Origin of the sequence: Streptomyces sp. ITFR-6 (assembly GCF_031844725.1) — a bacterium.
Lineage (GTDB): Bacteria > Actinomycetota > Actinomycetes > Streptomycetales > Streptomycetaceae > Streptomyces.
The window spans coordinates 1,206,836-1,262,863 of the sequence record NZ_CP134612.1; the positions used below are offsets into that span (position 1 = coordinate 1,206,836).

Annotated in this window: 52 protein-coding genes, 4 pseudogenes and 1 riboswitch (1 of these 57 running past the window's edge); of the genes and pseudogenes, 26 read left to right on the forward strand and 30 right to left on the reverse strand. The window is 69.5% G+C overall.

The annotated features are described in order from the left end of the window. The first annotated feature begins 420 nt into the window (after positions 1-420). Complete coding sequence (locus RLT59_RS05135) at positions 421-1,608, forward strand: Cmx/CmrA family chloramphenicol efflux MFS transporter (protein ID WP_311302270.1); 1,188 nt, start codon at positions 421-423, stop codon at positions 1,606-1,608. Positions 1,609-1,673: 65 nt separating this feature from the next. Here the strand turns inward: RLT59_RS05135 and RLT59_RS05140 are convergent, their stop codons facing one another. The 4 genes from RLT59_RS05140 to RLT59_RS05155 all read right to left on the reverse strand — a co-directional run bounded on the left by RLT59_RS05140 (position 1,674) and on the right by RLT59_RS05155 (position 4,953). Next, a complete protein-coding gene (locus RLT59_RS05140) occupies positions 1,674-2,453 on the reverse strand; it encodes an exodeoxyribonuclease III (protein ID WP_311302271.1) in 780 nt (259 codons plus the stop codon). A 63-nt stretch (positions 2,454-2,516) separates the two neighbouring features. Next, positions 2,517-3,179 carry an MBL fold metallo-hydrolase gene (locus RLT59_RS05145; protein ID WP_311302272.1) on the reverse strand — a complete coding sequence of 221 codons (663 nt, stop codon included), beginning with the start codon at positions 3,177-3,179 and terminating at the stop codon, positions 2,517-2,519. A 13-nt stretch (positions 3,180-3,192) separates the two neighbouring features. Beyond that, entirely contained in the window at positions 3,193-4,452 is a 1,260-nt protein-coding gene (locus RLT59_RS05150) for a bifunctional 3-oxoadipate enol-lactonase/4-carboxymuconolactone decarboxylase PcaDC (protein WP_399126837.1), read from the reverse strand. 303 nt (positions 4,453-4,755) lie between these two features. After that, the gene (locus tag RLT59_RS05155) at positions 4,756-4,953 is read right to left on the reverse strand and encodes a hypothetical protein (protein WP_311302274.1); all 198 of its coding nucleotides are present in this window, start codon (positions 4,951-4,953) and stop codon (positions 4,756-4,758) included. A 98-nt stretch (positions 4,954-5,051) separates the two neighbouring features. Between RLT59_RS05155 and RLT59_RS05160 the strand changes: the two are divergent. Continuing rightward, positions 5,052-5,543: pseudogene (locus tag RLT59_RS05160) on the forward strand (IS3 family transposase); the annotation flags it as partial. Between the two features lie 154 nt (positions 5,544-5,697). Here the strand turns inward: RLT59_RS05160 and RLT59_RS05165 are convergent. Continuing rightward, complete coding sequence (locus RLT59_RS05165; protein WP_311302275.1) at positions 5,698-6,015, reverse strand: transposase; 318 nt, start codon at positions 6,013-6,015, stop codon at positions 5,698-5,700. Between the two features lie 343 nt (positions 6,016-6,358). On the opposite strand from RLT59_RS05165, the gene RLT59_RS05170 reads away from it, so the two are divergent. The 9 genes from RLT59_RS05170 (at position 6,359) to asnB (ending at position 18,654) form a co-directional block, all read left to right on the forward strand. Next, entirely contained in the window at positions 6,359-8,587 is a 2,229-nt protein-coding gene (locus RLT59_RS05170) for an FUSC family protein (protein WP_311302276.1), read from the forward strand. Positions 8,588-9,133: 546 nt separating this feature from the next. After that, positions 9,134-9,784, forward strand: coding sequence for a TetR/AcrR family transcriptional regulator (locus tag RLT59_RS05175; RefSeq protein WP_311302277.1), 651 nt, complete (start codon positions 9,134-9,136; stop codon positions 9,782-9,784). 215 nt (positions 9,785-9,999) lie between these two features. Continuing rightward, a complete protein-coding gene (locus RLT59_RS05180) occupies positions 10,000-10,194 on the forward strand; it encodes a ferredoxin (protein WP_311302278.1) in 195 nt (64 codons plus the stop codon). Continuing rightward, complete coding sequence (locus RLT59_RS05185) at positions 10,191-11,396, forward strand: NAD(P)/FAD-dependent oxidoreductase (protein ID WP_311302279.1); 1,206 nt, start codon at positions 10,191-10,193, stop codon at positions 11,394-11,396. The genes RLT59_RS05180 and RLT59_RS05185 overlap by 4 nt, the downstream gene beginning before the upstream one ends. A 41-nt stretch (positions 11,397-11,437) precedes the next feature. Beyond that, positions 11,438-12,667 carry an NAD(P)-binding domain-containing protein gene (locus RLT59_RS05190; RefSeq protein WP_399126839.1) on the forward strand — a complete coding sequence of 410 codons (1,230 nt, stop codon included), beginning with the start codon at positions 11,438-11,440 and terminating at the stop codon, positions 12,665-12,667. Then, positions 12,664-13,878, forward strand: coding sequence for a cytochrome P450 (locus RLT59_RS05195; RefSeq protein WP_311302281.1), 1,215 nt, complete (start codon positions 12,664-12,666; stop codon positions 13,876-13,878). Before RLT59_RS05190 ends, RLT59_RS05195 begins: the two co-directional genes overlap by 4 nt. A gap of 385 nt (positions 13,879-14,263) precedes the next feature. After that, positions 14,264-15,757 (forward strand): MFS transporter, encoded by a 1,494-nt coding sequence (locus RLT59_RS05200; RefSeq protein ID WP_311302282.1) that lies wholly within the window; start codon positions 14,264-14,266, stop codon positions 15,755-15,757. Continuing rightward, complete coding sequence (locus tag RLT59_RS05205; RefSeq protein WP_311302283.1) at positions 15,754-16,386, forward strand: TetR/AcrR family transcriptional regulator; 633 nt, start codon at positions 15,754-15,756, stop codon at positions 16,384-16,386. Before RLT59_RS05200 ends, RLT59_RS05205 begins: the two co-directional genes overlap by 4 nt. Positions 16,387-16,824: 438 nt before the next feature. Beyond that, positions 16,825-18,654 (forward strand): asparagine synthase (glutamine-hydrolyzing), encoded by a 1,830-nt coding sequence (asnB, locus tag RLT59_RS05210; protein WP_311302284.1) that lies wholly within the window; start codon positions 16,825-16,827, stop codon positions 18,652-18,654. A 753-nt stretch (positions 18,655-19,407) separates the two neighbouring features. Here asnB and RLT59_RS05215 read toward each other — a convergent pair. Next, the gene (locus tag RLT59_RS05215) at positions 19,408-20,088 is read right to left on the reverse strand and encodes an SDR family NAD(P)-dependent oxidoreductase (RefSeq protein WP_311302285.1); all 681 of its coding nucleotides are present in this window, start codon (positions 20,086-20,088) and stop codon (positions 19,408-19,410) included. A 43-nt stretch (positions 20,089-20,131) separates the two neighbouring features. Next, complete coding sequence (locus RLT59_RS05220; RefSeq protein WP_311302286.1) at positions 20,132-21,070, reverse strand: NADP-dependent oxidoreductase; 939 nt, start codon at positions 21,068-21,070, stop codon at positions 20,132-20,134. A 101-nt stretch (positions 21,071-21,171) separates the two neighbouring features. On the opposite strand from RLT59_RS05220, the gene RLT59_RS05225 reads away from it, so the two are divergent. Next, a complete protein-coding gene (locus RLT59_RS05225) occupies positions 21,172-21,867 on the forward strand; it encodes a TetR/AcrR family transcriptional regulator (protein WP_311302287.1) in 696 nt (231 codons plus the stop codon). 43 nt (positions 21,868-21,910) lie between these two features. Here RLT59_RS05225 and RLT59_RS05230 read toward each other — a convergent pair whose 3' ends face one another. The 7 genes from RLT59_RS05230 to RLT59_RS05260 form a co-directional block, all read right to left on the reverse strand. Further along, complete coding sequence (locus RLT59_RS05230) at positions 21,911-22,807, reverse strand: TIGR03619 family F420-dependent LLM class oxidoreductase (RefSeq protein ID WP_311302288.1); 897 nt, start codon at positions 22,805-22,807, stop codon at positions 21,911-21,913. Positions 22,808-23,085: 278 nt separating this feature from the next. Next, positions 23,086-23,841 carry an SDR family oxidoreductase gene (locus RLT59_RS05235; protein ID WP_311302289.1) on the reverse strand — a complete coding sequence of 252 codons (756 nt, stop codon included), beginning with the start codon at positions 23,839-23,841 and terminating at the stop codon, positions 23,086-23,088. 101 nt (positions 23,842-23,942) lie between these two features. After that, entirely contained in the window at positions 23,943-24,458 is a 516-nt protein-coding gene (locus RLT59_RS05240; protein ID WP_311302290.1) for a cupin domain-containing protein, read from the reverse strand. A 78-nt stretch (positions 24,459-24,536) separates the two neighbouring features. Further along, positions 24,537-25,916: an FAD-dependent oxidoreductase gene (locus RLT59_RS05245; protein ID WP_311302291.1), complete on the reverse strand. Its 1,380-nt coding sequence runs from the start codon at positions 25,914-25,916 to the stop codon at positions 24,537-24,539. Positions 25,917-26,018: 102 nt separating this feature from the next. Further along, positions 26,019-26,780 carry an SDR family NAD(P)-dependent oxidoreductase gene (locus RLT59_RS05250; protein WP_311302292.1) on the reverse strand — a complete coding sequence of 254 codons (762 nt, stop codon included), beginning with the start codon at positions 26,778-26,780 and terminating at the stop codon, positions 26,019-26,021. 15 nt (positions 26,781-26,795) lie between these two features. Next, on the reverse strand, positions 26,796-28,157 hold the full coding sequence (locus tag RLT59_RS05255) for an MFS transporter (protein WP_311302293.1): 1,362 nt from the start codon (positions 28,155-28,157) through the stop codon (positions 26,796-26,798). 79 nt (positions 28,158-28,236) lie between these two features. Further along, positions 28,237-29,898 carry an FAD-dependent monooxygenase gene (locus RLT59_RS05260; RefSeq protein WP_311302294.1) on the reverse strand — a complete coding sequence of 554 codons (1,662 nt, stop codon included), beginning with the start codon at positions 29,896-29,898 and terminating at the stop codon, positions 28,237-28,239. Positions 29,899-30,264: 366 nt separating this feature from the next. Here RLT59_RS05260 and RLT59_RS05265 point away from each other — a divergent pair, with 366 nt between their 5' ends. After that, positions 30,265-31,068: a FadR/GntR family transcriptional regulator gene (locus RLT59_RS05265; protein WP_311302295.1), complete on the forward strand. Its 804-nt coding sequence runs from the start codon at positions 30,265-30,267 to the stop codon at positions 31,066-31,068. Between the two features lie 45 nt (positions 31,069-31,113). On the opposite strand, the gene RLT59_RS05270 is transcribed toward RLT59_RS05265, so the two are convergent. From RLT59_RS05270 to RLT59_RS05285, 4 genes are all read right to left on the reverse strand, one after another. Beyond that, positions 31,114-31,995 carry an isocitrate lyase/PEP mutase family protein gene (locus RLT59_RS05270; protein ID WP_311302296.1) on the reverse strand — a complete coding sequence of 294 codons (882 nt, stop codon included), beginning with the start codon at positions 31,993-31,995 and terminating at the stop codon, positions 31,114-31,116. Positions 31,996-32,183: 188 nt separating this feature from the next. Then, positions 32,184-33,320 carry a PrpF domain-containing protein gene (locus RLT59_RS05275; RefSeq protein WP_311302297.1) on the reverse strand — a complete coding sequence of 379 codons (1,137 nt, stop codon included), beginning with the start codon at positions 33,318-33,320 and terminating at the stop codon, positions 32,184-32,186. 14 nt (positions 33,321-33,334) lie between these two features. Further along, a complete protein-coding gene (locus RLT59_RS05280) occupies positions 33,335-34,213 on the reverse strand; it encodes a fumarylacetoacetate hydrolase family protein (RefSeq protein WP_311302298.1) in 879 nt (292 codons plus the stop codon). After that, positions 34,210-35,292, reverse strand: a complete 1,083-nt coding sequence (locus tag RLT59_RS05285) for a cupin domain-containing protein (protein WP_311302299.1) — start codon at positions 35,290-35,292, stop codon at positions 34,210-34,212. Before RLT59_RS05285 ends, RLT59_RS05280 begins: the two co-directional genes overlap by 4 nt. 225 nt (positions 35,293-35,517) lie before the next feature. Between RLT59_RS05285 and RLT59_RS05290 the strand changes: the two genes are divergently transcribed. From RLT59_RS05290 to RLT59_RS05315, 6 genes are all read left to right on the forward strand, one after another. Then, positions 35,518-36,900, forward strand: coding sequence for an FAD-dependent oxidoreductase (locus tag RLT59_RS05290; protein ID WP_311302300.1), 1,383 nt, complete (start codon positions 35,518-35,520; stop codon positions 36,898-36,900). Between the two features lie 261 nt (positions 36,901-37,161). After that, positions 37,162-37,485, forward strand: a complete 324-nt coding sequence (locus RLT59_RS05295) for a transposase domain-containing protein (RefSeq protein WP_311302301.1) — start codon at positions 37,162-37,164, stop codon at positions 37,483-37,485. Between the two features lie 32 nt (positions 37,486-37,517). Next, a complete protein-coding gene (locus RLT59_RS05300) occupies positions 37,518-38,606 on the forward strand; it encodes a transposase (RefSeq protein ID WP_311302302.1) in 1,089 nt (362 codons plus the stop codon). Between the two features lie 283 nt (positions 38,607-38,889). Beyond that, positions 38,890-39,198, forward strand: a complete 309-nt coding sequence (locus RLT59_RS05305) for a transposase (RefSeq protein WP_311302303.1) — start codon at positions 38,890-38,892, stop codon at positions 39,196-39,198. Next, positions 39,195-39,458 carry an IS3 family transposase gene (locus RLT59_RS05310; RefSeq protein ID WP_311302304.1) on the forward strand — a complete coding sequence of 88 codons (264 nt, stop codon included), beginning with the start codon at positions 39,195-39,197 and terminating at the stop codon, positions 39,456-39,458. Before RLT59_RS05305 ends, RLT59_RS05310 begins: the two co-directional genes overlap by 4 nt. Beyond that, on the forward strand, positions 39,431-40,063 hold the full coding sequence (locus RLT59_RS05315) for an IS3 family transposase (protein ID WP_311302305.1): 633 nt from the start codon (positions 39,431-39,433) through the stop codon (positions 40,061-40,063). Before RLT59_RS05310 ends, RLT59_RS05315 begins: the two co-directional genes overlap by 28 nt. On the opposite strand, the gene RLT59_RS39290 is transcribed toward RLT59_RS05315, so the two are convergent. The 4 genes and pseudogenes from RLT59_RS39290 to RLT59_RS05325 all read right to left on the reverse strand — a co-directional run bounded on the left by RLT59_RS39290 (position 40,021) and on the right by RLT59_RS05325 (position 41,214). Beyond that, entirely contained in the window at positions 40,021-40,272 is a 252-nt protein-coding gene (locus tag RLT59_RS39290) for an integrase core domain-containing protein (RefSeq protein ID WP_399126840.1), read from the reverse strand. The genes RLT59_RS05315 and RLT59_RS39290 overlap by 43 nt on opposite strands. Further along, positions 40,257-40,451, reverse strand: a complete 195-nt coding sequence (locus RLT59_RS39295; protein WP_399126842.1) for a hypothetical protein — start codon at positions 40,449-40,451, stop codon at positions 40,257-40,259. Before RLT59_RS39295 ends, RLT59_RS39290 begins: the two co-directional genes overlap by 16 nt. A 184-nt stretch (positions 40,452-40,635) precedes the next feature. Then, positions 40,636-40,857: pseudogene (locus RLT59_RS39300) on the reverse strand (IS3 family transposase); the annotation flags it as partial. Between the two features lie 24 nt (positions 40,858-40,881). Continuing rightward, on the reverse strand, positions 40,882-41,214 hold the full coding sequence (locus RLT59_RS05325; protein ID WP_311302307.1) for a transposase: 333 nt from the start codon (positions 41,212-41,214) through the stop codon (positions 40,882-40,884). A 590-nt stretch (positions 41,215-41,804) separates the two neighbouring features. Between RLT59_RS05325 and RLT59_RS05330 the strand changes: the two genes are divergently transcribed. Then, entirely contained in the window at positions 41,805-42,974 is a 1,170-nt protein-coding gene (locus RLT59_RS05330; protein WP_399124847.1) for a hydroxymethylglutaryl-CoA reductase, read from the forward strand. 242 nt (positions 42,975-43,216) lie between these two features. On the opposite strand, the pseudogene RLT59_RS05335 reads toward RLT59_RS05330, so the two are convergent. The 3 genes and pseudogenes from RLT59_RS05335 to RLT59_RS05345 form a co-directional block, all read right to left on the reverse strand. Further along, positions 43,217-43,363: pseudogene (locus RLT59_RS05335) on the reverse strand (IS256 family transposase); the annotation flags it as partial. Positions 43,364-43,628: 265 nt separating this feature from the next. Continuing rightward, a complete protein-coding gene (locus RLT59_RS05340; RefSeq protein ID WP_311302309.1) occupies positions 43,629-44,348 on the reverse strand; it encodes an IS3 family transposase in 720 nt (239 codons plus the stop codon). Positions 44,349-44,541: 193 nt separating this feature from the next. Continuing rightward, positions 44,542-44,850 (reverse strand): transposase, encoded by a 309-nt coding sequence (locus RLT59_RS05345; RefSeq protein WP_311302310.1) that lies wholly within the window; start codon positions 44,848-44,850, stop codon positions 44,542-44,544. 197 nt (positions 44,851-45,047) lie between these two features. Here RLT59_RS05345 and RLT59_RS05350 point away from each other — a divergent pair, with 197 nt between their 5' ends. From RLT59_RS05350 to RLT59_RS05360, 3 genes are read left to right on the forward strand one after another with little or no spacing between them, the layout of a single operon-like run. Beyond that, positions 45,048-45,401 (forward strand): hypothetical protein, encoded by a 354-nt coding sequence (locus RLT59_RS05350; protein ID WP_311302311.1) that lies wholly within the window; start codon positions 45,048-45,050, stop codon positions 45,399-45,401. Next, positions 45,398-45,565 (forward strand): hypothetical protein, encoded by a 168-nt coding sequence (locus RLT59_RS05355; RefSeq protein WP_311302312.1) that lies wholly within the window; start codon positions 45,398-45,400, stop codon positions 45,563-45,565. Before RLT59_RS05350 ends, RLT59_RS05355 begins: the two co-directional genes overlap by 4 nt. 60 nt (positions 45,566-45,625) lie before the next feature. Beyond that, positions 45,626-46,288 (forward strand): hypothetical protein, encoded by a 663-nt coding sequence (locus tag RLT59_RS05360; protein ID WP_311302313.1) that lies wholly within the window; start codon positions 45,626-45,628, stop codon positions 46,286-46,288. Positions 46,289-46,407: 119 nt separating this feature from the next. Here RLT59_RS05360 and RLT59_RS05365 read toward each other — a convergent pair whose 3' ends face one another. From RLT59_RS05365 to RLT59_RS05375, 3 genes are read right to left on the reverse strand one after another with little or no spacing between them, the layout of a single operon-like run. After that, a complete protein-coding gene (locus RLT59_RS05365) occupies positions 46,408-47,439 on the reverse strand; it encodes an ABC transporter substrate-binding protein (protein WP_311302314.1) in 1,032 nt (343 codons plus the stop codon). A gap of 15 nt (positions 47,440-47,454) precedes the next feature. Continuing rightward, the gene (locus RLT59_RS05370) at positions 47,455-48,237 is read right to left on the reverse strand and encodes an ABC transporter ATP-binding protein (protein ID WP_311302315.1); all 783 of its coding nucleotides are present in this window, start codon (positions 48,235-48,237) and stop codon (positions 47,455-47,457) included. Beyond that, entirely contained in the window at positions 48,237-49,346 is a 1,110-nt protein-coding gene (locus tag RLT59_RS05375) for a FecCD family ABC transporter permease (protein ID WP_311302316.1), read from the reverse strand. Before RLT59_RS05375 ends, RLT59_RS05370 begins: the two co-directional genes overlap by 1 nt. Before the next feature lie 101 nt (positions 49,347-49,447). Next, a riboswitch (cobalamin riboswitch) is annotated at positions 49,448-49,594 on the reverse strand. 190 nt (positions 49,595-49,784) lie between these two features. Here RLT59_RS05375 and RLT59_RS05380 point away from each other — a divergent pair. The 3 genes and pseudogenes from RLT59_RS05380 (at position 49,785) to RLT59_RS05390 (ending at position 53,326) form a co-directional block, all read left to right on the forward strand. Then, positions 49,785-51,267: pseudogene (locus tag RLT59_RS05380) on the forward strand (alpha/beta hydrolase). An 88-nt stretch (positions 51,268-51,355) separates the two neighbouring features. Continuing rightward, entirely contained in the window at positions 51,356-52,672 is a 1,317-nt protein-coding gene (locus tag RLT59_RS05385; RefSeq protein ID WP_311302317.1) for an MFS transporter, read from the forward strand. Positions 52,673-52,729: 57 nt separating this feature from the next. Further along, positions 52,730-53,326 (forward strand): TetR/AcrR family transcriptional regulator, encoded by a 597-nt coding sequence (locus RLT59_RS05390; RefSeq protein ID WP_311302318.1) that lies wholly within the window; start codon positions 52,730-52,732, stop codon positions 53,324-53,326. Positions 53,327-53,373: 47 nt separating this feature from the next. Here the strand turns inward: RLT59_RS05390 and RLT59_RS05395 are convergent, their stop codons facing one another. Both RLT59_RS05395 and RLT59_RS05400 read right to left on the reverse strand, forming a co-directional pair. Then, positions 53,374-55,254: a hypothetical protein gene (locus RLT59_RS05395; protein WP_311302319.1), complete on the reverse strand. Its 1,881-nt coding sequence runs from the start codon at positions 55,252-55,254 to the stop codon at positions 53,374-53,376. Continuing rightward, positions 55,251-56,028: the final stretch of a vWA domain-containing protein gene (locus tag RLT59_RS05400; RefSeq protein WP_311302320.1), read on the reverse strand. Its footprint extends 2,948 nt past the window's final position; only the last 778 of its 3,726 coding nucleotides appear in the window; its start codon lies beyond the right edge, outside the window — the gene reads right to left on this strand; the stop codon is at positions 55,251-55,253. The genes RLT59_RS05395 and RLT59_RS05400 overlap by 4 nt, the downstream gene beginning before the upstream one ends.

A 56,028-nucleotide genomic window follows, 5' to 3' on the forward strand; every position in this document is an offset into this window, starting at 1 on the left:
ATGTACCCCGCGATTTCACCCGGCCGCACACGGACACGTTCGGCGGGCCCGCGTCCGGCCCCGGTGAAAGCGGTGGTGGCGGCCCGCCGCGCACTGGTACTTTCGCCTCATGCGCAGCCCCGAGTCCGACAGACGCCGGCCACCGGTCCACGGTGGCTTCCGGACCGGCCGGGCCTGAGGGTCCTCGTCGGCCGCATACGGCTGCCATCGCGGACCCCTGCGGTTGCGGGTTGCTTTCCGGCCTGACGACAGGCCCTACGCACCGGAGTGCTGATCCCCCGGTTTCACGGCTCCGCCGACGTGCCGGGTCACGGGCACGATCGCGCTGACCGTTCCGCCGTGTCGCCGCTCGTCGATTCGAGCGGGTGCGGCCCGCATCCCCGACCGGTTCTGTCCATCAGCCGTCCATGGGGTTTCTTCATGCCATTTTCCGTATACGCGCTCGGGCTCGCCGTCTTCGCCCAGGGCACTTCCGAGTTCATGCTGTCCGGCCTGCTCTCGGGCATCTCCGCCGAGCTCCACGTCTCCATCCCCGCCGCAGCCCTCCTGACCTCGGCCTTTGCCGTCGGGCTCGTGATCGGGTCGCCACTGATGGCGCTGCTGGGGCGTAACTGGCCGCGCCGCCGCGCCCTGTTGTTCTTCCTCGGCGTCTTCGCGGCCGTCCATGTCATCGGCGCGGTCACCTCCAGCTACGGTCTGCTGCTCGCGACGCGGGTCGTCGGCGCGCTGGCGAACGCCGGTTTCTGGGCCGTCGCCCTGGTGACCGCGGTCGCCCTGGCCGGGCGAGGGGCGCGGGCCCGCGCCACCTCCGTCGTGGTCGGGGGCGTCACCGTCGCCTGTGTGGCGGGGGTGCCGGCCGGGGCGTGGCTGGGCGGGCAGTGGGGGTGGCGGGCGGCGTTCTGGGCCGTCGCCCTCGTCTCGCTGCCGGCGATCGCCGTGATCGCGGCGGCGATTCCGGCGGGCCGGCCCCCGTCCGCCCTGCCGAGCGCCCGCGCCGAACTGCGCAGCCTGTCCGGGCGCGGGCTGCGGCTGACGCTGCTGACGAGCGCGCTCGTCCAGGGCGCGACCTTCTGCGCGTTCTCGTACCTCGAACCGATCGTCACGCGGGTCACCGGGTTCGGCTCCGCGTGGGTGCCGGTCCTGCTCGCCCTGTTCGGGGCCGGCTCGTTCATCGGGGTCACCGTCTGCGGCCGGGTCATCGACTCCCGGCCCATCGCGCTGACCGCGGCCGGCCTGGTGGCGCTGGCCCTCGGGTGGGCCCTGTTCGCGTGTACGGCGGGCAGCCCCGCGACGGTGGTGGTCCTCGTTCTCGTCCAGGGGATGCTGGCGTTCGGCACCGGCACCGCGCTGATCTCGCACGTGTTCCGGCTGGCGGCCGGTGCGCCGACGCTGGCCGGCTCCTTCGCCACCGCGGCGTTCAATGTGGGCGGCGCCCTCGGACCCTGGATCGGCGGGCTCGCGATCGGTGCGGGGTACGGCTTCCGGGCGCCGCTCTGGGTGAGCGCGCTGCTGATGGCCCTGGCGCTCGGTACCGCCGGAACCGCATGGGCCTGCCGCCCGGCACCGGAGGCGACAGCGGTGCCGGACGGGGCAGCGGGCTCCGGCTGATCGTCGCGTGAAAGAAGCTGTGCGGGCTCGGGCGCCCCAGACGGACGCCCGAGCCCGCACACTGCTCAGAGGTCGAGGTCGACGACCACCGGGGCGTGGTCGGACGCCCCCTTGCCCTTGCGCTCCTCGCGGTCCACGTAGCTGTCCTTGACGGCGGCGGTGAACGGGGCGTTGCCGTAGACGAGGTCGATCCGCATGCCCTTGTTCTTCGGGAAGCGCAGCTCGCGGTAGTCCCAGAAGGTGTAGGGGCGGTCGTACTTCAGGGGGCGCGGCACGACGTCGGAGAGGCCCTCCTCACGCAGCGCCGCGAGGGCGGCCCGCTCGGCGGGCGTGACATGGGTGGCGCCTGCGAAGAGGGCCGGGTCCCAGACGTCCTCGTCGGTCGGGGCGACGTTGAAGTCACCGATGACCGCGAACGGCAGCGCTCCGGCGGCGTCCGCGGCGACCGCCATCCGCAGCGCCTCGAACCAGCGCAGCTTGTACGCGTAGTGCTCGTGCTCGACCTCACGGCCGTTGGGGACGTACACCGACCAGAGGCGCAGCGGTCCGCAGGTCGCGCTGATCGCGCGCGGCTCCTGCACGGCGTCGTACGCGGGGCCGTCCGGCAGCCCCGTCACGACGTCGGACAGCCCGGACCGGGAGACGATCGCCACCCCGTTCCACCGGCCGGTGGCGTTGACCGCGGATTCGTAGCCGAGCTCGCGGAGCGCCTCGGTGGGGAACTGCTCCGCGGTGCACTTGGTCTCCTGGATGCACAGCACGTCCGTGCCGGTGCTTTCCAACCAGGCGAGCAGCCGGGGCAGGCGGGCGGTGATCGAGTTGACGTTCCAGGTGGCGATGCGCATGTACGTAAACCTAGCGGCTCCCACTGACATCGATACGCGTGGCGGCCGCCGGGGTGCCGGCCCTCACACCTCCATCGACTCCCCCGGCGCCAGCCGGCCGTGGTCGGTACCGCCGAGGCCGCCGATCTGGTTGTCGTAGACCGGGCGGGCAAGGTCGGCGAGCAGCGCGTCGTGGATGTCGATGGCGCGGCGCGGCTTCACCTCGCGGACGTAGTCGATGACCTCGGAGATCTTGTTCCACGGTGCCATCACCGGAAGCATCAGTGTGTCGACCGGCCGGTCGGGCACCGTGAGCGCGTCACCGGGGTGAAAGAGCGAGCCGTCGACCAGGAAGCCGATGTTGGTGATCCGCGGGATGTCCGGGTGGATCACCGCGTGGAGTTCGCCGTGCACCTGGACGTCGAACCCGGCGGCGGTGAAGGTGTCACCGTGCCCGACGGTGTGGACGCGCCCGGGGAACGCCGCGCTCAGCTGCCCGGCCACGCTGCGCAGGGTCCAGATCTCGGCGGCTGGGTTGGCCTCCAGGCCGGCCCGCAGCCGCTCCTCGTTGAAGTGGTCGGGGTGGTCGTGTGTGACCAGGACCGCATCTGCGCCGATCGCGGCGTCCTGCTCGGAGAAGCCGCCCGGGTCGATGACGACCGTGCGTCCGGCCTTCTCCAGACGGATGCAGGAGTGGAACTTCTTGGTCAGCGTGAGCGCGAACGGCTCGGGACTCACAGCGTTCATGTGTTCCATTCTGCTACGCGGGCGGTGTCGTTTCGGCCTGAATCACCGACTGCGCGATCGTGAAGGCGGCACTCGCGGCCGGAATGCCGCAGTAGACGGCCGTCTGCAGCAGGACCTCCCGGATCTCGACCGGGGTCAGGCCGTTGCGCAGGGCCGCGCTGACGTGTGCGGCCAGGCTCTCCAGGTGCCCGGAGGCGACCAGCGCGGTGAGCGTGACGGTGCTTCGCGTACGCCGGTCCAGCCCCTCCCGGCCCCAGACCTCGCCCCAGGCGTATCGGGTGACGAGCTCCTGGAAGCCCTCCGTGAAGCCGTCGGAGGCGGCCGTGACCCCGTCCACATGGGCGTCCCCGAGTACTTCGCGGCGGATGCGCATGCCCTGCGGGTACGGATCGGCGCGCCCCTGCGAGGGGTCCGCGGGCCGCGCGGGGGCCGCCGTGATCTCCGCGACGGGCAGTACGGGGGCGGAGAGCCTGGGGGCGAAGGCGGGCGCGGGGATGGCCGCCTGGGTGTCCTGCCAGGCGGCGGAGAAATGGGTGAGCAGGAGATCGGTGACGGCTCCGGGCTGCTCGACCGGGGCCAGGTGCGAGGCGCCGGGGACCAGGGCCAGCCGGGCGTCGGGTATCCCCGCGACCAGGGTGCGGGCGTCACCGGGCCCGGTGACCTTGTCCTCGGCCCCGACCAGGACGAGCGTGGGGACACCGATCCGGCCCAGCTCCCCTCGGATGTCGAAGGCGGCGAGGGCCTCGCAGGCGGCTATGTAGCACCCGGGGTCGGTGGTCCGGACCATCTGGACGGCCCACTCGACGATGGCCGACTGCGCGGCGGCGAACCCCGAGGTGAACCACCGCTCCGGGGCCGCGCGGGCCATCGGCTCCAGCCCGTTGGTGCGGACGATCACCCCGCGCTGCCGGAACTCGTCGGCGCTGCCGAACCGCGCGGAGGCGGCCACCAGGGCCAGCGATGCCACCCGGTGCGGGTGGCGCAGCGCGAGCTCGGCCCCGATCGCGCCGGCGATGGAGCAGCCCGCGTATCCGAAGCGCTGAACGCCGAGGCCGTCGAGGGTGGCGAGCAGCCGGCCGGCGAGCTCACCGACGGAGGTCGCGGGGTGGGCGGGCGCGCCGCCGTGGCCCGGGAGGTCGAAGCGGAAGACTCTCCAGTGCTGGGTGAGCTCGGCTATCTGCCGGTCCCACATGTGCCAGGTGGTACCGAGGGAGGGCCCCAGCACCAGCACGGGTGCGTCCTGTGGCCCATCTACCTGGTACTTCACCGTCATGTTGTCTGTCTCGCTCACGCTCACACGCTCCCACGTCTCACAGCCGTCTCACACACCGCCCTCCTGAGCGCTGTGAAGACCGCCCCATGTCGTAGCGGCTTCACGAAGATCCTCTGCGTCCGGCTTCATGTACCAGCGCTTGGTGGTCTTCACGTTGGTGTGCCCCGCCCATCGTGCCAGGAGGCGATCCGGCACCCCGTTGTTGGCCAGGCAGGTAAAAACACGATGCACGCGCGTCGTAGAGACGCACCTGACGGAGTCCGATGTCTGCCATGAGCTTGTAGGCGCGAGTACGGAGTTGCTTCATCGTGTGGATTTCTCGGGCCGCATCACGCACATATAGCCGCTATCCGCGTAGCCCGTTCCCAGAGCCAACTTCTCAGCAGCCTGGAGAGCCTTGGACTTCTTCAAGGCTTCTTTTACCGGAGCGGGCAGCGGGAGAACGCGTTCCCCCGCCATTGACCTGGTGTCCTTCTCGATGACGGTTTTGTTTCCCATCATGGCCCGCGTATGACGGAGATTTAGCCTCGAAGTGTCCGACAGTACCTACGGGCACTGGCGCGTCCAGGCCCAGCTCGACCGCTGGGGGCGTCGCCGCGGGCGTGGAGCTGGTACGCCGCTTCATGCGTGAGCCGGGCCTGGTGCCCTGCCAGCCACGGCCGAAGAGGTTCAACCTCACGCAGGCTGTGGCCGGCCAGGTGCCAGACCTCGTCGGCCGCAACTCCACCGCGGATGCACCCGGCGAAAAGCTCTTCGGCGACATTACTTATATCGCGACTGGGGAAGGCTGGCTCTACCTCGCGACGGTAATCGACTGCTGCACGAGGGAAGTCATCGGTTACGCGATGGACGACCATTACCAAACTGCGCTGATATCCAGGGCGATCCGCAACGCGGCACGGAATAGGAACCTATCGGCCGGCGCGATATTTCACTCCGACCACGGCAGCAACTACATGTCAGCCGAGTTCGGGAGGACGCTCGACCGGTTCGGGCTTCGTAGATCTTCCGGTCGCACCGGGATCTGTTTCGACAACGCCACGGCCGAATCGTTCTTCGGCGCCCTGAAGAACGAGCGCGCATCAGGGTGACTTACCTGACACGCGAGGCCGCCCAGCAGGACATCACTCGCTACATCGAATTCCGGTACATCGCAAACGCCTCCACTCGGCGGTGAGTTACCACTCTCCGCGCGAATTTAGTGCCGAGTGCGAGAAGTTGCGAATCACCGCGTGAAATAGACGGTCAGAAGCCTGTCCGGAAACCGCGAGGCCTCTCAGACGCCGCAGCCTTCGGGATGCCGTTCGCCCACCGCAGTTCGGCGTTCTCCTTCTTCAGCGCCTTCATCGCCGCGGACTCCTCCGATGTCGTGCCCGGACGCTGTCCGGAGTCGATCTCGTCCCGCTTCACCCAGTTCCGCAAGGTCTCGGCCGAGCCGATACCGAGCTTCTGGGCGACCACCCTCAACGCAGCCGACGCATTCAGATAGTCGCCGCGGACCTCGACGACCATGCGGACCGCTCGTTTGCGCAGCTCAAGGGTGTAGGAGGAGGGGCGCGCCATGACTCAATCCTTTCACGGGGTCGAGTCTCTGCCGAACCCGGAACGGATCGCTCCTCGGTGTACCGCTTCGTGTACTTGCTTCCCACCTGGTGCTACTTCCTCTGGAACCTCAAGGTCCCAGACTCCAGGTGGCCACGATCAAGGGGAAGCCTCAATGTGGAACTCGCCCCGCCGCGGCGACAGCTCCAGTTCCGGACCGGGGCGGTGGACTGGTACTCGATCTCGGCGGACGGCTCTCGCTTGAACATCACATCACCTCATGCATGTATTCTGCATGCATCTACTGTGGAAGGTGTGAGGGACACTGAGGCGAAGCGCCGAGCCGGCACGAGGGAGCGAACAGGTGGTAGCCGAATGGTGGGTCCGGATTGCGGCGAAGTCCGCAGGGATTGATCCGGGGCTCGCCCGATGGCGCGCCGCGTGGGCGGCCACCGTGAGCCTCGGGGGTGCGCTGGTCGCCGAGTACTTCCTGGCACCGCTGTTCTTCGCAGGGCATGGCGCGATGACTGCCATGCTCGTTGGCGGGGTGGCCGCCATGCAGGGCTCCGCAGCCGTTCTCCAGCCCACGGTGCGGGAGCGGGTGCGCTTCGCGTTGTGGCAGCCGCTCGCTGCGGCCACCGGACTGGTCACCGCCGTGCTCGTCCGCGAGTACAGCGGATTCGCAGGACAGATGGTGGTGTGTGTCCTGGTGACCTTCGTGGCCGTGGTCATCAGAAGATTCGGTGCTCCCTACGCGATTCTGGGACTTCTGGGCTGGGCCGGCTACTACATGGCCACGGTCTTTCGTCCGGTCCCGGCGGATCTGCCATACCTGCTCTGGGCCGAGCTCATCGCGGGGGCGTGCACAGGCCTGCTCTCTCTGACGGTATTCCGACACCGGCCACGAGCCTCACTCGGGCACGCCGTGCGTGGCTGGAACGCACAGGCCGAAGCGGCTCTGCGCTGCGCGGTCGGCGTGTTGGAGGCTCCCGGCGAGCGTCGGCGTGCCGGGCTTCGGCGACACTACGCGCGCCTGAGCGGCACAGCCCTGACCGTCGAGGGCTGGCTCGCCCACCCGACCGCGGCCTCGGACGCGGCGCATGCCGCGTCCATCCGGCGCGAGCTCCTGGAGAGCCAGCACTCGATCGACGTGATGGTGGGCTCGGTGCTAGCCCTGTCCGAGGAAGCGGACGCTTCCCTGCCATCAGGTGGTTCCGGGAGGGAACGGGCTCGTGCGCGGGCCTTCGGAATGCTGCGTCCGCTCACCCGCGGTGACCATGCCGCCGCCCGCGAGGAAGCGCTCCTGGCGATGGCTCAGCCCCCAGACGCGCAGGCGCCGCCGGTCGCAACCGGCGGCGAGCCGGATGTCTCCGGTGCGCGAGAGGCCGGGGCCTTCGACCGGCCGACGGAGGAGGCTGCCGAGCATGTGCGGCGCCTGGCCGGAGCGGTCGTCGCCTTCGCCGACTCCGGCCTGAACTGGCACGTCATGGGGACGGCTCAGGACGGCGAGTGCCCGGATGCCGGGGATTTTGCGCCGGTCGTCGTCGTAGGCGCCGCGGGCGCCCTGCCCGGCGTGGCAGGCACGATGGCGGTGGCCATGCCTGACGGTCCACAAGCCGAGGGGGCGAGGACGCTGGGCCTGCCGGCGCGCTATGCGATACAGGCCGCGCTGGCTGTGGGGCTGGCGATCGTTCTGGGATACCTGGTATCGCCGGAGCAGTACTTCTGGTCGATCATCACCGTGTTCATCATTCTGCTGGGGCCGACCACCCGGTCGCAGATCCTGGTCAAGGGTGTCCAGCGGGCGGTCGGCACACTGCTCGGCTGCCTGGCCGCCATACCCCTGGCCGCCCTCCTGCACGGTGGCCCCGCGCCGGTGATCTGCGTCGTGTTGGTGAGTTGTCTGCTGGGGCACTACCTGACGTCCCTTTCGTACGCCTATCTCGCCTTCTTCATCACCGTCAGCCTGTTCCAGCTCTATGACCTGATGCACCAGTACGAACCTTCCCTCGTCCCTCTGCGTCTCACGGAGACCCTGCTCGGGACGGTGATCACCATCGCTGTGACCGCACTGATACTCCCCGTCCGAGCACATAACACTGTCGCGCTGGAGCGCGCCGGGGCGTTCCACGCCATCGGTGAGCTCCTCGACGAACTCGCCACGGCGAACAGATCGCGGGGCAGCGGTTCCACGGAACTGCACGCGAAAGCCCGCGCAGTGGACGACAGCACTCGGCGGTTGGCCGCCGCCCTGGCGATGCGCCCGTCCTGGACCCGGCCTTCGCGAGCGCGCGTACGATCCGAGATCAACCAGCACCGGGTGCTCGCCACGCGGCTGCGGGAGCTGTCGGTCTCCGCTGAGCGCGGCCGTGGCGTCCCTTCGGCGACGCGGGCGCGGGTACTGCGCGGTCTCGCCCACACGGCGCGGACCACCGGCTCTCGGTCCGCCTCGATGACGAGGTCCGTGGTACCGGGGCACCAGCAGCACGAACCCGTCGCATCGGTGCGCCGGCTGCTGGATGCCCTGCCGCCCGCCCACGCGGCTGCGGCCACGCCGACCGGGGGCGCCGCGGGCGAAGGCCCCCTCCCATAGGGGTCGCGGCCATGACCCCGCCGGGCGATGGGTCGGCCCGTGTTCACGCGCAGGTCCACCTCCTGTGGCTCTGTACGCAGTTCACCGCCCGACCATCGCTCGGGCTTCATGCCTCGGACCAGCCACTCTTGGGCCCCGCTTCCGGAACGGCGGGCTCAGCCCCCCGGAGTCCTGACCAGAACGAACCCGCAGTCCCACGCTCGGTCGCTCCGCTCGCTGCGTTGTCCTGACGTCGGACCGTGCTATTCGCGGAGCGTTCGCACGGCTACGCGGGGAGGGATTTCGGCCATGGCCGAGCCCGCTGCGGCAGGTCGGATGATCCGCGACAGCAGCCATGACTCCCGGATAAACTGCGGCTGAAAATCACCATTACTGCGTGGCCGGACCAGGCCGCGCTTCTGCCCCGAGGCACGGCGCCCGGCCTTGGCGCGCCTCTACCGGGAGCGGCTGGTAGACCTGTAGCCCGACGAGAGGGTACTGATGGCGACACCGTCGGAGGGTGATGACCGGGAGCAGGCCCATGGCCTTCAGCGGCGCCGGGAGATCGTGACCGCAGTCCAGCGCCTGCTTGTCGAGTGGGGCAGCCCGGACAAGTTGACCATGCGTGCGGTCGCCAAGGAGGTGGGGATCTCCGCTCCGAGTATCTACCTCCACTTCGCGGACAAGAGCGAACTGGTATGGGCGGCCCTCGCCGACAGATACGAGGAACTCGTCGCGCAGATGACGGCCGCTACCGACGATGCGCCGGAGCCGCGCGCCCGCCTACAGGCGCAGGCGCGGGCCTATTGCTTGTTCGCGCTCAACAATGCGGGCCATTATCAACTCATGTTCGAGGTGCGACAGCCGACGGTCGCACCATCGAAAATCAGCCATCATCCAGCTCGGCACGTTTCGGCCAGTCTCCGGGCCGGGATCCGCCAGTGCCAGAATTCCGGATACATCGTCACCCAGCCCGTCGAGCAAGCCGCCCAGACTTTGTGGGCCGGACTGCACGGCACGGTCTCGCTTCATCACAGTTTCTACCGGGGCGAGTCGTCCGAGGCGCTCGTACTGCTCCTGGCCGACGGGCTCATCGACTCACTCGTCACCAGCGCACCCGGCTCACGCCCAGGTCACGAGGGTGCGGCCGAAACGGCGGCGTCCCGCCATATCCGCGAGATACTCACCCCTGCCGACCCCTCCGGTCCGGACGCATAACACAGATTCACCCCTCGGCCCCGCAGCGGCACGAGCCACACCTGATTCACCGTTCGCGCACAGATAATCCACTCCAACTTCCCTTTAGCGCTTATTGCTTGTTCCTCCTTTCATTCGGGAGTACAGTCGCGACTGAACTTAGTTAGGTGCCTAGGGCAACTACATCCGGGTGCTTGGCCACGTCGCCCCGAAGGGCTCGACGGAGGAAGATTTCCATGCAGATTTCCATCGACTTCGACAAATGCTGCGGTGCCGGCCAATGTGTCCTCGCCGCACCCGATGTCTTCGACCAGAGGGACGACGACGGCATCGTGGTCCTTCTGGACGCCGACCCGCCCGCCGACCAGGCGGACAATGTCCGGCAGGCAGCGGCGGTCTGTCCTGCCGCCGTGATCCAGGTGAACGAATGAGCAACATCTTGCCGCGCACCGTCGTCGTCGTGGGCGCCTCCGCCGCCGGACTGACCGCCGCGGAGAGCCTGCGACGCCAGGGATACGCCGATCGGCTCGTTCTGGTGGGTGAGGAGACGCATCTGCCCTACGACCGGCCGCCGTTGTCGAAACAGCTGCTGTCCGGAGAGTGGGAGACCGACCGGCTGTCGCTGCGCACACCCGAGGCCGTCGCTGAACTCGGCCTCGACCTGCGTCTCGGCTCACGTGCTGTCAGCCTCGACACGCATGCCCGCGAGGTCACCCTCGACGACGGTTCTCCTGTGCGCTACGACGCTCTCGTGGTGGCCACCGGCACCCGCGCCAGGCGTCTGCCCGGCGCCGAGGGGCTGGCGAACGTGCACGTGCTGCGCACGCTGGAGGACGCAGTCGCCCTGCGGGCGGACCTGGCCGCCCTACCGCACCTGGTGGTCGTGGGGGGTGGTTTCGTAGGCGCCGAGGCCGCCGCGGTCGCCCGTCGGCTGGGCTGTGAGGTCACCCTGGTCACCGACACCGCGCAGCCCATGGGGGACGCTCTCGGTGACGAACTGGGCGCCATGCTTCGCGCGGTGCACGCCGAGAACGGTGTGAACGTCATAACCGGTTCACGGGTGGAGCGACTGCGCACGGAGTCCGGCCGGGCCACCGGCGTACAACTCGTCGACGGCAGTGTCATCGACGCGCAGTCCGTTCTCGTGGGCATCGGCGCTCGGCCGAACACCGAGTGGCTCGTCGGCAGCGGACTCACTGTCACCGACGGTGTGGTGTGCGACGCCATGCTCCAGGCCGCCCCGGGGGTCTGGGCGGCAGGCGATGTCGCGGCCTGGCCCCACCCTCTGACCGGGCAGCCCGCACGGATCGAGCACCGCACGAACGCGGGCGAGCAGGGGTTGGCCGTGGCTCGCAGCATCCTTCTCGGCCCGGATCGGGCCACCACATTCGAATCCGTCCCCTATGTATGGAGCGACCAGTACGACCTGAAGATCCAGGTCTACGGCCGTACCCGGGAGGCGGATGAGGTACATGTCGTCGAGGGCAGTACGGACGAGCGCAGGCTGATCGCGCTCTATGGCAGGGCAGGCCGCGTGTGCGCAGCGGTCGGCGTCAACATGGTGCGTTCCCTGCGGGGATACCGCCCACAGGTGGCCGAAGGGGCCGCCCTCACCTTGGGGAGCGTCGCATGAAGGAGAACCAAGCTCTTCGGGCCGGCGTGGTCGGCCTGGGCATGATCGGTGGTGGTGTGGCCGTCAGTCTGGTCCGCAGCGGCCGGGTTCCAGCAGTTCACGACATCCGGTCCGACGCCTCGGAGAAGTTGCCGGGCGTGCCCGCTCCGCTGGGTTCACCGGCCGAGGTGGCCGCGGCGAGCGATGTCGTGATGGTCGCGGTCCTCAACGCCGAACAGGCACGCGAGGTGATCGCCGGGGCGAACGGGCTGCTGTCCGCCGCACACCCCGGCCTGACGGTCGTCCTGCTGTCCACGGTGGCCCTGCCCGTCGTACGGGAACTGAGCGGCCTGTGCGCCGGGCGGGGCGTGCCCTTCCTGGACTGCGGTGTGACGCCGGGCGACAAGGCGGCGGAGAACGGCATGGTGGCCATTCTCGGCGGCGACCGGGACGCCGTCGCCGGAGCACTGCCCGTGCTGGAGGACTGGTCCAGGAAGGTGGTGCACTGCGGGCCGGTCGGCGCCGGTATGGCCACGAAGATCGCCAGGAACGTCGTCACCTACGGCGGCTGGCGGACTGTCGCGGAGGCTGCGGCGCTGGTCCGTGCCGCGGATGTCGACCCGGCACGACTCGCCGAGGTGATCGAGTCCGCAGACCCCGAGGGCCGTATGCTGCTGCAACTTCTGCGCATGCACGGACCCGACGGCGAACTGCCCGAGGCCGTGGGCCGCCTGATCCAGCCGCTGATGACCAAGGACCTGGACGCCGCTCAGCAACTGGCCGCCGCGCTCGACGTCGACGCCCCACTCGTGGATGTGGTGCGCGCGAAGGCTTCGCAGACCCTCCAGATAGAGGAGGTCTCCACCGGGAAGGACACGGAGGAGAGGAAGAGGGCGGCGGCGGACGACCCGCACGCGTTCGGCCTGGAAATGATGGACCGTGTCTACGGTCCGGGCTTCGGCGCGGCCGCGGAGGGGAGCGACGCCCTCTTCACGGATCAGACCGTCGACTACCTCTTCGCCCAGGTCTGGGGCCGCGAGGCCCTGTCCGTACGGGACCGCAGACTTCTCACCCTCGGGGTCGCCGCCACGGTCGGCCGCCCGGAGCTGATCCAGATCATCGCCAACGGCGGTCTCGTCAACGGGGAGCTGACGCCCGAACAGTTGCAGGAGGCCGTACTGCATCTGGCCGTCTACACCGGCTGGTGCAAGGCCACCGCCACCCACACCGGCATCACCGCCGCCATCGAGGCGCACACCGCCCGTTCCGCCACCGCTGAGGAGCAGAAATGACCGAGACTTTGATCAGCCAGCCGGTCACCCGCGACCCCCTCAAACCTCTCGACCCGCCCGCCGATTACCGTCGGCTGCAAGCGGAACAGCCCCTGATCAGGGTGCGGTTCCCCAATGGCACCACCGGCTGGCTGGCCACCCGCTTCGAAGAGGGCAGCCAGGTCTTCAACGACCCGCGGCTGAGCGCGAAGCGTCCGCGCCACGACACCCCCGAGGGGGAGGCCGCGGAGGCCGGCGACGACTCGCCGTTCGACCCCGGGTTCGTCATGATGGACGAGCCCGACCACGGGGCCTACCGCCGGCTGCTCACCGCCCGGTTCACCCCGAAGGCGGTGCAGAACAAACTCCAGCCCTACATCGACAAGATCGTCGATGAGCACCTGGACGCCATCGCCGCCGGGCCCGAGACCTTCGACTTCGTCCAGGCCCTGGCTCTGCCCATCCCCTGCCTGGTCATCTGCGAGCTGCTCGGAGTCCCGTACGCGGACCGCGACAGCTTCCACGAGGCCACCGTGGACATGATGGACATGGCCAAGGCGCGCGAGGAGCGGGACAAGGGGGCTCACTGGCTGATCGACTACATCACCCGCCTCGTCGCGGAGAAGCGACGCACCGGAGCCACCGACGGCATTCTCGCCGAACTCATCGCCAGGACCGACGGCGAGGCGTCGATCCTCACGGAACGGCAGCTCATCGGACTCGGGGTGCTGCTCCTCTTCGCCGGTCACGACACCACCTCCGCCATGATGGGACTTTCCGCGCTCACCCTGCTCACCCATGACGAGCAGCGCAGGGAACTGACGGAACGCCCGGAGAAGATCGGCGGTGCAGTCGAGGAGCTGATGCGCTACCTGACGATCGTCCAGTTCGGGCTCGGACGTGTGGCCAAGGAGGACCTGGAGATCAGTGGCGCGCAGATCAAGAAGGGCGAGCTGGTGGTTGTCGCGATGAACGCGGCAAACCGGGACCCCCGTGTCTTCCAGGACCCGGACAGCCTGGACCTCGACCGCAAGATGGTCCGGCACATGGGATTCGGCTACGGAGTCCATGCCTGCCTGGGGCAGAACGTCGCACGCGCCGAGCTCAGGACGGTCCTGCCGAAGCTCTTCCAACGCTTCCCGAATCTGCGGCTCGCCACCCCGCTGGAGGAGGTCCCCATGGACTTCACCGGAACCAACTACGGCGTCCGCAAGCTCATGGTCACCCGCTGACCCCGATCAGCCGCCCTTCACGCGTCGGGCGCAAGGCCGGGTGACGTGCCTACCGCGACGCAACTGCCGCCGGACGGGAGCCCAGGTGTCCTCCCGTCCGGCGGCGTCGTGCTTCAAAGACCGTCGGTTCGGTTGTGCTGTGGCGGGCCGAGCATGCCGCGGTCACACCGAGATGCACCGGGTACGACGGCGCCGGGGCGGCTGCCGCGCTGGGGCCCGCCCCTGCGCGGCAGCGTCCGCCCGGCCGGTGGTGTCCCCACAGCGTGCGGTACCCGGCCTGCCGTTCCCGGATCGACCAGGTCTATCATCAGGCGTAGACATCACATGTAGACATCGGATGTGGACACAGCGGACGGCCTTCGGGGCGGGACGTGTGAGGAGCGAGATGGAGTCGGTACGGTCGCGGGCCCTGGTGCCCTGCTTGGCGTTCGTCTGCCTGGTCACGGCCGTGATCGGCAGCCTCGGGGCCCCACTGATCCCCTCCATCGCGGCTATGAGCCATGTGTCGGTCGCCGATGCGCAGTGGTCGCTGACGATCACGCAGTTGGTAGCGGCGGTGGCCACCCCTGTGATGGGGCGGCTCGGCGACGGGCCGCACCGCAGGCGGGTGGTCGTCGGCACTCTGGCGCTGGTCGTGATCGGCTGCGTGCTGGCCGCACTTCCGCTGGGCTTCGCGACGCTGCTGGTGGGCCGTGCGTTGCAGGGCATTGGGCTCGGCCTGACTCCGCTGACCATCGCCGTGGCCCGGGACGCGCTGCCCGCCGCCCGCTCCGCACCGGTGATCGCCATGCTCTCCATCACCGCGGTGACGGGTGTGGGACTGGGCTACCCTCTCACCGGCCTGGTGGCCCAGTGGGGAGGCGTGCGTGGGGCCTACTGGCTGGGTGTCGTGGTCAGTGCGCTGGGACTGGCCGCCGCCGCGTGGGCCGTGCCCGCGGCACGGCACCGGGCCCGTGTCCCCCTGGACATCCTCGGAGCGGTGCTGTTGGCCCTGGGCACTGCGGGACTGCTGGTGGCGATCAGCGAGGGCGAGGCGTGGGGATGGGGCTCGTGGCGCGTGGACGGCATGATCGGCGCCTCCGTCCTGCTGCTCGCCGTCTGGGTGTTCTGGGAACTGCGCACGCCTCACCCACTGGTTGCGCTGAGGCTGGTGCGTGACAGGTCGGTGATGACCGCGAGCGTGGCGGCGGTCCTGGCCGGTGTCGGCATGTACATGCTGTTGTCCACCGTGACCAGGTTGGTACAGACGCCCGCCGCGACAGGCTACGGGCTGGGCCAGACAGTGGTCGTGGCCGGTCTGGCCCTTACCCCGTTCTCCATCGGCAGCTTCCTGGCGAACCGGCTCACCCCGACTCTGGTGCGCTGGACCTCACCGCGGGCGGTGCTCCCGATGAGCTGTCTGATCCTGCTCGCCTCAATGGCGATGTTCACCTCGTGGCGCGGGAACATGGCCCAGATCATGGCTGTCATGTTCGTCGCGGGCCTCGGTGTCGGCGTCATCTTCGCGGTGATTCCCGGCTTCCTCGTCCGTGCGGTGCCCTCGCACGAGACCGGCAGCGCGATGAGCTTCAACCAGGTACTGCGCTACATCGGCTACGCGGTCGGCAGCGCGATGAGCGCGGCCGTGCTGGAGGGGCACACCGGTGCGGGCGCGGCCTACCCCTCCTCCAACGGCTATACCGCAGTGGGACTGCTCAGTTGCGTGGTCTGGCTCGTGACCGCCGCAGTGGCCCTGATCGTGCCGTTGCGTCGCCGGGGCGGGCGGATCCTGTCGGGGAACCTGCCCCAGGGACGCATACATCCAGTGACGGAGAGTGCACACCGTCCTGCGGCACCGGGCCCGTTGTCGGGGCAACGCGACGAAACGGTCGCGGAATGAGTGCGACGACACCGGCCGGTGCTCAGCCAACCGCGGCCGGCCGGCCGCGGCGTGACGCCGCAGGCAGCCGTGACCGGCTACTGAAGGCCGCGAGTGAGCTGTTCGCCGAGCACGGGTACGACCGCACCACCGCGCGGGCCATCGGCAGCCGTGCCGGTGTGGACCCGACCATGATCGCCCGCTACTTCGGCGGCAAGGCCCAGCTCTATGTCGCCACGCTGCGTATGGGTGACGGCCCTAACGAGATCGTCGACCTGCTCGACCCCGGCAGGCTGGCGGTGATCCTCGACCTGACCCGGCGGCGGGGCCCCAATCCCATCTACCAGGTCGCCGTCCGCCCGCACGACGATCCTGCGGGTCAGACGGCCACCCGCGAGGAGCTTCACCGCCGCGTGATCGAGCCGCTGCGCCGTCGACTGTCGGCGGAAGGCGTGGACCAGCCGGAACTGCGTGCCGAGATCATCGCCAGCGCCTTCATCGGCGTCGTCCTGGCACGCACGTCCGGTGCCTTCGATCATCTGCCCGACGTACGAGACGACGTACTGGGCGCGCTGCTCCTCGACATGCTGAGCCCCGAGCCGCCACTGTCGCGGCGAGCCGATGGCCGGCTGCCGGACACGGGATCGTAGAACAACCGAGCCTTTCCTGTGGCGAGCGCCTGCGACACGACCGGTCGGATGCGTGGGTGATCGTTGTTCTCGGCAGGCCCCTCGGTGGGCTGTGGCCGATGTGTGCCCCGCGGTGACCAAAACGCTGGGGCATCAACACACTCGGCAGCGGCAACGCCGGCCGGAAGCTGCGCCCCGACCACCTTCGGGGTCCGAGCGTTCGCCGCTGCGCCTCCTGGCACATGACCAAATACGCGTACCTGGCAGTGCCAGGCCGGAATCGATTCGACAGGATTGCGCTATTGGCGCAAAGCTTTCCAGACCGCACGAAACCTGCAATTAACATAAATTTACCTGTCAGAAATGCCACACGGGTGATCCCCGATTCCATGTGGACTAACTGCGTGTATGGGGCAACAGTCTTCCTCGGCAACTCCCTTCGAGTGAAACGAGGTTCTCATGTGCGGAATCACTGGCTGGGTCTCCTACCGGCGCGATCTGACGGGCCATCAAGAAAATATCGACGCCATGACGCAGACCATGTCGTGCCGTGGCCCCGACGCCGCAGGCTCATGGGTGGCACCGCACGTCGCCCTGGGGCACCGGCGACTCGCCGTGATCGACCTGCCGGGCGGCGCGCAGCCGATGACCGTGGAGACTCCTGACGGGGCGGTCTGCATGGTCTACTCCGGCGAGGCGTACAACTTCACCGAGCTGCGCTCGGAACTGCGCCGTGCCGGGCAGCGGTTCGACACCGACTCCGACACCGAGGTGGTGCTGCGCGGCTACCTCGTGTGGGGCGAGAAGCTCGTGGAACACCTCAACGGAATGTACGCCTTCGCCATCTGGGACGCCCGCGCCGAGCGCCTGGTGATGATCCGCGACCGGATGGGCATCAAGCCGTTCTACTACTACGAGACCGAGGACGGCGTCGTCTTCGGCTCCGAGCCCAAGGCAATCCTGGCCAACCCCATGGTCGCCCCAGTCGTCGGACTCGACGGTCTGCGTGAGCTGTTCGCCGGCGTCAAGACGCCCGGCGCCGCGGTGTGGGAGGGCATGCGTGAGGTGCGGCCCGGGGAGATCATCGTCCTCGACCGCGGCGGGATGCGCCACCACATCTACTGGCAGCTGCGTTCCGAGCCCCACAGGGACAGCAAGGACGAGACGGTCGCGCACGTCCGCGAATTACTCGACGACATCGTCCGCCGCCAGCTCGTCGCCGACGTACCCCGCTGCACGCTGCTCTCCGGCGGCCTGGACTCCTCCGCGCTCACCTCCCTGTCGCAAATTCACCTCGCGCCCCAGGGCGAGACGGTGCGCAGCTTCGCCGTCGACTTCCCCGACCAGGACAAGCACTTCCAGGCCATCGACGTCTCACCCACTCAGGACACGCCCTACGTCCACGCCGTCGCCGAACACGTGGGCTGCGACCACCAGGACATCATTCTGGACGGGGCGGCCCTGTCCGCCCCGGAGGTTCGCCGTGCGGCCGTCGGCGCGCGTGACCTGCCGGTGGGTATCGGGGACCGGGACAACTCCCTCTATCTGCTCTTCGCCGCGGTCCGCCGCCACTCCACCGTGGCGCTGTCCGGCGAGTCCGCGGACGAGGTGTTCGGCGGCTACCCGTGGTTCCACGACGAGCGGAGGTACGCCGAGACCTTCCCCTGGCTGGTGGGCCAGCATTCGCTGATCGAATCGGGCGGCCAGATCAGCGAGGAACTCAAGCCCGCGCTCGCGCTCGGCGACTACATCGCCGAGAGCTACCGGACGGCTGTCGCCCAGGCCCCCATCCTGGAGGGTGAGACCGGCCTGGACCAGCGCATGCGGGTGGTCAGCCACCTCCATCTGACCCGCATGGTGCAGACCCTCCTGGACCGCAAGGACCGGATGAGCATGGCCGTCGGCCTGGAGGTCCGCGTCCCGTTCTGCGACCACCGCCTCGTCCAGTACGTCTTCAACGCCCCCTGGTCCCTGAAGACCTTCGACGGCCGTGAGAAGAGCCTGCTGCGTGCCGCGACCCGGGATGTCCTCCCCGAGTCGGTCGCCAACCGCAAGAAGAGCGGATACCCGGGTACATTCGACCCCGCCTATGTCGAGGCCATCCAGTCCCAGGGCGCCGAACTGCTGCGCTCCGGACACGCGGCGACGGACCTGGTCAGTCGGGAGCGCCTCACCGTGGCCACCACTCGGCCTGCCGCCGACCTGAGTCAGCAGCAGCGGATGCTGCTGGAGCGAACCCTCGACCTCGGGGCATGGTTCGACCTTCACCGTCCGACAATCAGGATCTGACCGGGTGAGGAGCGGCCCCCGGACCGCTCCTCCCTTCCCTTTTCGCTGTGAATTGCGCAACTCGCGTGGAGCCAGAAGACATACCGGCGATAGCGGAGACTCGATTCCATGCGCATATCCAGCGTTGCCACCCCAGGAGGAGCGCAGACGGTCCAATGGTTGGAGGCTAATGCGGATCCACGGAAACTATGGCGGGAACTCGACGGTGCGCCTTTCGACCGACGCTCCCGGCAAGGCCGGGCTCCGGTTGACGGTGGGGCGCGTGGTAGGTGAGTACGCATTCCCGGCCGCTGTTTGAGCCCGGTCTGGTCTCCGGGCCGGCGCCCGCGCAGACGCGGTCGGCGAAAATCGGGACGCACCGGCGTCCGCAGAACCTCACCGGCGGGGTCGACCACTCGGGCAGGCCCGGGTCGGCGAGCAAGCCGGGGATGAGGCGATGTAGTCATGGGTGATGCCAGCGGTATGCCCGAGACGGCCGCGAGCTGGGTGAGGGGATCGTGACGGCGCGGGCACACCAGCGCGGGAAGCACGCGCCAACACGGCGAGAGCCCGCACCGTCATCGCCCGCGCGGGCGATGACGAGGATCGTAGGCCCGGCGCGGGGACAGGTCGAGGGCTGCAGGACAGGTAGCCAACGAGGCTCTTGCTCCGGTGAGCTGTGACTTCGAAAGCGGAAGCGGGAATCCTTCAGGTCGTGACCGGTCAGGAGGGGTGCGCGGACCGAACGCGCCGGGCCCACAAGGTGCTGTGGGGTCAGCCGTTGAAGACGATCTCGCTCCGGTCGCGGCGTTCATACAGGTCCCAGTACAGCGGCGCGATCTGTTCCGGAGTGGCGGCGGGAATGCCTTCGGGTCCGCCTTCGCCGATCCACGTGTTGATCGCGACATGTACGGCGTACACACCGCTGCCCGTCAGCTCGTTGTGGAGGTTGAGGGTCCAGTTACGCAGCGCGCCGGCGGCGGCGTTGACGTTGCCGAGCATGGGGATGGGGTGGACGGAACCGCCACCGGTGGTGAAGATCAGCGTCCCGGCCCCGGCCTCTCGCATGGCGGGCAGCACCGCGCGTGCCGCGGCGACGGCCCCGTAGAAGGTGTATTCGATCTGTGGCTGGACGTTCTCGACCGTGACCTCGCTCGGGGGGACCGTGGTGAAGCCGGGTACCGGCGAGTGCGGTGCCGGGGAGTACTCCAGCACGTCGAGCGTGCCGAAGCGGGCTCGGGCCGCGTCCAGAGCAGCGGTGAGGGAAGGGCGGTCCAGCACGTCGGCGGGGAAGGCGGCGGCCACGACACCCTCCTGGCGCAGCTGGTCGGTCAGCGCATCGAGCTTCCCCTTGGTACGGGCGATCAAGGCGACGTCGAAGCCGCGGCTGCCGAAGGTACGGGCGATGGCCAGGCCCATACCGGGACCGGCGCCGACGATGACGAGAGTGGGCACGATCAGACCTCTTCCGTGCGGGGTGCGGGTAGGACGGTTCCGTTCAGGAGCAAGTGATGGCGAGCTTGCCGAGCGCGCCCGCACCGAACGCGGCGAACGCGTCTGGGGCCTGCTCCAGCGGATAGGTGGCGGTCACCGGTACACGCAGTGCGCCGGAGGCGGCGTCGGCCGCCAGGGCGGTGAGGGTCTGCACAGTGGCGTCCGCCATCACCGAGCGCGCGGTGGCATTTTGTCCCTCGACGGCGTCGGGGCCGAAGCCGAGGGTGGAGGCGATGCGTCCGCCCGGCCGCAGCAGGCCCGCGAGCTGGGCGCCGTCGCCGGCCAAGTGCACCACCGCGTCCACTCCGTGCGGGACGATCGCGCGGACCTGGGCTTCCAGGTCGCCGGTGAAGTCGACCAGGTGCACGTCGGCACCGGTGAGGCCGGTGACGAAGTCGGCTTCCGCGCCGGGACGGGCGGTGGCGATCACCTTGGCGCCGCGGGCGGCGGCGATCTGCACGGCCAGCGCGCCCACCCCTCCAGTGGCGCCGGAGATCAGCAGCGTCTCGTCCTTGCCCGGGTTCACCGCGTTCACGCTGTCCACTGCCGCCGTACCGGCCAGCCCCAGTGCTCCGGCGTCCTGAACGCTCAGCCCCTCCGGGATCGGTGCGACGCCGTATCCGGCGGTCACCGTGACGTACTGGGCCAGAGAACCCGTGCCCAGGAAGGGTTTCATCACGACGCCGAAGACCGTGTCACCGACCGCGAAGCCTTCCACGCCCTCGCCGAGGGCCTCGACGGTGCCGGCGAAGTCCTTGCCGACCACGAGCGGGAAGCGGTGCTCCATCATCCCCCGCATATATCCGGCGGCAGTGGCGGCGTCGAAGCCGTTCACCGAGGAGGCCGCCACCTTCACCAGCAGCTCACCGGCCTCCGGGCGCGGGATGTCGACCTCCCTCACGGCGGGAGCGGACGGAACGGAATCGACAGTCACAGCACGCATGATCATCATCCTCGCAGAAGTGGAACGGCCTTCCCGTTTCCATGATGTCCAGCGTAGCAACACAAGTGGGCAGGCTGTTCCATTTCGGTAGGGTGGGGACCATGACCGCCTCCGCAGTTTCCGCCGACGCCCCGGGCCACCCGCCCGGGACGGGCCTGCGTGCCGACGCCGAACGCAACCGCGAGAGCATCCTGGCCGCCGCCCGCCGCCTCTACGCCGCCGAAGGTCTCGGCGTGTCCATGGCTGCCGTGGCCCGCGAAGCCGGCGTCGGCAAAGCCACCCTGTCCCGCCGCTTCGCGACCCGCGAAGAACTCATCAGCGCGGTCTTCGCCGACCGTATGGACGCCTACGCCATCGCCGTCACCGACGCCTTGGCCGACCCCGAACCCTGGCGCGGCTTCGCCCGGTACATCGAAGCCGTCTGCGCCATGCAGGCCGCCGACCGAGGCTTCGCCGATGTCCTGACCATGACCTTCCCTGCCGCCAAAGCGCTGGAAGCCCGCCGCGCCGAGGCGTACAACGGCTTCCTTCTGCTGATCGAGCGGGCCCAGGCCACGGGACGTCTTCGGATGGACTTCACCCCCGAGGACCTCGTCATCCTTTTGATGGCCAACGCTGGCGTTGTGGCCGCCGGCGGCGACGCCGCCCCCGACGCCTGGCGCCGTCTCGTCGGCCAGTTGCTCCGTGCTTTCGCGGTCCCCGGGGCGGAAGCCGGGCCACTGCCTCCCGCTCCCGACCCCACAGCGCTCTACCGGGCCATGGTGCGCCTCTCCCGCCGCCTGCCCCCCACCTCCTGAACCGGTCGGCCCCCGGGGGTGGCGGCTTCGGTCGAGCGAGAGGTCACCTGGCCCTGTCCAACACGGTCCGGACCAGTTCAAGAGCGTGGTCGACGTCGTGTGCGATATTCATCAGTTCCACGAAGCAGTGATCGACATCGGTCTCCCGTCCGGCGCCCGTGATCGCTCCCACGACCTCGTCGAGGGTCGCCTCCGTGGTCGGGTACACCCGCAGGACCATGCCGAGTCCGGACGGGTCCCGGCCTGCCTCGGCCGCCAGCCGCCGGACCTCCGCCATGGGAACGTTGACGGCATCCGGGGTGAAGGGACCGGAGCCCGGCTGGACGACAGGGAGCCAGCCGTCGGCCCTGCGGGCGACACGGCGCATCGCGGCCGGAGCGAAGCCCGCCAGATAGATGGGGGGACGCGGACGCCGGACGGGCTTGAGGCCCACATAGGTGGCCGGGATCCGCGTGTACGCGCCCTCGAACTCGACCGGATCGGTGGTCCACCACGCCTCCAGCGCGTCCAGGGCCTCGTCCAGCCGGGCGCCGCGCTCCTTCATCGGCACGCCCGCCGCCTGGTACTCCTCGGGGGACCAGCCGGTGCCGAAGCCGGGCAGCAGACGCCCCCCGCTGATGAGGTCGATGGTCGTCAGCGAGCGGGCGAGCAGGGCGGGCGCGTACCAGGGGGCCTGGAGGATGTTGGCCCCGATTTCGGCCCGTTCCGTGGTGGTGGCGGCCACGGCCATCAGGGCGAACGGGTCGAGGACGGTCCGGAAGGTGTCCGGGACGCTGTCACCGCCTCCGTATCCGACGGTGGGCTCGACCGGGGCCAGGAGCCGGTCGCCGACCCAGAGGCTGTCCGCGCCCAGCGCCTCGGCCTCCTTCGCGAAGCGACCGGCCTCGTGGGCCTGGCGGGCAACCGGGCCCATCTGGGGCAGGGTGAATCCGATACGCATGGCGACTCCAGGAAATGGTCGGTGGAGGGCGGGCAGGCGGCTGATTCCGTGACCGCGTCAGACCGGTGCGCGGCCTGGCGCACAGGTGCACTGTCTCACCAGAGGACGGGCGGCCTCTGCACAGCACTGTTGATCGTTTCCTCCTTGCAACGGAACTCTTCGAACGGCACGGCCGCCTACTGGGCAGTGCCGTTCGAGATCGATGACCGGACGGGCCAAGTCGCGCGTCCGCGGAGTCGCGAGGGTACGGCCGGTGGTGAGCCGAACGGCCGTTTGACTCAACTCCCGATGAATCCGCCGCCGTTCACGTCGACCACCGCGCCGTTCACGAAACCCGCCTGGTCCGAGGCCAGGTAGCGGATCGCCGAGGCGACCTCGGCCGCTGTACCCAGCCGACGGGCCGGCGTCGTCATGGCGGCGTTCTGGAGAACTTGAGGGTCGGACGTGCGGGCGAGCGGCGTCTCGATCTGCCCAGGCGCCACGCAGTTGGCGGTGATCCCGTACCGGGCGTAGTCGCCCGCGATCTTGCGGGTCATACCGATGAGCCCGGCCTTCGAAGCCGAGTAGTGCGTGCCTGCCCGGTCCGAGTAGGTACGGCCGGCGCGCGAGGCCACGTTGATGATCCGGCCCCAGCCCTTCTCCCTCATCGGCGCGACAGCTCTTTGGCAGAGCAGGAAAGGTGCGGACAGGTTGATGCGCATCACCCTGTCCCACTCCTCCAAGGACAGATCCTCGAAACCCGGGACGATCCCGTTCCGTTTGGGGTGGATCCCGGCGTTGTTCACCAAGATGTCGCAGGGTCCCACCAGTTCATGCATGCGCCCGACCGCGGTGTCGATCTGCTGGTGGTTCCCCAGGTCCGCCACGAGCGGGAGTACCCGGTGGCCCTCGGCCTCGATCCGCTCCGCCACCGCCCAAACGGCCTCGCTCCGGTCGAGCAGCACGACGGTGGACTCCTCTGCGAGGAGGGTTGCGACGGCCAGTCCGATTCCGCTCGCGGCCCCGGTGATCAATGCGACTTTCTGGTCCGGCATGAATTTCTCCGTTCACTCGGGACCATGCGGTCCGCCGTCACCTCGATGTGGTGGATGGCTCGATCTGCCGCCGAGTCCCTATCCCTCAGGTCGAGCCTTCCTCACTCGGTGCGCCCGGTGCCGATCATGGCCGCCGCCAGAATGCAGGGTTCGTCGTAGTGGTTCTTCCAGGCATGCGCGACACCCCCCAAGATCACACAGGTGCCCGGTCCGAGCGTGCGGACCTCCCCGCTGCCCAGTTCCAGGTCGACCTTGCCGGAGAGGATCACGTCGTAGTCGAGGGTGTCCGTCGCATGCATCGACGGTTCGGTATGGTTTCCGGCGCGCATGTTGGGGTCTTCGGTGTGCGACCTGTCGAACCGACGCTTGCCGGCCGAGTGCGGCGGCAGGCACACGATTCCGAACTGACTGCCGCCCGGCCCGGGGAAACGCATGACATCCGGCGCCCGACCGAGGTTGGCAGGCAGCGAGGAGTCGGTCGGGGCGGCCCACAGCCACAGCGATTCCAGGGCACCCGGGTCGAAGCGCTCGGCCGGGCTGCCGGGGTCCGCGAACTCCTCGACACCGTCCTCGTTGGTCCTGGCGAAGACAACCTCGATGTTTTTCAGGTACTCCATGGTTCCTCCTCTGTTCGGGGGCCTTTGGGGACAGGATCGGGGCCGGGCCGTCGAAGCGGTCTCAGCCCGCCTTGCCGCTCATGCCCTCTCTGCGATGGCGTGCGCATGTGCCGCGGCCTTCCCCGCCCACATGCCGGTGATGAAACACGGGGCCAGACCGCCGGCGTAGGCCCAGTGCGAAATACCGCCCACGTCCGCTCCCCCGGCGAAGAGACCGGGAACCGGCCGCCCGTCGGGGTCGAGAACCTCGCCGTCGAGTGACACCCGCACCCCGCCGAAGGTGAAGGTGATGGCCGGCTGGACCTCCACCGCGTAGAAGGGCGCTGTCTGCGGTGCCCGCGCGTCCGGTGCGACGGGCACCCCGAGGGCCTGCGCCGACGAGGAACTCACCGCCGCAACGTACGCCTGCATCGTCAGCCGCAACGCGTCGCGGGCCACACCCCACTCCGCCACCTGGTCGATGATCGCGTCGAGCGTGTCCGCCGTGGCCGTCCGTGCGCCGGCGCTCCGCGCGCGCTCGAAGCGGTCCACCCTGCCGACACCCGGGAACGGCTCGTCGGTGCCCTCGTTGCGGCGGACGTGGTCATCGAAGATCAGCACACCACGGGCACCAGGTGCGCGCAGCACGACCTGGGACAGGACCGAGTCACCGACCCGCTCGTCGGCGAGCCGCTCGCCGTCCATCCCGACCAGGACCGACGCCGCCGAGTGGTACTGGGTGAGAGGACGGAACTCCTCCGGCTCGAACGATGTGACCGGGTGGGCGATGAGATGGCCGTAGAAGGTGGACATTCCCTTTGTTCCCGCCCCGCCCGCGGACTGCGCCAGGCGGAAGCCGTCGCCCACACTGCCCGGGTTCGAGCGGACCAGCAGATGGTCGGCGTTCTGCCCCATGTAGCGGGCCAGCATCTCCCGGTTTCCCTGGAACCCTCCGGAGGCGAGGACGACCGACTTCGCCCGGATCGTGGTCAGTGTCCCGTCCGCCGACCTGGCGAGGACGCCTGCGACACGGTCGCGCTCCTGGACGAGGCCGACCGCGGCGGTCTCCAGCAGAACCTGCCCGCCGGCCTCGACGACGGCCTCCTGCGCGTATGCCAGCAGCCCGGTGATGTCGAGTTTGTACCCGACCCCGAACCTGTTGCCGGACCGGATCGGCCGGTCCGCGATGGTCACGCCCAGCGAGCGGATGAAGTCAGCCGCGACATGGTGGTGAGCATGCAGCTTGTACTGCATCTCCCGATTGCCGAGCCGGGCCAGCTCGTCGAACTTCGTTCGGTCCTCGAATGTCCAGAAGCCACCCGCGGACAAAGCCGCCGAACCTCCGCCGACCGGCCGCTTCTCCAGAAGTGTCACCGTGGCGCCCGCCGCCAGCGCGGCCAGGGCCGCACCGCTCCCGGATGCCCCACTGCCCACCACGACGACATCGGTGCTGAACTCTCTGCTGTCGGTAAATCCCATGGTTCTCTCCCTCGGCCGGCGCCATCAGCATGGTGCAACGCTGCTGCCGGCGGCTTTCCCGCAGCGGTCTTCTCGAAGATCGAGCTCTTACCCGTCCCGGCGTCAGCCGAGGACACCACCGTTGACGTCGATCACCGCCCCGGTGACGAATCCGGCGCGCTCCGAAACCAGGTACTCGACTGCGGCCGACACCTCGTCCGGGCGTCCCATCCGGGCAGCTGGGGTCTGGCTCACGAAGGCAGCCCCCATCGCCGCGCCGGACGGGTTGCCGTTGGTCAGCGGTGTCTCGATCCTGCCGGGGGCGACACAGTTGGCGGTGACCCCGTACGGTCCGCCTTCACCCGCGACGGTCCGGGTGAAGCCGATCAGCGCGGCCTTGGTGGCGGCGTAGTGGGCTCCGGCCTGCGGAACATACATCCGGCCGGCCCGTGAGGACATGTTGACGATGCGCCCCCAGCCCTGGTTCTTCATCAGCGGAAGTGCCCACGCGCAGAGCCGGAACGCCGCAGTGAGGTTGACCGCGAGCACCTGCTCCCACTGCTCCACGGGGATGTCCGCCAGGTCGAGCCGGGTACCGTCCGGTGCCTTCGGGCTGAGTGCCGCGTTGTTGACGAGGATGTCGCAGCGTCCGTACTCCTCGGTCAGGAACCCGGTCAACGCGGTGACGGCCTCTCCGTCGCCGAGGTCGACCACGTGACCCACGGCCTGACGGCACTCCGCGCCAAGGGCGTCCGCGACATCCTTGACCGCAGGGGAGCGGTCGAGCAGGACGAGCGTTCTGTCCGGGGCCGCGAGTCCTTTCGCGATGGCGGCACCGAGCCCCTGCGCGGCGCCGGTGATGACGGTGAGCCTGGATGTCTCCATGATCGTCCTCCTTGGTCACCCGAGCAGAGAGTCGCCGGCGGGGCGGAGCTGGGACTCCTCCCGGTCGCTCTCGGCCTGGAGGGGTTTGAGAGCGGTCTCCTTGACGAACGTGATCGCGGCGAGACCGACCACCATGATCCCCAGAAACCACCAGGTCAGGGACGTGATCGTGTGGGTGGAGTCGATCAGCCGAGTAATCACGAGAGGGGCGAAGCCGGTCACGATGAAGGCCAGGTTGGACCCGAGTGCAGTACCCGTGTACCGAACGTTGCGCGGCATCATCTCAGCGTAGAACACGTACCCCGGAACGATCGTCCAGGCGTGGACGAGCATGAAGACCGTGAAAGCCGCACCCAGTGCCACGATGTTCGTCGCCTTGTCGAGGATGAGGAGGACCGGGTAGGCCAGGACCAAGAAACCGGCGTATCCGGTGATGATGACGCGCTTGCGTCCCAGCTTGTCACTGAGCAGCCCGACCATGGGGTACGTGAGCACGGCCAAGGCGATCGCGATGGCGATCATCCAGTAGACGGGCTCGGATCCCAGCCCGCGGTTCTTGATCAGGTAAGTGCCGAAGTAGGAGACCGCAACGTTACCGGTGCCGGTCATGGCGACGGTGAGCAGGAAGACCTGCACCACCTTGACGGGGTGCCTGGTGACCACTTCCCGCATTGGGCTGCGCACGATCTCGGACTTCGGTATCGCCTTGAACTCGGGCGTCTCCTCGATCTTGAGCCGGTAGACGAGACACAGCAGCGTCAGCGGCACGACGGCCAGGAAGGGGATCCGCCATCCCCAGGAGGCCATCTGGTCGGGTGACACGAGTGAGGAAGCCAGCCCGCACACGGCGGCGGCGGCGGAGAAGCCGCCGACCGAGCCCATGGCCATGGCCGAGGTGTAGAAGCCTCGACGGCCGTCGGGCGCGCTCTCGGCGATGTAGGCGGCGGCACCGGCGGATTCCCCGCCCGCACAGAACCCTTGGACCATGCGAGCCAGCAGAAGGAGAACGCTCGCGGTGGTGCCCAGGGTCGCGTAACTCGGGAGGAAGCCGATCAGCGCACTCGCCGAGCCCATGGTGACGACGGTGAGGACCAGAGCACGCCGTCGGCCCGCACGGTCGCCGAGCCGTCCGAAGAACCAGCCGCCGAGCGGTCGGACCAGATACGACGAGGCGAAGACGCCGAAGGTGAGCAGCAGGCCCACGAGAGGGTCGTCGCCTGGGAAGAACTGCGGGGCGATGTAGACCGCCACGAAGGCGTAGATCCCGAAGTCGAAGTACTCGATGAGCGTGCCCAGGCCGCCGGCCGTGGTCGCTCGGCGGATCATCCGCCGTCTGCCGGGGTCCAGACCCCCTGTCGGCGAGCTCAGAATCGTCATCTGTATCTCCAGTGATCTCTGTGACGGGTGGTGGGGCACTCACCGGAAAGCCGGGCGGTGCCGCTCGGGCCTTTGAAGCTCATGCGCAGACCGGCGAGGTCGCCGAGGACGGGGCAGTTCGCCCGGCCACCTGGGTAAGGGTGTCTACCGCGCCCTCGATTGCGTCGCCGCGCCAGGCGACCTGGCCGTCCGGGCGGACCAGGACCAGTGCGCGTCCGTAGAGTTCGGCGGCTTCGGGGTTGTTGATGTCTACCCGTCGAAGCGGTACGGACATGGCGACTGCCGCGCTCTCCAGCGGACCGGTCACGGCGCGGTCGTCGAACCGCAGCAGTACGAAGCCGAGGCCGAACTCGTCGAGGACCGATTGGGTCTGTGCCTTGTCGAGCCAGATGTGCGGGGCCCTGGAGCCGGGCCGGGCGGTCTGGACGTAGCGGGAGACCTCAAGTTCCGGGGCGGGCGTGCCATCGGGTACCACCACGGGCGATCCCTCGTAGAGGTAGCCCAGATGGATGCCGATGGAGTGCCATTCACGGCTCATCATCGCCGTGTACTCGTCCCCGAACTGGTTCCGCGCGTCGACCGCCGCCTTGCTCATGTCGGAAGGGTCGAAGATCACGGGGTCCGGCCGGGAGAGCCGCGGGTTCAGCATCCGGCGCAGGTTGTCGCTCGCCTCGCCCACGTTTCGCTCGGCGACCGGCCGCTGCTCGATCTCGTAACTGTCCAGCAGTACATCGCCACCCCACCCCTGCAGGCAGGCGACCAGCTTCCAGGACAGGTTGACGATGTCGAGCAGCCCGGTGTTCATTCCGAACCCGCCGGTCGGCGAGGTCAGGTGAGCGGCGTCACCGGCGATGAAGACCCGCCCTCGCCGGTAGGACTCCGCGACCAGCTGCTGTCTCACCCACGGAAGGATGGAGAGGATCTCGAAGTCGAAGTCGTGTCCGACCGCGCGGACGATCGCCTGCCGCAGCTCCTCCTCGGTCGCCTCACGGTGCTCACCGTCACCGATGAGCGAGAAACGCCACTGGTCGCGGCCGTTGATGGCGACGAGCGTGGCCCAGGTTCCTTCGGGCCCGATGAAGATGTAGCGGTAGGCGGGCTTCTTGTCGTGCAACCGCTCCAGGTTGTCGCAGCGGAAGATGGCGTTGGTGGTGTAGGTGAGTGCGCCCTCTCCGGCCATCTCGATGCCGAGGGCCGTGCGCACCGTGCTGGCCCCTCCGTCCGCGCCGACCAGGTAGTCGGCTTCGACCTCGTAGGTGCGGCCGTCCTCGACCGAACGCAGAGTCGCGGTGACGCCGTCGCCGTGGTCGGTGAAGGAGATGAGTTCGGTGCGGTAGCGGATGTCCGAGAGTCCGGAGCGTCCGGCGAAACCGGTCAGCACCGGGTCGAAGAAGTTCTGCGGGCACCGCTCACGGTGTTGCGGGCTCTGCGGCGGGCACTTTTCATCGCGGGGAGCCGGGAACTCCTCCCGGCCGAACTCGAAGCTGTTCAGGTCGGCCACCCAGGCGTTGTCCTGGACGTAGCCGCGGTTGTAGCCGGCCGATTCGACCTCGTCGACGATGCCCCAGCGGCGGCAGAACTCCATGCTGCGGATGCCGACCATGTCCATCTTCGGCTGGAAGACCGACCCGTCCCGACGCTCGACAAGGAGGGAGCGCACCCCCCGCCAGCCGAGGTCTCCGGCAAGGGCCAGCCCGACCGGCCCGGCTCCGACTATCAGCACCGGCACTCGCTCGACCATGCGTACAGCCCTTTCGTTCGGTTCCATTCACACATCGGCCACAGGAGCGGCCTGGCGCGATACACATTGGCAACACCGCGTTGACCGCACAGTAAAGGTCAAATCATTTGCCAGTCAATGCTTCGGGGAAAGCTTTTGGGTTCCGCCCGCGGAGGGGGCCACGATTCCCGCCGAACGCGCGGGGCCGGCGACGACGACGCCCGGCGAGGCGGCGGACACGGGGCGTGAGGCGGGGAGCGGTGCACGACCGACAGGCGGCGGTGTGGAGTCTCGCGCGGGAGGCTTCCGAAGATGGCCGGCCGCACTCGCGTGCGGGGGTTCGTCTAAATGGTCAATACATTTCACGAACGGGCTAGTGTGGTTCGCATGGATGAATCTCTCCCCGCCGCGACGCAGCCGACCGCCGGAACCGGAAACCGGAGCACGAGGGCCCAGAACGCGGCCTTCACACCAGTACGCGCCAAGCGCGGATATGAGTACATCGTCGAGCAGGTCCGCGACGCGATCCATTCCGGCCGCTTCAGGCCGGGCGACCAGCTTCCGACGGAGAGGGAGATGGCCGAAGCCTTCAAGGTGAGCCGACACGGAGTGCGAGAGGCCATCCGGGGCCTCGAATCAAACGGACTCGTCGAGGTCCGCTTGGGCGTGCTCGGCGGCATCTTTGTCCGTGAGGGGGACCCGCGAACCGTCACGCGCGCGCTCAGCGACCTCGCGTCGCTTGGCGCCTTCTCCTCCGAGAGCCTCCTGGAGGCGCGCATCCTGCTGAGTTCGGATGTCCTGCGGCTGGCTTGCGAGCGGGCGACGAAGGATGATCTGCAGCGGCTGGAGGACGACATCGTGGTGGTCGAGAACCTTGTCGCCGAACCCGGCGCCGAGCGAACCTCACACCTCACCGAGTTCTACCGTCTGCTCGCGGCGGCGACCCATAACGAGGTGCTGGTCGCGCTCACCGATTCGCTCGCGCAGATCGTCCACGCCCGCCTCAACCGCGCCGCCGCTCCGCCGAATCCGGACATCGGCCGCATCCGGCGGAACATTCTGAACTACATCCGGGAGCGGGACGCCGAGCACGCCGTCGAAGAGATCACCCAGCACCTGACACAGCTGGAGCACACGCTGCTCGCCGCAGAGCAGAGCCGCAGGGCGCAGGGCGGGGTAGGGGCGAGGTGAGCCGCTGGTATCTGGCCGGACCCGCCCGGCCAGATACCAGCGCTGTCATGAGACGTGCGGGGGGCGGACCGCGTAGCGCTCTTCTAGGGAGTCGAAGAAGGACTTGCCCACCAGGCGCTGACGCTCCGCCCAGCCGGTGAGGTGCCGGGAGGCCGCCACGAGCGAACCAGTGCGGTGCAGCTCCTCCAACGCGGCCAGTGTGCCCTTGATCGCACCCTGGAGTGCAGCGTTGGCGAACAGGGCGATGGTGAAGCCGTTCAACTCGTCGAGGGGCAACAGCGGCGTCCGGCCACCCTCGACCAGGTTCACCACCTGGGCCCCGCCCAGCTTCTCGGGGATGGCCCGGAGCTCCTCGACCGTCTGCGGCGCCTCGACGAAGATGATGTCCGCCCCGGCCTCTCGGTACGCGGTCGCACGGTCCAGCGCGGCGGCGAACCCTTCGTTCGCCCGCGCATCGGTACGGGCGATGATCGCGAGCCGCTCGTCCTCCCTGGCCTCGACAGCGGCCCGCACCTTCTGGACCATCTCGTCGGCCCCTACGAGCTCCTTCCCGGCGAAGTGGCCGCATCGCTTGGGCGAGCGCTGGTCCTCCAGCTGGATCGCGTCGGCACCGGCCCGCTCCAGCTCCCGCACCGTCCGGCGGACGCCCACCGCGTTGCCGAAGCCGGTGTCGGCGTCGACGATCAGCGGGACATCGACGGCCTCCCGGATCGCTCCTACGTGCGCGGTCAGCTCGGTCAGCGTCACCAAGCCGATGTCGGGCGCGCCCAGGAACGTGTTCGCGACACCCGCGCCCGTCACGTAGACCGCCTCGAACCCGACCTCCACCGCGAGCCGCGCTGTCAGGGCGTTGGCCGCGCCCGGCACCGCCGTCACCGTGGGCGATGCGATCAGTCGCCGCATCGCGTCTCTGCTGGAACTGCCCATGATTACGCTCTCCTGAACTCGAATGCTTCCATCGTTTTAAGTTTGCGGAAGAGGGGCGACGCCTTTGGGCCTACAGCTCCTTGCGCGGCTGCCCGGGAACAATGCCACCGCCGGGTCCGTCGTTCACGACGGGTCTCGACTCGTCCGTCGAGACGTGCACTCCGCCGGCTCGGCTCCCGGACGAGCCGTCAGAGTTCCACATACCCGGAAAACAGCCGCCGCGTCGTCCTGAAAGCCGTCGCATGATCGACCCTCATTCCCTCGGCGGTGTCGAGCGACCCGGATACCGAGGCCGCGACCTCGATCGGGCCGGAGGGCGATCCCAGGCGAATCATGTCGCCCCCCGCGTGGCGCGCACTCTCGTGGACGACCGACCCGGTGACTTGGGCCGCGACGGCCGTGCACAGGGCTCCGGTGAGCGGGAGCGCGCGGTGCGGCTGCCCGTTGGACAGAAACCGTACGGACAGATCGACATCCCCTTCCTCTGTCCTGTCCCCTCCCAGCGTCCGGAACGCTGCCGAGGGGCCCACCACAGCGACGAAGGGTGTCGTCGGGTTCTTCGCGGCGGCCACGGCGTCGGCCGCGATGCCCATCAGCACCGACGCGGTGCGCCTCACCTCCTCCAGACGCAGCAGCACCTCGGCACCGGCTTCCAGCTCGTCGGGCGTCTCCACGGCCCGCAAGCCCAGTTCCGCGGCGCGGACGAACACCACCGGATTGGCGCTGTCGACCATGCTCACATGCATGGGGACACCGCCAACCGTGATGCGGGTCATCGCCTCACCCACGGGCAGCAGTCGTCCGTTGACAGTGCCACCCGGATCCAGGAAGTCCAGACGGACCGGGCTGCCGGTGCCGGCCACCCCCTGGAGCCGGTAGCTCCCCTCCCGCACACTTCGCCCGGCCCGGACGGCGAATGCGGAACGGATCGTCTTACCCGTGTTCAGGTTGTGCATCCGGACCACCGCAGTGCCGTCCGAAGGGGCCTCCACCAGACCTTCGTCAACAGCGAACGGGCCGACGGCCGAAGCCATGTTCCCGCAGTTGCCCGAGTAGTTGACGGCGGCGTGGCCGATCTGGACCTGTGCGAAGGTGTAGTCGACGTCGGCGTCCCGGCGCGGCGACGGGCGCACGACGCAGACCTTCGACAACGAGGAGACGCCTCCGCCCATGCCGTCGAGCTGCCGGCCATAGGGGTCGGGGCTACCCATCGCCCGTAGGAAGACCGGGTCCCACTCCGCCTGTTCCAGCGGCAGGTCCCTCTCGTGGAAGACCAGCCCCTTGCTCGTCCCGCCCCGGACGAACACGGCCTTGATCGAGGTCATCGGTCCACCCCCGCTCAGAACGGCCGCGGGGCGGGGTCGGCCTCGGCGATCAGCAGCGTCATCTCTCCGATGCTGTCGATCTCGATGGTCACCTCGTCTCCGGGCACAACCGGAGCGACACCCTTCGGCGTGCCGCTGGCGATGACGTCTCCGGGCTGGATGTCCACCACCGAGCTGATCAGCTCGATCGCCTCACCAACGGACACGATCATGTCCTTCAGGCTCGCGCCCTGCCGCTTCTCGCCGTTGACGAGCAGCCGCGAGGCCAGCGTGTCCAGATCGGGAATCTCATCGGCGGTCACCACGAACGGGCCGAACGGGGTGAAGGTGCGGAACGACTTGCGCAGTGACCGGTCCTCCTCGAACTTCCCCCGTTCGATCCGCATCGTCATGTCGATCAGGCAGGCATAGCCGAATACATGCTCGAAGGCCCGCTCGCGCGGAATGTTGCGACCCCCTCGGCCTATGACCACCCCAAGCTCGCACTCGTGGTCGAACCGGCGTGTCGATCCCGCGGGCAGGGTGATCGGTTCACCGGCTCCGCTCAGCGATCCCGCCGCCTTCAGGAAGAAGCCGGCCTCCCGAGCCGTACGGCCGCCGGTAGTCACCGAGCGGTCGCCGATCTCGCCGATGTGCGCCCGGTAGTTGGCCGGGATCGCGAAGAGCTGCGGGGGCGCCGGGTTGGCGGCGCGCAGGGTGACCGAGGCCAGGGGTACGCGCGGCCCGTCCACGTCGCCGAGGCGCGGGCCGATCTCGGCCCAGTTCCGGATCAGCCAGTTCATCCGCTGCTGTGGCCACTGGTCGAACGCCGCCGGAACGAGCCCGGTGATGTCCCGGATCTCGTCCCCCTCGACGACGCCGAGCCGGTGGTCGTCGAAGACGGCGAGTCTCATCGTTCTGCCTTCGCTGTCGCGCCGTCGCCGTCTACCTCTTCGTGGTAGACGTTCAGCGCGCGCAGCACGGCGCTGTCGTCGACCCGGAACAGCCGCGCGTCCGAGCCGTGGGGATTACTGTGGCGGACCGTGGCCCACGGTGGCACGGCCAGGAAGTCACCCTTGCCCCAGTCGAACCGTTGACCGTCCACGTACATCGTGCCGGCGCCCTCGACCACCCAGTAGACCTTGCTGCCGCTGTGCCGGTGCGCCACACCATCGAAGCCCGCACGCAGGATCTGGGCCTTCATCGACATCGCAGGCAGCACCGGACCGCCCGATGTGGGGTCCTGGTATTCGAGGATGACGTCGTCGGCCGGGTCGGCGACGAGTCCCTTGGCCCGCTCCAGTGCCCCCAGGGTCTGCTCGTTCGCGTAGACCAGGAGCGGGTTCGTCGTCCTGCGCGGTGCCGGTCCGACCGGACGCAGCAGGCCTGACCCGTACTCCCTCCAGGACTTCTCGGGCTCGGGGCCGACGGGCTGGGTGTCGGTCTCGTACGGGTCGAAGAACACGTTCTCCAGCGAACGCATCAGCGACACGTCGAGCACGTCGAGCCAGATCATCGGCTCGGGCCCCTCGTGCACATGGTCATGCCAGGACCAGTTCGGCGTGAGCACGAGGTCGCCCTCGTTCATCTCGTAGTTCTCGCCCTCAACCGTGGTGCTGCACCCGGTCCCCTGCATGACGAACCGGAACGCGGACGCGGTATGCCGGTGCGCGGTGGCCACCTCACCGGGGAGGATGTACTGGATCGAGGCCCAGAAGGTGGGTGTGGTGCCGTACTGGAGCCCAGGGTTGGCCAGCCGGAGGGTGCGTCGAGCGCTACCCGGACTCAGGGCGACGACCTCACCCAGCCTCTTCAGGAACTCCTCCAGGTCGTCCCAGCGCCAGTGCATCGGCACCATGGCCGGTTCGGGAGTGCGGGTAAAGAGCGGGGGGTCCGTGGGCTGGTGGATCGCGATCCCCGCCTCCCGCAGGGCCGCGACCAACTCCCCGCGCGCGGTGTCCTCATCCTGGATTTCGGTCGAGGTCTCTGTCATGTCGGCTCCTCAATTCACTTCGACGTCCCGAGACATCCCGTTCCCCGGACTGTTTCATCGTTGACGCCAAATGATTTGACCATTATCCTCAAGGCTGCGAGCGAGGTTGTCAACCAGGTCGTCCGGACTGCCGATCGGCCGGGACGTTTCTCCGGACGCGCGCCCACCGGCCGGGGACGCGCCGGAAACGCCGTCATGGCCGACCGAGATTCTTCAAGGACCAGAATGGCAAAGAGCAGCGATGCACCAGTGGTCGTCCTCGGCGGAGGACTGGCCGGCTACAGCGCCGCGATCGAAGCGGCGGAGCGGGGAGCGCGCGTACTCGTCATCGATAAAGCCGCCGAACCGGGTGGCAGCACCCTGCGCAGCGGCGGCTCGTTCGCCTTCGCCGGCACCGACCTCCAGGCCGCACACGGCATCGAGGACAGCGATGACCTGCTGCGCCGGGACCTGTTGAGGGGCGGGGGCGAGCAGTCGGACCCGCAGCTCGTCGACCTGTATGTCCGGCGCCAGCTTGCGGCCTATCACTGGCTCAAACGCTGCGGAGTCGATTTCGACGGAGTGAGCCTGAGCGGTAACCAGTCCGTACCGCGCTCGCACGGTGTCGACATCGGCCGCTCCCACGCGCTCATCAGGGCCGCGGCAACGGCCCACCATTCCGTCACCGAACTGCTCGCCACCACGACCGAGGCGCTTACACAGGAAAACGGCCGGATCGTCGGCGTGGTCACGCGTGACAGCGACGGCACCGCGACCGAGCGCCCCGCCCGGGCGGTCGTCCTCGCCACTGGTGGCTTCGCCCGGAGCAGACGGGCCATCTCCACATTCGCCCCGCAGCTGAGCAACGCCCGGCGCATGGGCGGTGAGCACAACACCGGCGACGGGATGTACCTGGCCATGTCCGTCGGTGCGGACCTGGCCGACGTAGGCACCATCAAAGCCACCTTCGGCGTCACAGCCGACGTACCGGGTATGCCTCCGAATCCGACCCTCCTGAACGCGCTGTACCGGGGCGGCATCGTGGTCAACAGCAGGGCTGAGCGGTTCGTCGACGAATCGATCTCCTACAAGCTCATCGGCGGGGTCTGTCTTCAGCAGCCCGGCGGTCTCGGTGTCCAGATCTTCGACGAACAGGTCATGGAGCAGACGATTCCCGGCAAGCTGGTCAACAACTACCGGGGGGCGCTGGAGCAGGGGTACCTCCTGCAAGCCGACTCGATCAGGGAACTGGCCGTCGCGGCGGGCCTGGACCCCGACGCCCTGGCCGCGACCGTCGACGGCTACAACGACGCCGTCCGGTCCACCGGCGACACGGACTTCGGGCGCACCCATCTGTCCAGCGGCTACGGCGAGCTACCGACGATCAACCGGGCCCCCTATTACGCGTACCCCACCACCGCCGGGCTGACCAGCACCTACGGCGGACTGCGGGTGGACGTGGAGATGCGTGTGGCCCACGTGCTCGGCGGAACGGTGCCCGGCCTGTACGCGGCGGGCGAGATCGTCGGCGGCTTCCACGGCAACGCCTATATGAGCGGGTCGTCACTCGGCAAGAGCGTGATCTTCGGGCGGGCCGCCGGTCGCGGCGCGGCCGACACACCGATGTGACCACGACGAGCGCCGGCTACACAGGTCTCCTTGCAGCCGGCGACCCTGGTACCGGGGCGGGTGAAGCGCGGCCCGGCGCCTTGACCCAAGGCCGGGTAGTTAACGGATTTCCCCTGGCGACAAGGGGTTTCGGCGTCGGGTCGTGACGCGTGCAGCGGGGTCGCGTTGATCGGATAGTCCGCCAAGACTGCTGATCGCCGAGGTGCCCCGTTGCCCGTACGTCATTGTGTCGCGCCGTCCGGTCTGACGACGCTCTCCCGCGTGTTCGCTGTGGCCACGGGGCCCTTCGCGCCCGGCCATCTGGGCGAGCTGACGCAGGTCGTGCCGTTCGAGCTCGTCGATGCGGTCCTGGAGGAGACCGGTTGTGTGCAGCGCCGGCTGCGTGACTTGCCCTCTAGGGTCGGGGTCTACTTCCTGCTGGCGATGTGCCTGTTTGCGAAGGTTGGCTACCGGCTGGTCTGGAACAAGCTCACCGCGGCGCTGGCGGTGTCGGCCTGGAGGTCGCCGGGCCGACCGCGAAGGCCCTGCGTGACCTGCGGCGCCGGGTCGGTCCGGCGCCGGTCCGCCGCCTGTTCGAGGTCCTGACCGGGCCGCTTGCCCAACCGGCCACGACCGGGGTGCGGTTCGGATGCTTCCGGACGGTCTCGTTCGACGGCTGCAGCTCGATCAGGCTGGCCGACACCGAGCGCAACGTGGAATGGTTCGGCCCGGGCGACCGGGGCGGCTGCCCGATGCTGGAGCTGATGACGTTGGTGGAGACCGGCACCCGCGCCCTGATCGGCGCGGTGTTCGGTCCCACCGACACCGGCGAGGCCGCCTACGCCAGCCGGCTCCTGCACCGTCTCCGCCCCGACATGCTGCTGTTATGGGACAAGGGCTTCGACGCCAACGCCTTCCTCGCCGCTCTGACCGGCACCGGCGCGCAGTTCCTCGGGCGGATCCGCGCCAACCGGAGCACTCCGGTCCTGGCCCGTCTCGGCGACGGCTCCTACCTGTCTGTTATCGGTACCGTCCCGGTCCGCATCATCGAGGCGCAGGTCACCGTGACCTTGAACGACGGCACCTCCTTCACCGGGGCTTACCGACTCGCCACCACGCTGACCTGCGCGAACCGATACCCGGCCACCGTGCTGGCCGCGCTCTACCACGAGCGGTGGGAGCACGAGTCCGCCTACTACGCGCTGCGGCACACCCTGGGACAGGGCCGCCCGCTGCGGTCGGGCGACCCGGTCGGCGTCGAGCAGGAGATGTGGGCCCAGCTCACCCTCTACCATGCGCTTCGCACCGTGATGGTCCAGGCCGCCGAGTCCAGGCCGGGCACCGACCCGGACCGCTGCGGCTTCACCATCGCCGTGCAGGCCGCCCGCGACCTCGTCGTCCAGGCCACCGGCATCACCACGGTCCCGGACGCCAGCACCGTCGGCGTCATCGGCCAGCGCGTCCTGGTCGGCCTCCTCCCACCCCGCCGGTCCCGCGTCAGCACCCGCAAGGTCCGCTCGTCGGTCTCCCGGTACGCCGAACGCCAAGACGACGGCCGCCCCGACCGCAGCCGCACCGTCACCCGCCTCGATGTCGCCATCCTCGAGCCCGCGAATGAGCAGCCCGCGCTGCCCGCCGCCTCCCGCGACGACCGGCTCGCCACCCACTCCCAGCGCCGCAGGCACCGCATCCTCGACCTGCTCCACGAAGAGCCCGGCCGTCCATGACGGCCCCGCGACATCGCGGCCCGCTTCGGCGACGTCACCCTAGAAAACATGTACAGACAGCTCAACCGCTGGGCCGCCAACGGCCTCATCCACAAGATCGGCCCCGGCCTCTACACCGCCACGCAGTGGTCACCAACACCCTTGCCACCAGGGGAACTCCGTTAACTACCCGGCCTTGGGACAGGTCCCCGAATCCTGGACACGGGTTATGCGGTGGGTATGGGCTTGATCCGCTTTGACGGACATTCGAGATCAGGGGTTCTGCCCCGGGAGGATGTCCATCATGGAAAGCGTGGGGAAGAAGAAGCCTCGGTCTCGTCGTTCGTTCACGCCGGAGTTCAAGGCCGAGATCGTCGAGCTGTGCCGACGCGGTGACCGCTCGGTCGGCCGGATCGCCAAGGACTTCGATCTGACCGAGACCGCGGTGCGGCTGTGGGTCAGCCAGGCAGAGGTCGAAGCGGGCGAACGCGACGGCCTGACCAGCAGCGAACGGGAAGAACTGGCCGCACCGCGGCGGGAGAACCGCCGACTGCGTGAGGACGTCGAGGTCCTCAAGCGTGCGACGGCTTTCTTCGCGAAGGAGACCCGGTGACGGTGCACCCGTTCATCGAGCCGGAGAAGCGTGCAGGTCACAGCGGAAAACGAGCGTGTGAGCTGCTGAAAACATCCCGGACCGCCTTCTATGCCCGCCTCGTCGCCAAGCCTGGCCCCCGCGCGGTACGTGACGCCGAACTGGCGGAACAGATCGCCGACGTCCACACGAGATCGCGGGGAACCTACGGCGCCCCGCGCGTCCATGCCGTGCTCAAGCACGCGGACGCCGGATGCGGCCGCCGACGCGTCCGCGGCTGATGCGCGCTGCCGGCCTGCGGGGCCGACACCGCGGGCGACGCCGGACGACGATCCCTGATCCACGGGCTGCCCTGCGGCCCGATCTCGTCCCCCGCAACCTCCAGCCCGATCCTGCCGGCCTGGACGCCCGCTGGTGCGGCGACATCACCTACATCGCCACAGACGAGGACTGGCTCTGCCTGGCCACCGTCATCAGCATCGCCTCCCGCCGCGTGGTCGGCTGGGTGACGGCCGACCACCTGCGGACCGATCTGGCCGCCGATGCCCTCACGGCCGCCTGCCGAAAGCGCCGCCCCAGCGGTCCGGTGAACTTTCACTCGGATCGCGACTGCCAATACACCAGCCATCAACTCGCGACGCCCGCACACCGGTTGGGAGCACGCCTGTCGGTCGGCCGCACCGGACAGTGCTGGCACAACGCACTCGCCGAGTCGTTCTTTGCCACCATCAAAAGAAAGCTGCTCGGCACCAGCTCCTGGCCCAGCCGGGCTGCCGTCCGCACCGCGATCTTCGATTTCATCGAGGGCTGGTACAACTTGCACCGTCTGCGCGGCAGCCTCGGCTACCGCAGTCCCGCCGCATACGAGACCGCACGCGCAGCCTGACCACCACACACATGGTGTCCGCCAAAGCGGAACAAGCTCAGTCGGCGTCGGGTGTTGTAGCGGTGGAGCCGCCTGAAGGCGTCGAGTCGGGCCTCGCGCCCGGTCGGCCGCCTCTTTCGTCCTTGCAGGATCTCACGTTTGAACGTCGCGTTGAAGGACTCGGCGAATGCGTTGTCTGCGGATCCGACCGCGCTCATACTGCGCCGCACCCCTGCGGACCCGCAGGCTTCGGCGAAAATCCTGCTCGTGTACTGACCGGATTCAAGCGGTCGCTGTGATGTATCAGCCCGGAGTCCTTCTTGCTCCGACGCCGCCACAACGCCATCTGCAAAGCGTCCAGCGGGAGTTCTGCCCGCATGTGGTTCGCGACCTGCCAGCTGACGTTCATCCGCGAGTACACGTCCAGAACAAACGTCACATACACCCACCCCGACCAGGTCGCGGACAGAGGTCATGTCCGCGACCCACAGCTGTTCAAGCCGCGAGGCGGTCAGCTCGCGCTCGACCAGGTCCGGCGGACGCGGTGCCGACGGCTCCGGAACCGTGGTCCGGCACCACTGGCCACGGATGGCGTCCTCCAGGCCGAGCTCGGCCATCAGCCGCTCGACGGTGCAGCGGGCCATCTCGACACCCTTGCGCCCGAGGGCCCGCGTGATCTGGTGGGCGCCGTAGGTGCCGCCCGACCGGGCGTGGACTTCAGTGATCAGCGGCATGAGCTGTTCATCGCGGAGCCGTCGGGCGGACTTCGGCCGCTTACTGCGTGCGAAGTACGTCGACGGCGACAGCTCCAGCACCCGGGATCGTCCCCGAGACCCTTCTCACGCAGTTGGCCGATCACCTGCTCGGCCTCGTCCGGGGACGGTCGATCTCCTGGGCAAAAACACCGAAGCGGCCTTCAGGATCTCGTTCACCCGCTTCAACTCGGCGATCTGCCTGTGGAGTTTCCTGAGCTCGTCGCGCTCGGCGGTTGACATCCGGTCGTCGCGCTCGCTGCGGTCGGCTTCGGCCTGGCGGACCCACTGGCGCAGGGCTTCCTTGTGGATGCCAAGGCCCTTCGCGACGTGCGTGACGGGCCGGCCAGTGGTGCGGATCGCGCGCTCACGCAGTCGTCGGGGTATCTCTGTGGTGCTGGCGCTGATGTGGGTTCTCACCCGCCAGGACCGCAACCCTCGCACCAGGGACTTCACAAACCTCAGTACAGCTCAACCAAAGGCGTGCGCCCGGCGCAGGCGCGGGGATGTCGAAGCCGCCCCCGTGCATCGACCGCCTCCTTGTCTGCGCTCCGCCAGGAGGGCATTTTGAGGGCAACTGTCTTTTTCGAACGCGGTGGAAACCGGAAAGGCCGTGTACGTTGCTCGACACCCGGGTCAGAAGGGTCAGCCCGAGGACGCGCCGGAGTTCAATACGGGGCTGCCGACTGATCGTCGTCTGGTCGTCTGCCTCCCTGTCCGGTCTACGGCGTCGCGTCCATCCGCTGTCATGTCGGTTGCCCGGCAGGTCCCCTGCGGCCTGTTGCCTGTCCCGGCGCATTGTCGGGCGGCCGTTAGGTATGAGGTCAGCGGGCGCGTGGCCGCCCGCGTAGGAGAAATGATGCCGCATGAGTTCTCGAAACATTCCGGACGGCCCCTCCCGGGACCGCACCACCGGACGTTACGTCCCGGCTCGGGGGGTCTACACCGAATCGGCGCGCCTCCAGCGGCTCAGCTGGTTGCGTTCCACGACCGGGCTCACACTGGATTCCTTGACGCACACCCGGCTGGAAGCCGGTCGGCTGACCGGCAACATCGAGGGGTTCGTCGGGGCCGTCGAGATCCCGGTCGGTGTGGCCGGTCCCTTGCTGTTTCGAGGGACGGACGTCCAGGGCGAGGTCTACGCCCCCATGGCGACCACGGAGGGCGCTCTCGTCTCCTCCGCCACCCGGGGAGCTATGGCCCTCACCATGGCAGGTGGCGTCAGCACCAGCGCCCTGGCTCAGACCATGACGCGCGCACCGGTTTTCGCCTTCTCCCAACTGGCGGACGCTTGCCGGTTCGCCTCGATGGTCACCGGACATCTGGATGACTTGCGGGCAGCCGTGCGGGAGGTGTCCAACCACGCAGAGCTCGTCTCGATCGAGCCGGTTGTGCTGGGCAGGACCGTCCATCTGAGGTTCCGGTACACCACCGGCGACGCGGCGGGGCAGAACATGACGACCATCTGTACCTGGCACGCCTGCCAGTGGATTCTGCGGCAGTCGCACCTGCTTGCGGACGGCGAACCCGAGACCTTCATCATCGAGGGAAACACCTCCGGAGACAAGAAGGCGTCGTCCCAGGCCATGGTGCAAGGGCGAGGCATCAGAGTGTCTGCCGACTGCCTCCTGCCGGCGGAGGTAATCGGGCGCGTCCTGCGGACCACCCCAGACGAGTTGTTCAGGGGATACCAGCACATCGCGGCCGGAGCCGTTCACAGTGGCGTACTGGGCTCGAACGCGAACACCGCCAACATCGTCGCCGCGATCTTCACTGCCACGGGCCAGGACATCGCCTGCGTCCACGAGTCGAGCGTGGGACAGTTCATCCTCGAACGCACACCAAACGGCGTCTACGCGAGCATGACCCTGCCCGGCCTGGCGCTCGGCACCATCGGTGGCGGCACCCACCTGCCCGCTCAGCACGAGCTTCTGGAATCGATGGCCTGCACCGGCCCGGGGAGCGCCTCCCGCCTGGCACAGATCATCGCCGGCTTCGCCCTGGCCCTGGACCTCTCAACGGTTTCGGCAGCCGTCTCCGGACACTTCGCCTCCGCCCACGAACGTCTCGGACGTAACAGACCGGCTCCACGGCGCCAGCCCGACAGCCCGGACGCAGCGCGCACCTCCCCCACGCTTCCGGCCTCAGAAGCCGCATCCCAACCGAACGTGATCATCTGATTTTCACTGGTCAGGCATGATGTCGGTCGGGGCGGGGGAGGGGGGCTTCGACGTTCTGTTCGGGTCTGTCGAACGAGTGGTGTGACTGGGGTTGTCGCAGGGCGACGGAGAGGCGGCCGTCGAAGGCGTTCAGCACGGTCTTCCGGCATATGGTTCAGCGGGCCTGGCCCTTGTCGGTGATCGTGGAGATCGTCTGGCGGGACACATCGGCACCGCAGACCTCCGCCAGGTGGGCCTTGACCTCACCAGTGGCCGGGCCCTTCCGTAGTGAGCGAGATGGCCTTCCCGTGAACGCCGGACAGGCGCTTCAGCCGCTTCTTGGCCATCGTCGACTCAAAGCTGCCTTCCTGGTTACGGGGCAGGGCTATCCCGACCGGGCCGACGTCCGTGAGCGTGGTCCTGGCACGGGTGCCATTGCGTGAATCGGCGCCGTTCTTCCCAGTCGGATCATACTGTCATAGCCGAAGCGCCCGGTGATCACGCCCTCAAGAGCGGACTCCAGAAGCCGCTCGGTCCACTCCTGGAGTAGCCCACGCCCACCGTCGGCTGAAGGGCTCGACCTCAGCCCGGCCCACCAGCTCATCAAGCAACCGGTCGTCCACCGACTCCGACGGAACCGCTTCTGAGGTTCCCCCGCTGTGCGGGGGGTGCTGATCAGCTGTTCAGGGCGGGTTGGCGGGGTTTCAGGTTCGCTCGTTCGGCCGCTGCCTGCTCGGCGTAGTGCTTCTCCTCGAACTCGATCGGGCTGAGGTAGCCGAGCCGTTTCTGGATGCGCCGGCTGTTGTAGAAGCCGTCGATGTACTCGAAGAGTGCGAGGTGCGCTTCGGCTCTCGTCGGGAAGACGCGGCCGCGGACGCATTCCGTCTTGATCAGCATCCACAGGTTCTCCGCGAGGGCATTGTCGTAACTGTCCCCGACCGTCCCCATGGATGCATCAATCCCCGCACGTACCAGGCGGGTTGTGAGCTTGACCGACGTGTACTGACTGCCGTGGTCGGCGTGATGGACGAGTTGGCCGGGTTTGACCTCGCGGGAGGCGAGGGCGTACTTGAGCGAGGACAGGACGAGGTCGGCGTCCGCGCGGGCGGACGTCTCCCAGGCCACCACGCGCCTCGAGAACGCGTCGCGGATCGCGGAGAGCCACAACGGTCCCTCGCCGGTGGGGATCATGGTGAGGTCGGTGCCCCACAACCGGTTCGGGGCGGGAGCGGTGAAGTCCCGCCGGACCAGGTCCGGGGCGAACGTAACCTTGGGATCGCGGCGGGTGAATCCCTTGCGACGTGGGCTGATCCCGGCGAGTTTGGCGTCGCGCATCAGCCGTTCGACTCGCTTGCGACCGACGTGGATGTCCTCACGTTTGAGCGCGGCATGCACGCGGGGGAACCGTAGATGCCGCCGGAGTCGGCGTGGATCTCCTTGATCTTCTCGGTCAGCCCGGTGTCGCGGCGCTTGCGTTCACATGGCTCCTTCTCTGCGTGACGCCGGCGGTAGCAGGTTGAGGAAGCGATGTGCAGCTCCCGAAGTACGCACTCGACTCCCAGGCGGGGGTGCTCGTCAACGAGCGCGGTCACCTGGGTCGGGTCGGGTCGAGTTGCGCCGCGAAAAAAGCCGAGGCCGTCCGCAGGACATCGTTCGCCCGCTTGAGCTGGGCGTTCTTCTTTCGCAGCGCGACGAGCTCGGCGCGCTCGTCAGTGGTCAGGCCATCGGTGCGTTCGCCGGCGTCCCGCTCTGCCTGCCGGTTCCAGCCGCGCAGGGCCTCGGGATGCACGCCGAGATCGGTAGCGAGCTTCTTGATCTGCGGCTTCGGCTCGGTGACGCAATACATGCGCACCGCACGCTCACGCAACTCCAACGAGTATTTCCTCGGTGCGGCCATGGTCGATGTTCCTCTCATGAGAACCATCTGACCTGCTGGTAGCCCACTTCACACCTCGGGGGAACCTCGGATCCCGGCACGAGACCGAGCAGACCGGCGCGTCGTACGCCCCCTTCCACCCCCCGGCCGTCCGGCCCCTCCCGGTCACCAGCCTCAACGCCGACCTGGCGCTCAAGGGCGTCGGGCGCTCACAGGAGGTGGCGCGACTGCTCGATGCGCGCTCCGAACTGACGGTACACACCCACGCGGACGAGTTCCTCAAGTCGCTCCCGGGCGCCGAGTCCGACGAGGACCTGATGTACTTCTGGTGCCACGGCGCCTTCGAGGAGTACGGCGCCCACCGCACGGTGGGGATCAGGCTCTCGGACAACAAGGTCATCGACGCGGACCTGGTCCACCAGCACCGCGAGGAGTTCCGCACCTCGCGGGATTCGGCCTTCCGCCCGTTCGTGGTGCTCAACGCCTGCCACGCCGGGGGCCCACGGCGACGGCCGAACTGGAGTACCTCGGCAGTGCCTTCGTCGAGCACGTCCGCACCCCGGACCGGGTGACGGATCTCTACGTCCACGTGCATGGCCGGCAGACCGCACCGGCCGTCGCGCAGCGGCGCGCGACGGCCCTGCTCACCCGGGCCCGGGAGCTGGCCGCCGCGCATCCGGACCGCTATCCGCAGCTGGCCCGGGGGTTCCGGCCCGGGGTCGTGGTCGTGCGCTAACCGTCGTCCAGCCTGCCCTCGCTCGGTGGCTACCGCAGGATCCGCGACCGCGCCCATGCGATGAGCGCACCCGGTCAGGGCCATGCGCCCCATGTGCTCGCCCACCTTCTCGGCTACCTCGACGCACAACGCCCCGACCCGGCCTCCGCCCCGGTCCTGACCAACCGCAACGGCCAGTACCTGCATCTCGTGGGCCATTCGTTCGGCGGCCGGTTCCTGTGCGAGGCCGTGCAGTGGGCGGCGGCACCGGAAGCGCCGCGGGTGCTGGGGTGGAGCACGCCCACGTCACCGAGGCGCCCCTTCACCGTGGACAGCATGGTCGTCTTCCAGATGGCGGCGCCCCGGGACGCGTTCGACCGTCTCTTCCCCGCCCTGTTCCCGTCCGGTGCGAAGGTCCACGCCCCCCTGCGCGGACCACTGGTGCTGACCCACTCCCGCTGGGACCGGGCCACCGGTTTCTGGCATCTGCACGCGGAGGGCCCAGCCGGCATCGGGCACTCGGGAGCCGGTACGGCACCGGTCCCCCAGTTCCACACCCGGCTGTTGCCGGTGCACGAGCCGTACGGCCTCTCGGCGCTGGATCACCGGCTGGTCAACGTGGATGCCAGCGGCCGCTTCCGCGGCTCCGCCCGCACCCGCCTGGCCCCGGCCGGAGCGCACTCCGACTTCGACCATCCCGAGTCGGCGCATCTGCTGCTGAGCGTGGCGGCACTGTCGCGATGACCTCACGGGCCGTTGCTCCATGCACACCCGGACGGACCGCCCCCGGCACCGCCGCCCCGGGTGGCGGGGGCGGCGGTGCCGGGGAGCGGACGCAGCCACAGCCGCAGGTCGGGCGCGGGTCAGCTGCGGGCCTTCCGCAGAGCTGCCGCGAGCGAGGTGATGGCTGCGGGATTGCGCGGGCTCTCGACGAGGTCCACGTAGTCGAGGACGACGATGCGGTCGTTCTTGATCGCCGACACATTGGCCAGCGGCGGATAGGACGCCAGGAACTTCTGCTTCTGCTCCGCGCCGGTGTCCCCGTAGTTGTTGATGACGATCACCTCGGGGTCCCGCTCGACGACGGTCTCCCATCCCACCGTCGTCCAGGTGTCCTTGAGGTCCTTCATGACGTGGTCGCCGCCGGCCCTGGTGATGATGTCGTGCGGTCCGGCGTAGGCACCCGAGGTCAGCGGCTTGTCCCGGCCGTCGTCGTAGAGGAACACCCTCGGCCGGTCGGCGCCCTTCAGAGCGGTCGCCTGCGCCTGGGCGACCTCCTTCCGGAACCGTGCGATCAGGGATTCGGCGCGCTTCTCGACGTCGAAGATCTTCCCCAGGTTCCGAAGGTCGGTGTAGAGCGCGTCGAGCGGCGGCATCACCCCTCGCGCCTTCCCCTGCCCGTTGCGGCACGACTCGCTCAGCAGGTAGGAGTCGACGCCCACCTTCTTCAGGGCTGCCGGGGTGAATCCGTCCCCCTCGTTGAAGCCGTAGTTCCAGCCGGCGAAGACCAGGTCGGCGCGTGCGTCGAGGACGAGTTCCTTGTTGATCGTCTCCTTGGACAGCCACGCGGTCTTCTCGTACCCGCCCTTCCAGGGGACGGACGTCAGGTCGCCCTTGTCGTCGGGCATCACATAGCCCGCCATGTGGTCTTCGAGTTCCAGGGCGAACATGATCTCGGTGATACCGACATCGTTGGTGACCACGCGCCGCGGGGCCTTGTCGTAGGTCTTCTTCTCACCGCAGTTCTCGACGGTCACGGGGTAGTGGCCCCCGGCCGCGGGTGCGCTCTTGTCGTCGTTCGCGTCCTGCGGGGTGATCTCGGCGCCGCAGCCGCTGAGGGCCAGCACGGCGGTGAGGGCGAGACCGATGGCGACGGGACGTATCGGGCTGGGCATGGTGGCAGGGCTTCCTTAGTAACGGGCGGCGGGGAGGAGGCGGTCGAAGATCAGCTGTACGGCGCCGGTCTCCGGGTGCGGTACCCGGTGCGCCCGGACGCCGAAGACCTCGGCCAGCAGCTCCGGGGTGAGTACGTCGTGCGGGGCGCCCGACGCGACGATCCGGCCGCGGTCGATGACATGGAGGACGTCGCAGTGGAGTGCGGCGAGATTGAGGTCGTGCAACGCCGTGAGCACGGTCAGTCCGCTGGCACGCACCAGGGCCAGTACCTCCAGCTGCTGGGCGATGTCCAGGTGGTTGGTGGGCTCGTCGAGCACCAGCGCGCGCGGCTGCTGCGCCATGGCGCGGGCGATCAGGACCCGTTGCTTCTCGCCTCCGGACAGGGTCAAAAAGCCCCGGTCGGCCAGGTGTCCGGCCCCGACCTCCGCCAGCGCGGCGTCACATGTGCGGCGGTCCTCCTCCGACACGCGCGCCGTCGGTCCCTGGTGCGGCATCCTTCCCATCGCGACGATCTCGGCGACGGTGAAGTCGAACTCGTGACTCGACTCCTGGGGAAGCGCGGCCAGCCGGCGGGCGGCCTCCCGCGGACTCAGGGCGTGCAGGTCCTCGCCGCCGATCCGGACGGTCCCGGCGGAGGGGTTCAGCGCCCGGTAGACGCAGCGCAACAGCGTTGACTTCCCGCTGCCGTTGGGCCCCACCAGTCCGACGAGCCGGGCGTCGCCCGCTCGCAGCGTGACGTCCTCCACCAGCCGCGCGCCGGCGATCTCGACCGTCAGCGCGTCGATATCGATCCGCATCACGCACCCCCGAAGGTGTAGGAGCGGCGGCGCATGAGGAGGATGAAGCACGGCACGCCGATCATCGCGGTCAGCACGCCGAGCGGCAGTTCCGCCGGGGCGAGCAGCACGCGCGAGAGGATGTCCACCCAGATCAGCAGGACGGCCCCCGCGAGCGGTGCGACGGCCAGCAGACGGCGGTGGTCCGCGCCGACCAGCATGCGCGCGGCGTGCGGGACCATCAGCCCGACGAAGCCGATCGCGCCGCTCACCGCGACCAGCGCCCCGGTGACCGCGGCGGAGACCAGGAACAGTTCCTTGCGCAGCCTGCCCGCATTCACTCCCAGGGCGGCGGCGGTCTCGTCACCCATCGCCAGGGCATTGAGCCGGCGCGCCGACCACCAGAGGTGGGCGAGGCCGCCGATCGTGGCGCCCGCGGCAATCGGCACGGAGGACCAGGTGGCGCCCCCGAGGCTGCCCAGCATCCACATCATCGCGGAGCGGGCGGCCTCGCCCCGCTCCGCGGCGAACACCATGAACGTCGTGATGGCCGAGAAGCCGTAGTACATGGCCGTGCCCGTCAGGACCAGGCGCAGCGGGGTCAGTCCGCGCGCGGTGCTGGCGACCGCGTATACGAGCATCATCGCGAGGAGCGCGGCGAGGAACGCCGCTGTGGACAGCGCCCAGACACCGAAGGCGCCGAAGACCCCGAAGATGAGGACGGCGTTCGCACCGACGGCCGCGCCGGAGGAGATGCCGAGCACGAACGGGTCGGCCAGGGCGTTGCGGACCATGGCCTGGACCGCGACGCCGATGGCGGACAGGCCGGCTCCGACGACCGCGGCCAGTACGGCTCGCGGAAAGCGCAGCTCCCACACGATGGTGTACCCGGCGACTTCACCGGGAGCGATCCGCTGTCCCGTCAGGCCTGCCCACAGATAGCGCGACACCTCTCCCCAGGAGATCCCCGAGGCCCCGATTCCGGCGCCGCAGACCAGGGAGAGCGGCAGCAGGGCACACAGCGTGATCACCAGCAGGGACAGGGGTACGCGCCGGGGAGGAGCGGGCCCGCCACCGGCGCGCGCCGCGCGCGAGGGCGGGGCGGGTATGCGTTCGAGGGGAGTGACCACGGTCGGATCGCTTTCACCTCAGGCCGTGCACCTGCACGATCGAAGGAGCGGCCCGGACGCGAAGCGCCCTGTGCAGCACCTCTCGCAGTCCACGGCGAATTGACAGGAGCCTTCACCGCCGCGGGTAATCGGGCTTGCGGAGCCATGGGGACGGCTCCGCCTACCGTTGCGGGTCAGCGCCGGAATTCGACCGGACTTCCCCCGCGGGGCGTGAGCAGCTTACGGGTACGGCACCGTGCTCTCCCTTTCGCCCCTGAGTCCCGAGCGCCCCGGAGCACCCCCCGAGCACCCCCGAGTGGCCCCTGAACAGCCCCTGACCCGCCCCGGAGAAGCCCCTGACGGGAGCACCGCACGGGCGCCGGAGCACCTAGCGTGACGGCGGATGCCCCGGCCGGGCCCGCACGCCTGACACAACCGCTCTCTTCGCAAGGAGGATCTATGCCGTTCAGGGGCAGATCCGCACTACGGCTCATCGCCGCACGGGGCACGGCCACGGCTGTGGCGGCTGCCACGGCCGCCGCCACCGGCCTCGCCGCCGCTCCCTCGGTCCACGCGTCGCCGCCCGCGACAGCTGCCCTTCGGTGGGCACCGTGTGACGTCCCGGCGGACCCGGGAGCCGAGTGCGCCGCGCTCTCCGTGCCGGTCGACTGGGACCACCCGGACGGGCCGAGACTCGATCTGGCCGTGGCCCGCCGCAAGGCCACAGAGCCCGGGGCGCGCGTCGGCTCCATGGTGTTCGGCCCCGGCGGGCCGGGCGACTCGGGTGTGGAGAGGGTGGTGGGCGGGATCAGCCGGTTCAGCCCCGAGGTCCGCCGCAGGTTCGACATCGTCAGCTTCGACCCGCGCGGCGTGGGCGGCAGCAACCCGGTGACCTGCTCCGGTGAACTGCTTGCCGAGCGGCCGTCGCCCGAGCTGGAGAGCCAGGCGGACTTCGACGCCACCCTGGCGTACAACAGACGGCTCCGCGCCGACTGCCGGGCCCGTACCGGCCCGGTGTTCGAGCACCTCGACACCGGGCAGACGGTCCGGGACCTGGACGCCCTGTGAGCCGCGCTCGGCGAGCGGAGACTGACCTTCCACGGCAGCTCGTACGGCACGCTGCTCGGCGCCCAGTACGCCGAGGCCTACCCGCGGCGCGTGCGCGCGATGGTGCTGGAGAGCGTGACGGACCACAGCGTCGCGGCCACCCGCGAATTCCTGCGCTCGGAGGCGGCCGCGGCGCAGGACTCGTTCCAGGAGTTCGTGAAGTGGTGCGAGGGTGCGGCGGACTGCGCCCTGCACGGCCGTGACGTCCGCGCCGTCTGGCAGGGCCTGCTGGCCCGCGCCGCGCGCGGCGAGCTGGCGGACCCGGCGAAACCGGGGACCTCGCTGTCGTCCTCGGATCTGGTCAACTCGTACGCGTTCCGGAGTTTCTACGAGGCCGACTACGCGGGCCTGGCCACGGGGATCGCGGGGATGGACGCGAGCGAGCCGCTGCCGGCGTCGCCCACCGGGACGGCGCCGCTGCCGCCGGCCACCCCCGGTCTTCTGCTCGGACTGGCGGCTGCCGGTGCGTGACTACCGGGAGTACGCCTCGCTCGTCGCCACGATGAACGCGACCGCGCCGGACCTGCCCCACCTGCTGCCGATCCACATGGTGGCGGCGTGTCTGGGCGCGCCGACCGCCAACCCGCAGCACCGCCTGGACGCACCCGGCGCTCCGCCCGTCCTGCTGTCCAACGCCCTGCACGACCCCGCCACCGGCTACCCGTGGGCGGTGTCGGTGGCGCGGCAGCTGGGCCGCGGCGGCGGGCTCCTCACCCACGAGGGCCAGGGGCACGGCAGCGTCACCAGCGGCCCGTGCATGGAGGACACCGTGAACGGCTACCTGACCGACCTGGTGGTCCCGGCGCGGGGCACCAGCTGCCCCGCCGTGCCGTGACGCGTTTGACCTGAGTAGACCTGTCTGTCTAATCTATTGCGAGGAACTAGACAGACAGGTCTACCCAATGCTCTGGACGGGAATGGTCATGACGAATCCCTCGGTCGTCCCGATGTCCAAACCGGCCCGCACGCCGGACGCGGCGCCCGCCGGCCCCGGATCCGCTGCCATACCCGCTGCCATATCCACTCGGGGCCGGCGGCTGCCGCCGAACGTGGCGCTGTACGTACTCGCCTCGATCACCATCTCGTTCCTGGCGGCCTCCAGCGCACCGACTCCGCTCTACGCGGTCTACCAGGCGGAATGGGGCTTCGACCCGATCACCACCACCGTGGTCTTCGGCGTCTACGCGGTGGCCGTGCTGCTCGGGCTGCTCATCATGGGCAAGCTCTCCGACCATGTCGGCAGGCGGCCGGTGCTGCTGGCCGCGCTGGCGGCGCAGGCCCTCTCCATGGTCGTGTTCGCCACCGCCGACGGGGTGCCTGCGCTGATGGTCGGCCGGATCGCGCAGGGTCTGTCGACCGGTGCGGCGCTCGGCGCGATCGGCGCCGGGATGATGGACATCGACCGGCCGCGCGGCACGATCACCAACGCGGTCGCCCCGGGCATCGGCACGGCGACCGGCGCGCTGGTCTCCGGGCTCGTCGTCCAGTTCCTCCCCGCACCCACGCATCTGGTCTACCTCGGGCTGCTGGTGGTCTTCGTGCTCCAGGCCGTCGCCGTCGCCCTGATGACGGAGACGGTGACCCGCAAGCCGGGGGCGCTGGCGAGCCTGGCGCCGGAGATCAAGCTGCCGCGTGCCGTACGCCGCCCGATGCTGGTGACCGCGCCGGTGCTGTTCGCCGTCTGGGCGCTGGCCGGACTGTACGGGTCGCTCGGCCCGTCCCTCGCACGCCGGCTGACCGGTTCCGGGTCCGAAGTACTGGGCGGGCTGAGCCTGTTCGTGCTCGCCGGGGTGGCCGCCGTCTCCGTACTGGTCCTGCGCAAGGCGGCGACCCGGACGGTGATGCTCACCGGCATCCTCGCGCTGATCGCCGGGGTGGCCCTCACCCTCGCCTCGATCCGCGGCTCCTCCCCCACCGGCTTCTTCGCCGGCACCGCCCTCGCGGGCGTCGGCTTCGGCAGCGGCTTCCAGGGCGGCATCCGCACGGTCATGCCGCTGGCCCGGCCGCACGAGAGTTCCGGGGTGCTGTCCCTGCTCTTCGTCGTCTCCTATCTGGGGATGGGCGCGCCCACCGTGATCGCCGGGTTCCTCGTCGTCCACGCGGGCGGACTCGCCGCCACCGCGCAGGAGTACGGCGTCGCCGTGATCGTCCTCGCGGCGTTCGCGCTGCTCGGGCTGGTGCGCGGCGGCCGGGACGGGGCGGCGGTCCTGCCGGGCGGGCGGATCGGCGGCAGCGCCTGAGGGGCGGCCTCGGACCGGGGCATAATATAGACAGATCTGTCTGAAGGAGTGAACGTCATGGCGAGTGTCCCGAGCACCGCGAAGCCGTCGGCGCGCGAGCGCCTGCTCGCCGCCGCCGACGAACTCTTCTACGCCGAGGGCGTGCAGAGCGTCGGAATCGACCGGGTCATCGAGCACGCGGGCGTGGCCAAGGCGTCGCTGTACAACACGTTCGGCGGCAAGGAGCAGCTCGTCCGGGCCTACCTCGACACCCGGCACACGGCCACCGCCGACCGGATCACCCGGGCCGTCGCGGAGCACGACACGCCCCGCGAGCAGATGCTCGCGGTCTTCGAGTCCCAGGGACGGCAGTTCGACCGGCCCGACTTCCACGGCTGCGCGTTCATCCGCGTCGGCGCCGAGGCCAGCCCCGGCGGACTGGTCCAGGAAGCGGCGGACAGCTTCCGCGGCTGGATGCGCGGACTCCTCACCAGTCTCGCCGCCGAGGCGGGCGCCGCCGACCCCGACGCCCTGGGCCACCAGCTCCAGATCCTCTACGACGGCGCCGGCATCTCCGCCCTGATGGACCACCACCGCTCAGACGTGGCCGCGGCCTCCCTCGCCGCGGCCAACGCCCTGATCACGGCGGCCACGGGCGCACCCGCCGAGGCATGAACGCCGCCCGGCACACCCGCGGGCCCCGACCGCGAGCGTGACGGCGATCAGCCGGCCGGCCGCGGGGCCTCCCAGGCTGCCGCGCACAGGGACTCGGCCACGGCAGCCGTGTAACGGGCGGCCGCGAGCCAGTACAGGGCGAAGCCGTCCGTGTCGGCGGGCAGGAGGCGGCCGAAGTGGTCCCGATCGCGCCGGGCCGCGGAGGCGCACAGGGCGGTCAGCAGCCCGGCGGCCGTGTGGAGGCCCGCGCGGCTGATGCGGCGGGTCTCGGCGGTGACGTCACCGAGCATGCCGAGGGCGGCCCGGCCCGCCGGGACCGTCTGTTCGACCCGGCGCTCCAGGAGGTACAGGGGCGAGTGCGCACCGGACTCTCCGGGCCGGGGCGGGGCGAGGTGGACGGGGGCGGCCGGGTCCGGGAGGTCGGCGCGGCGCAGACGGTCGAGGCCGAGGTCGACCGTGCCCTCATGGGTGGGGTGCGAGCAGGCGAGAAGGGTGAGCCGGGGGTGAAGGGCGGGTACCAGGCGGCCGATGATCCTCAGCCGGGTGCCCGGCGCCGCGGCCAGCAGCATCAGGTTGTCGCGGTGGGCCAGCGCGGGATCGTCGTCGGCGACGGCGAGCCGGACGTGAAGGCCGCCCTCGCACCGCGCGAGCAGGCAGGTGCCGCCGGACTCTCTTACGGCGCCGAGAAGTTCGACGTCCAGGAAGAACAGGTCGCTGCCGCCGCCGTCCGGGTCCGCGTAGCGGGAGGTGGACCGCAGGGCGCGGGCGGCCTGTTCGGACGACGGTGTCTCCCACAGAGCGGCGAGCGGAGGCTCCGTCCACGCCGCGCCCCGGGCGGTCACGGCCTTGACCCCCTTCCCGGCCCCCAGTCTGCCGTCCGGTGAGACCGTGGCCCCCGAGACCGCCAGACCGGCCCGGCCCAGCTCCCGGTGGGTGAGCGCGCTGTCCCCGAGGCGCACCGCCCGGTCGGCCACGCCCAGAGCGCGCCCGACGCCGCCGGGCGCCACGTCGCCCACCGTACAGAGGCGGCCGTCGGCGCCGGCGACCCAGGTGCGGACGCCGCCGTGCCCCGAGTCCGTGACCACGGGTTCGGTGAACAGTCCGTACAGGCGCAGAGCACCGTCCGGGCTGTACGGGCGGCGCGCCCGGCCCCTGACGGCGGCCAGCTCGGCCCCGGACGCCGCTCCCACCCGGTGTGCGGTGCCCAGGAGTTCGGCCAAGGCGGTGACGAGGTCCGCGGTGCGGTAGGACGGGTCCCCGGCGCGGGCCGCGCGCAGCAGCGTGACGACGGACAGCGCGGCGCCCGCGGCGCGCGGCAGCTGCCGGAGCCTGGCGGTGTGCGCGGCACGGAGAAGGGCCGCCTGGGTGACGGCACCGGCCCCGTCGACACCGGCCTCCAGTACGGCGGCACCCGCCGCCCACAGGGCCTCGGCCGCGCCACGCTGGGCGGGGCTCGCCACCTCCGGCGGGGCGGCGGGGACGGCGGCCGGGGCGGGCGCGTGGTTCGTTACGGGGGCGGGGCCCGTCACGGAGGCCGGGTCCGTTGCCGAGGCCGGGTCCGTTGCCGAGGCCGGGTCCGGCGCGGGGGCGGCTTCCGGGGCAGGCTGGACCTGCCGGTCGACGGTCTCCGTCACCGGGTCCGCCACGGGGGCGGCGCAGGCGGCGGCCGCGCGGTGGACGCATGCCGGGGCGAGGAGGCAGCCGCAGGTGATGGCGTCCGACGTCGCCACCGCACCGCCCGGGGCATGCAGGCGCAACTCGGTCTCGTCGTCGACCTCGATCGTCACCGTGTCCCCGTCGCGGTGTGCCGGACGGGCGCCGAGTCTGGTGACCGCGGCGTCAAGCCGCTTGCGCAGCCGGGGCGAGAGGTCCTCCACCAGCGTGGCCGTGACCTCCGGCGCGACAGGTGGCAACTGAGCGGCGGTCATGCGGTCTTCTCCCCTATCCAGCGGGCCAGTTCGAGCGGGCTGAGGGCCGCCACGGGCATCCCGGCGGCCACGAGCTGACCGGCGACGCCCGTCGAGTAGCGGGGCCGGCCGGCGTCGTCGAGGCTGGCGCACCCGAGGACGTGGCAGCCGGTGTTCACCAGGGCCCGCACCTCGGCCAGCAGTCCGCCGAGCGGCGCGCCCTCCTCGAAGTCGCTGATCACGACGACGAGTGTGCGCGAGGGCACCTCGATCAGGCTGCGGGCGTGCCGCAGCCCGGCGGCGATGTGCGTCCCCCCGCCCACGCTCACCTCCAGCAGGAGGGAGAGGGGGTCGTGCACATGGCCGGTGAGGTCGACGACCTCCGTGGAGAAGGCCAGGAAATGGGTGCTCAGGGTCGGCACCCCGGCGAGCACGGAGGCGGTCAGCGCGGACCAGATCGTGGAGACCTCCATGGATCCGGAGACGTCGGTGACCAGGATCAGGCGCCAGTCGGCCGACCGGCGGGCGCGGCTGCGGAACACCGGCTTCTCGGGGATCACCCGGACCGTTCCGTCGGCCGTCCTGCGGGCGGTGGCCAGGTTGGCGCGGAGCGTGCGCGGCAGGTCCAGCCTGCCACCAGGGCGGCGGGTGGGCCGGGCGGTCATCGCGCCGGTGAGGGCGGGGCGCAGCCGGGTGGCGAGCTGCCGGGTCAGTTCGTCCACCAGACGGCGGACCAGCGGCCGGAGCGCCGCGAGGCGGGCCTCCGGAAGGCCGCCGGCGTACCGCAGGATCGTC

Bases quoted from the DNA above. Each gene is read 5' to 3' on its own strand.
- RLT59_RS05135 (WP_311302270.1), top strand. From the start codon at position 421: ATGCCATTTTCCGTATACGCGCTCGGGCTCGCCGTCTTCGCCCAGGGC.
- RLT59_RS05140 (WP_311302271.1), bottom strand. From the start codon at position 2,453: ATGCGCATCGCCACCTGGAACGTCAACTCGATCACCGCCCGCCTGCCC.
- RLT59_RS05145 (WP_311302272.1), bottom strand. From the start codon at position 3,179: ATGAACGCTGTGAGTCCCGAGCCGTTCGCGCTCACGCTGACCAAGAAG.
- RLT59_RS05150 (WP_399126837.1), bottom strand. From the start codon at position 4,452: ATGACGGTGAAGTACCAGGTAGATGGGCCACAGGACGCACCCGTGCTG.
- RLT59_RS05155 (WP_311302274.1), bottom strand. From the start codon at position 4,953: ATGATGGGAAACAAAACCGTCATCGAGAAGGACACCAGGTCAATGGCG.
- RLT59_RS05165 (WP_311302275.1), bottom strand. From the start codon at position 6,015: ATGGCGCGCCCCTCCTCCTACACCCTTGAGCTGCGCAAACGAGCGGTC.
- RLT59_RS05180 (WP_311302278.1), top strand. From the start codon at position 10,000: ATGCAGATTTCCATCGACTTCGACAAATGCTGCGGTGCCGGCCAATGT.
- RLT59_RS05185 (WP_311302279.1), top strand. From the start codon at position 10,191: ATGAGCAACATCTTGCCGCGCACCGTCGTCGTCGTGGGCGCCTCCGCC.
- RLT59_RS05190 (WP_399126839.1), top strand. From the start codon at position 11,438: ATGATCGGTGGTGGTGTGGCCGTCAGTCTGGTCCGCAGCGGCCGGGTT.
- RLT59_RS05195 (WP_311302281.1), top strand. From the start codon at position 12,664: ATGACCGAGACTTTGATCAGCCAGCCGGTCACCCGCGACCCCCTCAAA.
- RLT59_RS05200 (WP_311302282.1), top strand. From the start codon at position 14,264: ATGGAGTCGGTACGGTCGCGGGCCCTGGTGCCCTGCTTGGCGTTCGTC.
- RLT59_RS05205 (WP_311302283.1), top strand. From the start codon at position 15,754: ATGAGTGCGACGACACCGGCCGGTGCTCAGCCAACCGCGGCCGGCCGG.
- asnB (WP_311302284.1), top strand. From the start codon at position 16,825: ATGTGCGGAATCACTGGCTGGGTCTCCTACCGGCGCGATCTGACGGGC.
- RLT59_RS05220 (WP_311302286.1), bottom strand. From the start codon at position 21,070: ATGCGTGCTGTGACTGTCGATTCCGTTCCGTCCGCTCCCGCCGTGAGG.
- RLT59_RS05225 (WP_311302287.1), top strand. From the start codon at position 21,172: ATGACCGCCTCCGCAGTTTCCGCCGACGCCCCGGGCCACCCGCCCGGG.
- RLT59_RS05230 (WP_311302288.1), bottom strand. From the start codon at position 22,807: ATGCGTATCGGATTCACCCTGCCCCAGATGGGCCCGGTTGCCCGCCAG.
- RLT59_RS05235 (WP_311302289.1), bottom strand. From the start codon at position 23,841: ATGCCGGACCAGAAAGTCGCATTGATCACCGGGGCCGCGAGCGGAATC.
- RLT59_RS05240 (WP_311302290.1), bottom strand. From the start codon at position 24,458: ATGGAGTACCTGAAAAACATCGAGGTTGTCTTCGCCAGGACCAACGAG.
- RLT59_RS05245 (WP_311302291.1), bottom strand. From the start codon at position 25,916: ATGGGATTTACCGACAGCAGAGAGTTCAGCACCGATGTCGTCGTGGTG.
- RLT59_RS05250 (WP_311302292.1), bottom strand. From the start codon at position 26,780: ATGGAGACATCCAGGCTCACCGTCATCACCGGCGCCGCGCAGGGGCTC.
- RLT59_RS05255 (WP_311302293.1), bottom strand. From the start codon at position 28,157: ATGACGATTCTGAGCTCGCCGACAGGGGGTCTGGACCCCGGCAGACGG.
- RLT59_RS05260 (WP_311302294.1), bottom strand. From the start codon at position 29,898: ATGGTCGAGCGAGTGCCGGTGCTGATAGTCGGAGCCGGGCCGGTCGGG.
- RLT59_RS05265 (WP_311302295.1), top strand. From the start codon at position 30,265: ATGGATGAATCTCTCCCCGCCGCGACGCAGCCGACCGCCGGAACCGGA.
- RLT59_RS05270 (WP_311302296.1), bottom strand. From the start codon at position 31,995: ATGGGCAGTTCCAGCAGAGACGCGATGCGGCGACTGATCGCATCGCCC.
- RLT59_RS05275 (WP_311302297.1), bottom strand. From the start codon at position 33,320: ATGACCTCGATCAAGGCCGTGTTCGTCCGGGGCGGGACGAGCAAGGGG.
- RLT59_RS05280 (WP_311302298.1), bottom strand. From the start codon at position 34,213: ATGAGACTCGCCGTCTTCGACGACCACCGGCTCGGCGTCGTCGAGGGG.
- RLT59_RS05285 (WP_311302299.1), bottom strand. From the start codon at position 35,292: ATGACAGAGACCTCGACCGAAATCCAGGATGAGGACACCGCGCGCGGG.
- RLT59_RS05290 (WP_311302300.1), top strand. From the start codon at position 35,518: ATGGCAAAGAGCAGCGATGCACCAGTGGTCGTCCTCGGCGGAGGACTG.
- RLT59_RS05305 (WP_311302303.1), top strand. From the start codon at position 38,890: ATGGAAAGCGTGGGGAAGAAGAAGCCTCGGTCTCGTCGTTCGTTCACG.
- RLT59_RS05315 (WP_311302305.1), top strand. From the start codon at position 39,431: ATGCGGCCGCCGACGCGTCCGCGGCTGATGCGCGCTGCCGGCCTGCGG.
- RLT59_RS39295 (WP_399126842.1), bottom strand. From the start codon at position 40,451: ATGAACGTCAGCTGGCAGGTCGCGAACCACATGCGGGCAGAACTCCCG.
- RLT59_RS05345 (WP_311302310.1), bottom strand. From the start codon at position 44,850: ATGGCCGCACCGAGGAAATACTCGTTGGAGTTGCGTGAGCGTGCGGTG.
- RLT59_RS05360 (WP_311302313.1), top strand. From the start codon at position 45,626: ATGAGCGCACCCGGTCAGGGCCATGCGCCCCATGTGCTCGCCCACCTT.
- RLT59_RS05365 (WP_311302314.1), bottom strand. From the start codon at position 47,439: ATGCCCAGCCCGATACGTCCCGTCGCCATCGGTCTCGCCCTCACCGCC.
- RLT59_RS05370 (WP_311302315.1), bottom strand. From the start codon at position 48,237: ATGCGGATCGATATCGACGCGCTGACGGTCGAGATCGCCGGCGCGCGG.
- RLT59_RS05385 (WP_311302317.1), top strand. From the start codon at position 51,356: ATGACGAATCCCTCGGTCGTCCCGATGTCCAAACCGGCCCGCACGCCG.
- RLT59_RS05390 (WP_311302318.1), top strand. From the start codon at position 52,730: ATGGCGAGTGTCCCGAGCACCGCGAAGCCGTCGGCGCGCGAGCGCCTG.
- RLT59_RS05395 (WP_311302319.1), bottom strand. From the start codon at position 55,254: ATGACCGCCGCTCAGTTGCCACCTGTCGCGCCGGAGGTCACGGCCACG.